This is a genomic window from Pantoea sp. GD03673, assembly GCF_029844725.1.
In the GTDB taxonomy this organism is placed as follows: Bacteria; Pseudomonadota; Gammaproteobacteria; order Enterobacterales; family Enterobacteriaceae; genus Pantoea.
In genome coordinates, this window is record NZ_JAOCKJ010000007.1 from 57672 (window position 1) to 115342 (window position 57671).

The 57671-nt window shown below is 54.5% G+C and carries 43 protein-coding genes (2 of these 43 cut by a window edge); 28 read left to right on the forward strand and 15 right to left on the reverse strand.

Features of this window, described 5'->3' with window-relative positions:
* Positions 1-1102, forward strand: the 3' portion of a protein-coding gene (serS, locus tag N5J69_RS14775; protein ID WP_279771322.1) for a serine--tRNA ligase. Its footprint begins 191 nt before the window's first position; the window shows 1102 of its 1293 coding nt (coding positions 192-1293); its start codon lies beyond the left edge, outside the window; it ends in the stop codon at positions 1100-1102.
* 318 nt (positions 1103-1420) lie between these two features.
* Positions 1421-2572 (forward strand): MFS transporter, encoded by a 1152-nt coding sequence (locus tag N5J69_RS14780; protein WP_279771324.1) that lies wholly within the window; start codon positions 1421-1423, stop codon positions 2570-2572.
* A 52-nt stretch (positions 2573-2624) separates the two neighbouring features.
* Here the strand turns inward: N5J69_RS14780 and pflA are convergent, their stop codons facing one another.
* The 4 genes from pflA to ycaO all read right to left on the reverse strand — a co-directional run bounded on the left by pflA (position 2625) and on the right by ycaO (position 8878).
* Entirely contained in the window at positions 2625-3365 is a 741-nt protein-coding gene (pflA, locus tag N5J69_RS14785; RefSeq protein WP_275219782.1) for a pyruvate formate lyase 1-activating protein, read from the reverse strand.
* A 163-nt stretch (positions 3366-3528) separates the two neighbouring features.
* Complete coding sequence (gene pflB, locus N5J69_RS14790) at positions 3529-5811, reverse strand: formate C-acetyltransferase (RefSeq protein ID WP_279771326.1); 2283 nt, start codon at positions 5809-5811, stop codon at positions 3529-3531.
* Between the two features lie 70 nt (positions 5812-5881).
* Positions 5882-6742, reverse strand: a complete 861-nt coding sequence (gene focA / locus N5J69_RS14795; RefSeq protein WP_279771327.1) for a formate transporter FocA — start codon at positions 6740-6742, stop codon at positions 5882-5884.
* A gap of 372 nt (positions 6743-7114) precedes the next feature.
* Positions 7115-8878, reverse strand: coding sequence for a 30S ribosomal protein S12 methylthiotransferase accessory factor YcaO (ycaO, locus tag N5J69_RS14800; RefSeq protein ID WP_279771328.1), 1764 nt, complete (start codon positions 8876-8878; stop codon positions 7115-7117).
* 313 nt (positions 8879-9191) lie between these two features.
* Between ycaO and serC the strand changes: the two genes are divergently transcribed.
* The 12 genes from serC (at position 9192) to N5J69_RS14860 (ending at position 23196) form a co-directional block, all read left to right on the forward strand.
* Positions 9192-10277, forward strand: a complete 1086-nt coding sequence (serC, locus tag N5J69_RS14805; RefSeq protein WP_279771330.1) for a 3-phosphoserine/phosphohydroxythreonine transaminase — start codon at positions 9192-9194, stop codon at positions 10275-10277.
* A gap of 83 nt (positions 10278-10360) precedes the next feature.
* Complete coding sequence (gene aroA, locus N5J69_RS14810) at positions 10361-11647, forward strand: 3-phosphoshikimate 1-carboxyvinyltransferase (protein WP_279771331.1); 1287 nt, start codon at positions 10361-10363, stop codon at positions 11645-11647.
* A gap of 199 nt (positions 11648-11846) precedes the next feature.
* Positions 11847-12533 (forward strand): (d)CMP kinase, encoded by a 687-nt coding sequence (gene cmk, locus N5J69_RS14815; protein WP_279771332.1) that lies wholly within the window; start codon positions 11847-11849, stop codon positions 12531-12533.
* A gap of 108 nt (positions 12534-12641) precedes the next feature.
* Entirely contained in the window at positions 12642-14315 is a 1674-nt protein-coding gene (rpsA, locus tag N5J69_RS14820) for a 30S ribosomal protein S1 (RefSeq protein WP_003849352.1), read from the forward strand.
* 82 nt (positions 14316-14397) lie between these two features.
* Positions 14398-14682, forward strand: a complete 285-nt coding sequence (gene ihfB / locus N5J69_RS14825) for an integration host factor subunit beta (RefSeq protein ID WP_003849360.1) — start codon at positions 14398-14400, stop codon at positions 14680-14682.
* 203 nt (positions 14683-14885) lie between these two features.
* Positions 14886-17141 (forward strand): DNA internalization-related competence protein ComEC/Rec2, encoded by a 2256-nt coding sequence (locus N5J69_RS14830; protein WP_279771334.1) that lies wholly within the window; start codon positions 14886-14888, stop codon positions 17139-17141.
* A gap of 34 nt (positions 17142-17175) precedes the next feature.
* Entirely contained in the window at positions 17176-18924 is a 1749-nt protein-coding gene (gene msbA / locus N5J69_RS14835) for a lipid A ABC transporter ATP-binding protein/permease MsbA (protein ID WP_279771335.1), read from the forward strand.
* Positions 18921-19907 carry a tetraacyldisaccharide 4'-kinase gene (gene lpxK / locus N5J69_RS14840; RefSeq protein ID WP_279771336.1) on the forward strand — a complete coding sequence of 329 codons (987 nt, stop codon included), beginning with the start codon at positions 18921-18923 and terminating at the stop codon, positions 19905-19907. The genes msbA and lpxK overlap by 4 nt, the downstream gene beginning before the upstream one ends.
* A gap of 39 nt (positions 19908-19946) precedes the next feature.
* Entirely contained in the window at positions 19947-21161 is a 1215-nt protein-coding gene (locus N5J69_RS14845) for a winged helix-turn-helix domain-containing protein (protein WP_279771337.1), read from the forward strand.
* 105 nt (positions 21162-21266) lie between these two features.
* Complete coding sequence (locus N5J69_RS14850) at positions 21267-21449, forward strand: Trm112 family protein (RefSeq protein ID WP_003849374.1); 183 nt, start codon at positions 21267-21269, stop codon at positions 21447-21449.
* Positions 21446-22195 carry a 3-deoxy-manno-octulosonate cytidylyltransferase gene (gene kdsB, locus N5J69_RS14855; RefSeq protein WP_279771338.1) on the forward strand — a complete coding sequence of 250 codons (750 nt, stop codon included), beginning with the start codon at positions 21446-21448 and terminating at the stop codon, positions 22193-22195. The genes N5J69_RS14850 and kdsB overlap by 4 nt, the downstream gene beginning before the upstream one ends.
* A 107-nt stretch (positions 22196-22302) precedes the next feature.
* The gene (locus N5J69_RS14860) at positions 22303-23196 is read left to right on the forward strand and encodes a phosphotransferase (RefSeq protein ID WP_279771339.1); all 894 of its coding nucleotides are present in this window, start codon (positions 22303-22305) and stop codon (positions 23194-23196) included.
* On the opposite strand, the gene elyC is transcribed toward N5J69_RS14860, so the two are convergent.
* On the reverse strand, positions 23176-23961 hold the full coding sequence (gene elyC / locus N5J69_RS14865) for an envelope biogenesis factor ElyC (RefSeq protein WP_279771617.1): 786 nt from the start codon (positions 23959-23961) through the stop codon (positions 23176-23178). The genes N5J69_RS14860 and elyC overlap by 21 nt on opposite strands.
* 125 nt (positions 23962-24086) lie before the next feature.
* Here elyC and cmoM point away from each other — a divergent pair, with 125 nt between their 5' ends.
* The 7 genes from cmoM to N5J69_RS14900 all read left to right on the forward strand — a co-directional run bounded on the left by cmoM (position 24087) and on the right by N5J69_RS14900 (position 34743).
* The gene (gene cmoM / locus N5J69_RS14870; RefSeq protein WP_279771340.1) at positions 24087-24872 is read left to right on the forward strand and encodes a tRNA uridine 5-oxyacetic acid(34) methyltransferase CmoM; all 786 of its coding nucleotides are present in this window, start codon (positions 24087-24089) and stop codon (positions 24870-24872) included.
* Positions 24869-26191, forward strand: a complete 1323-nt coding sequence (gene mukF, locus N5J69_RS14875) for a chromosome partition protein MukF (protein WP_279771341.1) — start codon at positions 24869-24871, stop codon at positions 26189-26191. Before cmoM ends, mukF begins: the two co-directional genes overlap by 4 nt.
* Entirely contained in the window at positions 26172-26897 is a 726-nt protein-coding gene (mukE, locus tag N5J69_RS14880; RefSeq protein WP_279771342.1) for a chromosome partition protein MukE, read from the forward strand. The genes mukF and mukE overlap by 20 nt, the downstream gene beginning before the upstream one ends.
* Entirely contained in the window at positions 26894-31381 is a 4488-nt protein-coding gene (gene mukB, locus N5J69_RS14885) for a chromosome partition protein MukB (protein ID WP_279771343.1), read from the forward strand. The genes mukE and mukB overlap by 4 nt, the downstream gene beginning before the upstream one ends.
* Positions 31382-31528: 147 nt before the next feature.
* Complete coding sequence (ldtD, locus tag N5J69_RS14890) at positions 31529-33340, forward strand: L,D-transpeptidase (RefSeq protein ID WP_279771344.1); 1812 nt, start codon at positions 31529-31531, stop codon at positions 33338-33340.
* Positions 33341-33525: 185 nt separating this feature from the next.
* Complete coding sequence (locus N5J69_RS14895) at positions 33526-34074, forward strand: YcbK family protein (protein WP_279771345.1); 549 nt, start codon at positions 33526-33528, stop codon at positions 34072-34074.
* A 39-nt stretch (positions 34075-34113) separates the two neighbouring features.
* Positions 34114-34743, forward strand: a complete 630-nt coding sequence (locus N5J69_RS14900; protein ID WP_279771349.1) for an MBL fold metallo-hydrolase — start codon at positions 34114-34116, stop codon at positions 34741-34743.
* A 63-nt stretch (positions 34744-34806) separates the two neighbouring features.
* On the opposite strand, the gene N5J69_RS14905 is transcribed toward N5J69_RS14900, so the two are convergent.
* The 4 genes from N5J69_RS14905 to pncB all read right to left on the reverse strand — a co-directional run bounded on the left by N5J69_RS14905 (position 34807) and on the right by pncB (position 40415).
* Positions 34807-35997: an amino acid aminotransferase gene (locus N5J69_RS14905; protein ID WP_279771350.1), complete on the reverse strand. Its 1191-nt coding sequence runs from the start codon at positions 35995-35997 to the stop codon at positions 34807-34809.
* Between the two features lie 231 nt (positions 35998-36228).
* Positions 36229-37353 carry a porin OmpF gene (ompF, locus tag N5J69_RS14910; RefSeq protein ID WP_279771351.1) on the reverse strand — a complete coding sequence of 375 codons (1125 nt, stop codon included), beginning with the start codon at positions 37351-37353 and terminating at the stop codon, positions 36229-36231.
* A gap of 300 nt (positions 37354-37653) precedes the next feature.
* Positions 37654-39054, reverse strand: coding sequence for an asparagine--tRNA ligase (asnS, locus tag N5J69_RS14915; protein ID WP_279771353.1), 1401 nt, complete (start codon positions 39052-39054; stop codon positions 37654-37656).
* A 155-nt stretch (positions 39055-39209) separates the two neighbouring features.
* Entirely contained in the window at positions 39210-40415 is a 1206-nt protein-coding gene (gene pncB / locus N5J69_RS14920) for a nicotinate phosphoribosyltransferase (RefSeq protein ID WP_279771354.1), read from the reverse strand.
* A gap of 243 nt (positions 40416-40658) precedes the next feature.
* Between pncB and pepN the strand changes: the two genes are divergently transcribed.
* Positions 40659-43274 (forward strand): aminopeptidase N, encoded by a 2616-nt coding sequence (pepN, locus tag N5J69_RS14925; RefSeq protein ID WP_279771355.1) that lies wholly within the window; start codon positions 40659-40661, stop codon positions 43272-43274.
* A 42-nt stretch (positions 43275-43316) separates the two neighbouring features.
* Here pepN and ssuB read toward each other — a convergent pair whose 3' ends face one another.
* From ssuB to ssuE, 5 genes are read right to left on the reverse strand one after another with little or no spacing between them, the layout of a single operon-like run.
* Entirely contained in the window at positions 43317-44105 is a 789-nt protein-coding gene (gene ssuB / locus N5J69_RS14930) for an aliphatic sulfonates ABC transporter ATP-binding protein (RefSeq protein ID WP_279771357.1), read from the reverse strand.
* On the reverse strand, positions 44102-44893 hold the full coding sequence (gene ssuC / locus N5J69_RS14935; protein ID WP_279771358.1) for an aliphatic sulfonate ABC transporter permease SsuC: 792 nt from the start codon (positions 44891-44893) through the stop codon (positions 44102-44104). Before ssuC ends, ssuB begins: the two co-directional genes overlap by 4 nt.
* 10 nt (positions 44894-44903) lie before the next feature.
* Positions 44904-46052, reverse strand: a complete 1149-nt coding sequence (ssuD, locus tag N5J69_RS14940; RefSeq protein WP_279771359.1) for an FMNH2-dependent alkanesulfonate monooxygenase — start codon at positions 46050-46052, stop codon at positions 44904-44906.
* A gap of 9 nt (positions 46053-46061) precedes the next feature.
* Positions 46062-47015 (reverse strand): sulfonate ABC transporter substrate-binding protein, encoded by a 954-nt coding sequence (locus tag N5J69_RS14945; protein ID WP_279771360.1) that lies wholly within the window; start codon positions 47013-47015, stop codon positions 46062-46064.
* Between the two features lie 11 nt (positions 47016-47026).
* Positions 47027-47578, reverse strand: coding sequence for an NADPH-dependent FMN reductase (gene ssuE / locus N5J69_RS14950; protein WP_279771618.1), 552 nt, complete (start codon positions 47576-47578; stop codon positions 47027-47029).
* A 751-nt stretch (positions 47579-48329) separates the two neighbouring features.
* Here ssuE and N5J69_RS14955 point away from each other — a divergent pair.
* The 4 genes from N5J69_RS14955 (at position 48330) to N5J69_RS14970 (ending at position 52553) form a co-directional block, all read left to right on the forward strand.
* Entirely contained in the window at positions 48330-49310 is a 981-nt protein-coding gene (locus N5J69_RS14955; protein WP_279771363.1) for a glycosyltransferase, read from the forward strand.
* A gap of 101 nt (positions 49311-49411) precedes the next feature.
* Positions 49412-50713: a flippase gene (locus N5J69_RS14960; protein ID WP_279771364.1), complete on the forward strand. Its 1302-nt coding sequence runs from the start codon at positions 49412-49414 to the stop codon at positions 50711-50713.
* Between the two features lie 134 nt (positions 50714-50847).
* Positions 50848-51858 (forward strand): quinone-dependent dihydroorotate dehydrogenase, encoded by a 1011-nt coding sequence (pyrD, locus tag N5J69_RS14965; protein ID WP_279771365.1) that lies wholly within the window; start codon positions 50848-50850, stop codon positions 51856-51858.
* Positions 51859-52010: 152 nt separating this feature from the next.
* Complete coding sequence (locus N5J69_RS14970) at positions 52011-52553, forward strand: cell division protein ZapC (RefSeq protein ID WP_279771366.1); 543 nt, start codon at positions 52011-52013, stop codon at positions 52551-52553.
* Here the strand turns inward: N5J69_RS14970 and N5J69_RS14975 are convergent, their stop codons facing one another.
* Positions 52554-53663, reverse strand: coding sequence for an MOSC N-terminal beta barrel domain-containing protein (locus tag N5J69_RS14975; protein ID WP_279771367.1), 1110 nt, complete (start codon positions 53661-53663; stop codon positions 52554-52556).
* Between the two features lie 110 nt (positions 53664-53773).
* Here N5J69_RS14975 and rlmKL point away from each other — a divergent pair, with 110 nt between their 5' ends.
* On the forward strand, positions 53774-55888 hold the full coding sequence (gene rlmKL / locus N5J69_RS14980; protein WP_279771368.1) for a bifunctional 23S rRNA (guanine(2069)-N(7))-methyltransferase RlmK/23S rRNA (guanine(2445)-N(2))-methyltransferase RlmL: 2115 nt from the start codon (positions 53774-53776) through the stop codon (positions 55886-55888).
* Between the two features lie 6 nt (positions 55889-55894).
* Positions 55895-57671, forward strand: partial view of an ABC transporter ATP-binding protein gene (locus N5J69_RS14985; protein WP_279771369.1) — the 5' portion only. 140 nt of this gene lie beyond the right edge of the window; 1777 of the gene's 1917 nt are visible here — the first part of the coding sequence; the start codon lies at positions 55895-55897; the stop codon falls past the right edge of the window.

The following is a 57671-nucleotide window of genomic DNA, read 5'->3' on the forward strand; positions in this document are numbered from 1 at the left end:
TGGGGAAGACATCGAGCCGCTGCGTCAGGAAGTGAACGCGCTGGGCGAACGCCTGGATGCCGCTAAAGCAGAACTGGATGAACTGCAGAATCAAATCCGTGACTTTGCGCTGGCGCTGCCAAATATTCCGGCTGATGAAGTGCCGCTGGGCAAAGATGACAGCGAAAACCAGGAAGTAAGCCGCTGGGGAACCCCGCGCGAGTTCAGTTTCCAGGTTAAAGATCACGTTGAGCTGGGTGAAGCAGCGAAAGGGCTGGATTTTGCGGCTGCCGTCAAGCTCACCGGTTCGCGCTTTGTGGTGATGCAGGGGCAGATTGCCCGTCTGCACCGTGCACTGAGTCAGTTTATGATTGACCTGCACACCGAGCAGCATGGTTATCTTGAAACCTATGTGCCTTATCTGGTTAATCATGAAACGCTTTACGGTACCGGACAGCTGCCTAAGTTTGGCGAAGACCTGTTCCACACCCGTCCGCTGGAAGAGGAGTCAGACAGCAGCCACTATGCGTTGATTCCTACCGCAGAAGTGCCGCTGACGAACCTGATGCGCGACGAGATTCTGGAAGAGGATAGCCTTCCGGTCAAACTGACCGCCCATACGCCATGCTTCCGTTCTGAAGCGGGTTCTTACGGTCGTGACACACGCGGCCTGATCCGTATGCATCAGTTCGATAAAGTCGAAATGGTACAGATCGTCACCCCGGAGCAGTCAATGGCTGCGCTGGAAGAGCTGACCGGTCACGCAGAGAAAGTACTGCAACTGCTGAACCTGCCATACCGTAAGGTTTTACTCTGCACCGGTGATATGGGCTTTGGCTCGACCAAAACCTACGATCTGGAAGTCTGGCTACCAGCGCAGAATACCTATCGTGAAATTTCATCCTGTTCCAACATGGGTGATTTCCAGGCGCGTCGCATGCAGGCGCGTTGCCGCAACAAACAGGAAAAGAAACCGCGTCTGGTTCATACCCTGAATGGCTCAGGTCTGGCCGTAGGCCGTACTCTGGTGGCGGTGCTGGAAAACTATCAGCAGGAAGATGGCCGTATCACCGTGCCTGACGTTTTACGCCCTTATATGAATGGCGTCGACATCATCGGCTAAGCGATACGCACGCTTTCAACCCGGCCACGGCCGGGTTTTTTTATGCTTTTCAGTCGCACTGGCCGATTAAGCAGGTCCTGATTTAATCACAAATAAACGTTATCGATGCCAGATGTGCCGGAACGCTTAAAAATCTAATTTTTCATAGAGATAGCATTCAGCAGCCCTCCGCTAAACACAACTGTAACCTACTGAAGATTAGTAATTTAAATTGTCCTGCAGCAAAATGTGCTGCCAGCAAAGTGTGCCCATTGACTTTAAAAAAGCGAGTGGCAAACTGCGCGCAATTTCCTTCATTTGCTCTGGTTTTTATCCCCTATGTCAACCTGGTCACGCCCCGTGATATTGCTGCTTTGCGGCCTGATGTTAATGACAGTCGCTATTGCCGTTCTGAACACACTTGTCCCGCTGTGGCTGACGCATGACTTACTGACAACCTGGCAGGTGGGCATCGTTAGTTCCGCCTACTACACGGGCAATCTGGCCGGTACATTGCTGGCTGGCTGGTTAATCAGGCATTACGGGTTTAATCGCAGTTACTATCTGGCAACCGGGCTCTTTGCCCTGGCAACGATCGGTCTGGCAACGCTGGAAGGCTTCTGGGCGTGGAGTTCGCTTCGTTTTATCGCGGGCATAGGTTGTGCACTGATGTGGGTGGTGGTTGAAAGCGCACTCCTCTGCAGCGGAACGGTCCGTAATCGTGGGCAACTGCTGGCTGCCTATATGATCGTTTATTATCTTGGCACCGTAGCGGGTCAGTTACTGGTCAGCACCCTCTCAACAGAATTACTGAGCGTCATACCCTGGGTCACTTCGCTGGTGTTCTGCGCGGTATTGCCGCTGGTCTTTACGCGGGTGTCAGCCAGTGGTGAAGCGACTGAGGCGGCACCTGCTCGCATCTGGCCGATGCTGCGTCGTCGCAGTTCACGCCTCGGCATCAATGGGTGCATTATCTCCGGTATCGTTTTAGGCTCGCTTTATGGCCTGATGCCACTGTATCTGTCGCATCAGGGACTGAGTGACGCCAGTGTCGGTTACTGGATGGCGTTACTGGTCAGCGCAGGTATTGTTGGACAGTGGCCAATTGGTCGTCTGGCCGATCGATTTGGTCGCCTGCTGGTGCTGCGGGTACAGGTCTTTGTGGTTGTCCTGGGGGCGATGGCCATGTTGACCAATGCTGCAATGGCACCTGCGCTGTTTGTTCTGGGGCTGGCGGGCTTTACCCTTTATCCGGTGGCGATGTCCTGGGCTTGTGAAACGGTCGCACATCATGAGCTGGTTGCTATGAATCAGGCGCTGCTGATGAGTTATACCGTTGGCAGTCTGGCTGGACCGGCAATGGCCTCAGTTCTGATGCAGAATTATTCTGACCGGTTGTTGTTTGTGATGATTGCCGCAGTGGCGCTGATCTATCTGATCATGCTGCTGCGTAAAGCGGACCAGCAGGCGACGCCAGTGGCACATGCCTGATTGCTGAACGACAGAAAGGGAGCTTAGCACTCCCTTTTTTGCCGCGACGTTATCAGTACATTACTTCATGGCCGTAACTGGCGAGAATGTTTTTTACGCGCTCCATTGTCTCTTTCCCCGGCGGTTTTACGCCATCCAGCTTGTACTCTTCCCCCATCGCAATCCATTTGTGTTTACCCAGCTCGTGATAGGGCAGCAACTCAATCTTTTCAACATTCTCCATGTCGCGCGTAAATTCACCCAGTCGATGCGCGGTGTCATCGTCGTCGGAATAGCCTGGGACTACGACAAAGCGGATCCAGGTCCGCTTGCCTTTTTTCTGCAGATAGCGGGCAAAATCCAGCGTGCGGTGATTAGATACGCCTACCAGAATCTGATGCACATCGTCATTCATCTGTTTCAGATCGAGCATGACCAGGTCAGTGACATCGAGCAGCTCATCGATTACGGGATCATAGCGGCGTACAAAGCCGTTGGTGTCGAGACAGGTATGAATGCCTTCAGCCTTGCAGGCGCGGAACCAGTCGCGCACAAATTCAGCCTGAAGAATCGCTTCACCGCCTGATGCGGTGACGCCGCCGCCAGAGGCGTTCATAAAATGGCGATAGGAGAGCACATCCGCCATGAGCGCCTCAACGCTGATCTCTTTACCGCCGTGGGTATCCCAGGTGTCGCGGTTATGACAATAGAGGCAGCGCATCAGACAGCCCTGGAAGAAGGTAATAAAACGGATGCCGGGACCGTCGACGGTTCCGCAGGATTCAAATGAGTGGATACGACCGTTAACTGACATTGCGATGTTTTCTCCAGTGGGTCTGCCGGGACAGACGGCGCAATCTCTGCTGCGCTCAGGGCAGGAAATCGATTCTGATGGGAACCTTGATGAAGATGACCATCAGAACAGACTGTTAAGGAAAAGGCTCCGCGAGGAGCCTTATTATCAGGTCTGGCAGTGATTACAGTGACTGTGTGAAGGTACGGGTAATCACATCCTGCTGCTGCTCTTTAGTCAGTGAGTTGAAGCGTACAGCGTAACCGGAAACGCGAATGGTCAGCTGTGGATATTTCTCTGGATGCTCCATCGCGTCCAGCAGCATTTCGCGGTTCATGACGTTAACGTTAAGGTGCTGACCGCCTTCAATGCTGGCTTCATGATGGAAGTAACCATCCATCAGACCGGCAAGATTGGTTTTCCGCACATTATCATCTTTACCCAGCGCGTTTGGCACAATTGAGAAGGTATAGGAGATACCATCTTTGGCATACGCAAACGGCAGTTTCGCAACGGAAGTGAGTGAAGCCACCGCACCTTTCTGATCACGACCATGCATTGGGTTAGCACCAGGTCCAAACGGTGCACCAGCGCGACGTCCATCCGGCGTGTTACCGGTTTTCTTACCATAAACCACGTTTGAGGTGATGGTCAGAACAGACTGCGTCGGCACGGCATTACGGTAGGTGGTCAGCTGCTGAATTTTCTTCATGAAGCGTTCAACCAAATCGCAGGCCAGATCATCCACCCGCGCGTCGTTATTACCGAACTGTGGATATTCACCTTCGATGTCGAAGTCGATCGCCAGACCCTCTTCGTCACGAATCGGTTTCACTTTGGCGTATTTAATCGCAGAGAGTGAATCCGCAGCAACAGACAGACCTGCGATACCACAAGCCATAGTGCGGTAGACATCGCGGTCATGTAAGGCCATCAGTGCCGCTTCGTAGCTGTACTTATCATGCATGTAGTGAATGATGTTCAGCGAGGTGACATACTGTTTTGCCAGCCAGTCCATGAAGTGATCCATACGCTCCATGACGGTATCGAAATTCAGCACATCATCGCTGATTTTGTCACCTTTCGGTCCAACCTGCATTTTCAGTTTTTCATCCACGCCGCCATTGATTGCGTAGAGCAGGGTTTTCGCCAGGTTGGCGCGTGCGCCAAAGAACTGCATTTGTTTGCCAACAATCATCGGGCTGACGCAGCAGGCAATTGCGTAGTCATCATTGTCGAAATCAGGACGCATCAGATCATCGTTCTCATACTGTAATGATGAGGTATCGATTGAGACTTTAGCGGCATATTTCTTGAAATTAATCGGCAGTTTTTCTGACCACAGAATGGTCATGTTCGGCTCAGGTGAAGGACCCATGGTGTAGAGGGTATTCAGGAAACGGAAGGTACTTTTTGAAACCAGTGTGCGGCCATCAACGCCCATACCGGCCAGGGATTCCGTTGCCCAGATTGGGTCACCAGAGAACAGCTCATCGTATTCAGGTGTGCGCAGGAAGCGAACCATACGCAGTTTCATGACCAGGTGGTCAATCAGTTCCTGTGCCTGCTCTTCAGTCAGCTTACCGGCTTTCAGGTCACGCTCAATGTAAACATCCAGGAAGGTTGAGACGCGGCCAAATGACATGGCAGCACCGTTTTGTGATTTCACCGCAGCCAGGTAGCCATAGTAAGTCCACTGCACGGCTTCAATGGCATTGGTTGCCGGGCCAGAGATGTCGTGGCCATATTTTGCGGCCATCTCTTTGATCTGTGCCAGCGCACGATGCTGATCAGCGATCTCTTCACGCAGACGAATGGTTGCTTCCAGATTAACGCCATTCTCTAAATCGCTCTGCAGAGAGGCGAACTGAGAGAATTTATCCGCCATCAGGAAGTCGATGCCGTAGAGGGCCACGCGACGATAGTCACCGATGATACGACCACGACCATAGGCGTCTGGCAAACCCGTCAGGATACCTGATTTACGGCAGCGCATGATGTCCGGGGTGTAAACGTCGAACACGCCCTGGTTGTGTGTTTTGCGGTATTCAGTGAAGATTTTTTTCAGTGAAGGATCGAGTTCGCGGCCATACACTTTGCACGAACCTTCGACCATTTTGATGCCGCCAAAAGGAATCAGGGCGCGTTTTAACGGAGCTTCAGTCTGGAGGCCAACGATTTTTTCCAGCGACTTATTGATGTAGCCCGCGTCGTGCGAAGTAATGGTTGAAGCGAGATCGGTGTCGAAGTCGACGGGCGCGTGGGTGCGGTTCTCAATTTTGATGCCTTCCAGCACGCTGTCCCACAGTTTGGTGGTCGCTTCAGTTGCGCCCGCCAGGAACGACTCATCGCCTTCATAAGGGGTGTAGTTTTTCTGAATGAAGTCGCGCACATTGACGCTATTCTGCCATTCGCCTTCAGCAAATCCTTCCCATGCTGAAGCCAGTTTTGCATTAAGTTCGGTCATAATATACCTGCCTTATATGAAGAGACTTTACGGTCAGGCACAGTCACTTTCCTGTGCCGTCAAAATATGTTTAATGAACCTGGTCACCTTTACGGAGATAGATAACCCAGTAAGTCAACCCAACCAGAATGCCGCCGCCAATAATGTTACCGAGGGTCACGGGGATCAGATTGTCGAGAATAAAGTTACTGACGGTAAGCGAGTGAAACTGCACAGCCGTGGTGCCAGCAGCCTGCCAGAACTCAGGTGATGCGAAGTCGCGGATGACGATGGCATAAGGAATAAGGAACATGTTGGCGATGCTGTGTTCGAAACCGCTGGCGACAAACATCCCAACAGGCAGAACCATCACCACCAGCTTATCGGTCAGGCTGCGCCCTGAGTAGCTCATCCAGACAGCGAGGCAGACCAGCAGATTAGCCAGAGTACCCAGACAGACCGCTTCGATGAAGGTGTGATGCATCTTGTGGTCGGCGGTTTCCAGGACATTCAATCCCCATGCACCATTTGCGACCATATGCTGTCCGGCAAACCACATCAGGGCGACAAAGAAGAGAGCGCCTGCAAGGTTACCGGCATAGACGTTAATCCAGTTGCGGGCCAGCTGACCCCAGCTGATGCGACCGCTGGCTTTAGCGACGACGATGAGTACCGTTGAGGTAAAGAGGTCTGCGCCACACACCACGACCAGCATTAAGCCGAGTGAGAAACAGACACCGCCAATCAGTTTGGCAATGCCATAGGGCATCGCGCCGCTGCCGGTAGTCGCTGTAATATAGAAAACGAATGCGATGGAGATAAATACGCCGGCGTTTATCGCCAGAAAGAAGGTGGTGAAGGGATGTTTAGTTGCTTTATAGATACCGGCGTCTTCGGCTACTTTCGCCATTGCGGCTGGTAATAAAAGATTAAAAGGGTTGTCAGTTTTCACACTAACTTACTCCTGAAGTTGTCTGAAAAAATACTAACAAAGGAGTATAGGTCAGTAATTGATGTGGATCATGTTTGCCGAAGCGGCAGCCAGCTGGTTGCGGAATTACAAAGAAATAATCAATTAAATATCTGAATTTAAAGGTATAAATAAATTTTAAAAATACAAAATTATTTTAAAATAAAATGGTGCGTCACTTTTTTAGCGCCTGCTTTCTTATAAACTCATGTTTTGGGTGTTAATTAATTTGATGCGATGTAATGGAAATGAATTTTAATGCGGCTAATGTTTCATGGGAAAAGTGGAGAAACATGGCACCCGATAAAGCCGGTGCCATGTTTAATCTCTGTTTCTGAACTGAAGCGCTATGCCTTACGCATTTTTCCAGTAAAGACGCTTAGCGGTTTGCAGTTTTTCATAGGCCGCAAGCAGGGACTGATGGGCAGGGAATGCCAGCAGCTCATCATCAACAGCCTGAAGACCGTTGAAGGGATGCTCACCACTGATGGCGGCGGAAGCAGCTTCCATTGCGCGCTCACCATACATACGCATGAAAGCGTGATGATACTGCAGCGGATCACGCTCATCTTCCATTGCCAGTAACAGCAGGGTCTGCAGGCAACGATAGTAGTTAGCCCGCTCTGGCGTGAAAATTGAGCTGTTAAACTCCATTGTCCACTCAGTCCAGATCAATGCCTGATCCAGATCGCCACCTGCCAGCGCCAGCATCGCTTTTAATTCGCCAATACGCAGTGTGTACCAGCCGTTGTCTTTACCGGTTGCCAGACCCAGCAGCTCACGAACCCGGGTGAAGTCATCAAAACCTTCATCGTCAAGCTGTCCAATCAGATCCAGATATTCTTCCGGATTCCAGTTGCTTTCAGGCAGTGCCAGCAGGGTTTCACGCATGCCCGCGCCCATGCTGTTATTAGCAAGGAACAAATCTTCCGCCGGATAGATATCTGACATGCCGGGTACGATGATGCGGCAGGCATAGACACCCAGATGCTCGTAGTCAGCAATGTACACTTCCTGATCTTCCGAGGCGAAAATTGCCATCAGCGTTGCAAATTCCTGTTCGGTACTGCCCGCAAATGACCAGTCGACAAAAGGATAATCCGCTGTTTCTTTAAACAGATCCCAGGAAATCAGGCCGCTTGAATCGATGAAATGTGTTTCAAGGTTGGCATGTTCAGCCACTTCCTCGTCATCAAAAGTCGGCGGCGTGAACACATCCAGATCTTTGAGGCTTCTGCCCTGCAGCAACTCAGTAACAGTTCGCTCCAGTGCGACACCAAAATCAGGGTGCGCACCAAATGAGGCAAAACAGGTGCCGTTGGTCGGGTTAAACAGCACCACACAGATAACCGGATATTTACCGCCCAGCGAGGCGTCATACGCGAAAATCGGGAAGCCTTCCGCTTCAAGGCGGGCAATCGCCTCGATGACTTCAGGATAACGCTGCATCACTTCATCAGGAATCGCAGGCAGGCTGATCGCCTCAGCAATGATGCGGTTCTTAATGTAGCGCTCAAACACTTCGGACAGCCCCTGAACACGCGCTTCATTCGCGGTGTTACCCGCCGACATGCCATTTGAAACATAGAGGTTGCCGATGATGTTCATCGGGATATAAACGGTTTGCTGATCGGACTGGCGGGTAAATGGCAGGGCGCAGATACCGCGCTCAGCATTGCCAGACTGCAGATCAATCAGGCCGGAAGCCGTCAGTGCGTTGTCAGGATCGTAAAACGCGTGCAGGCGCGGATCCAGAATGCCTTCAGGCAGGGACTCGTCATCAGGTAACGCAAACCATTTTTCATTGGGATAGTGAACAAAATCACCGTTAGCGATTTTTGTTCCGAGCCAGAAATCTGCAAAAAAGTAGTTTGTTGAGAGACGCTCAAAATATTCGCCCAGCGCGGAGGCCAGCGCGGCTTTTTTACTGGCGCCCTTGCCGTTAGTGAAGCAGAGCGGGCAATCGCGGTCGCGGATATGCACTGACCAGACATGGGGAACAGGATTAAGCCAGGAAGCTTCTTCAATGTTAAAGCCAAGATCCTGCAGCTTGTTCTGGAAACGCGCAATGGAATCTTCCAGTGCGGCATCTTTGCCCGGGATAAATGTTTGCGTCATAGTGCCGCTCTCTCAGTTGTCATAGGGTGCGTAAAGCGCGCAATGATACGGATTTTGCCAACAGACCGCTATCAGGGCGGGATAATTTTACCGGCTTAGTTTTCACCACCTCAGCATTCAGGCCAAACGCGGATTAATGGTGCTGGATGACGCCTCACAAAATTCCGCGCAGGTTTGCATTGGTAACATAACCTCCGGCGAGCCGGATTCAGAAAATGTGACCGCGCCCTGATTTATGATTGCAGCTATCAGAATGCAGTGATAAAACCGAATGGTTATTCATAACCGTTCGATATGACAGTGGTGAGGGGAAATGACGCAGGTTTATAATTTTAGCTCTGGCCCGGCGATGCTACCGGTTGAAGTGCTTCGTCGTGCAGAACAGGAACTGACGAACTGGCGCGGTCTGGGTACCTCTGTAATGGAGATCAGCCACCGCAGCAAAGAGTTTATTCAGGTGGCTGAGGAAGCAGAGCAGGACTTCCGTGATCTGCTAAAAATACCGGCTAATTACAAAGTTTTATTCTGTCATGGCGGTGCGCGTGCGCAGTTCGCAGCCGTACCGGGTAATCTGCTGGGGCAGGCGACCAGCGCCGATTATGTTGATGGCGGCTACTGGGCGCATAGCGCAATCAAAGAGGCGGAAAAATATTGTTCCCCACGCACGCTGGATGTCAAAACAACCCGCGACGGTAAACGCGCTATCCTGCCGATGAGCGAATGGGCAGTGAGTGAAGCGTCCGCTTACCTGCATTTCTGCCCGAATGAAACCATTGATGGCATCGCTATTGATGAACAGCCCGACTTTGGCAATAAAACCGTTGTGGCTGATTTCTCATCCACCATTTTGTCACGCCCGATCGATGTGAACCGTTATGGTGTGATTTATGCGGGTGCGCAGAAAAATGTGGGCCCGGCTGGCTTAACGCTGGTTATCGTACGTGAAGATCTGCTGGGCCATGCGCATGCCTCCGTGCCTTCCATCCTCGATTACAAAGTGCTGGCAGATAACGATTCCATGTTTAACACCCCGCCGACCTTTGCGTGGTATCTCTCAGGGCTGGTCTTCAAATGGCTGAAAGAGAAGGGCGGAGTCGCTGAAATTGACCGTATTAATCAGGCAAAATCAGACCTGCTTTATGGCGTTATCGATCACAGCGGCTTCTATCGTAACGATGTAGCGACAGAAAACCGCTCACGCATGAATATTCCTTTCCAGCTGGCGGATGCGTCGCTGGATGCGCTGTTCCTGGAAGAGTCATTCAAGGCGGGATTGCATGCGCTTAAAGGACATCGTGTCGTAGGCGGTATGCGCGCCTCTATTTATAATGCGATGCCGCTGGAAGGTGTGAAGGCCCTGACCGATTTCATGGTCGATTTTGAACGCCGTCACGGCTGATTGTTAAGATATCAGCAGTGATGCTGATGCCAGACCTCGTCACCCGGCGAGGTCTCTGTATTTTTTTGAGGATTTCGTTTCACATGCAGGACTCCCTGACTCTCCAACCGATTGCGCGCGTCGATGGCACCGTAAATCTGCCTGGCTCAAAGAGCGTTTCCAATCGCGCATTGCTGCTGGCTGCGCTGGCTAAAGGCACTACCCGTCTCACTAACCTGCTCGACAGTGATGATGTTAAGCACATGCTGAATGCGCTGACCGCGCTGGGTGTAAGTTATACGCTTTCCAGCGATCGCACCGTGTGTGAAGTGACGGGAAATGCCGGGCCGCTGCACTCATCTCAACCGCTGTCGTTGTTTCTGGGCAATGCCGGAACCGCAATGCGTCCCCTGGCCGCCGCGCTTTGTCTGGGTGAGCAGGATATCGAACTGACCGGCGAACCCCGCATGAAAGAGCGTCCAATCGGTCATCTGGTTGACGCGCTTCGTCAGGGTGGAGCAAGCATTGAGTACCTGGAAAACGAAAACTACCCGCCGCTTCGTTTACGCGGTGGTTTTACCGGGGGTGAAGTCAGCGTGGATGGCAGCGTTTCCAGCCAGTTCCTGACAGCACTGCTGATGACCGCACCTCTGGCGCAGCAGGATACCTGCATCACCATCAAAGGTGATTTAGTTTCCAAACCTTACATTGATATCACCCTGAATCTGATGCAGTGCTTTGGCGTCGGGGTCGAGAATCAGAACTATCAGCGCTTCCTGATTAAGGGACAGCAACAGTATCAGTCGCCGGGCGATTACCTGGTTGAAGGCGATGCCTCTTCCGCTTCCTACTTCCTGGCCGCCGCCGCCATTAAAGGCGGAACGGTCAGGGTCACCGGCATCGGACGTCAGAGTGTGCAGGGTGACATCCGTTTTGCTGACGTGCTGGAAAAGATGGGCGCGAACATTGAATGGGGCGATGACTATATCGCCTGCACGGCCGGAAAACTGCAGGCTATTGATATGGACATGAACCATATACCGGATGCTGCAATGACCATTGCGACCACCGCGCTGTTTGCAGAGGGCACGACCCAGTTGCGCAATATTTACAACTGGCGGGTAAAAGAGACCGATCGACTGAGCGCAATGGCCACTGAACTGCGTAAGGTGGGGGCGGAAGTCGAAGAAGGACATGACTACATCCGTATTACACCGCCCGCATCGCTGATTCATGCTGATATTGGCACTTACAACGATCACCGCATGGCGATGTGTTTCTCTCTGGTTGCGCTTTCTGATACCCCGGTGACCATTCTTGATCCTGGCTGTACAGCGAAAACCTTCCCGGACTATTTTGTCCAGCTGGCTAAAATCAGCCAGCGTGCCTGATAATGCCTCTCCGGTGCGGTTCCGCACCGGATCTTCCCCTGTTTAAATCTGGCTGTATTCGCACCGATATCCTCTGAATTGACTAACATTTCGAGCCCCGTCAGTGCGAAAGGGTAACCAAGCCTCGCTATGCAGCGTATAATGCTAAGCATTAATGGTGACCGAAAGGTCAGGAAGCACGCAGCAACAGGAGGGAATAATGACAGTAACTGCCCCGGTCATAACTATTGATGGGCCAAGTGGAGCGGGAAAGGGAACCCTGTGCAAAGCGATGGCAGAATCGCTGCAGTGGCATCTGCTGGACTCCGGTGCTATTTATCGCGTGCTGGCGTTAGCCGCATTGCATCATCAGGTGGACATTGAATCTGAAGAGGCGCTGGTGCCGATTGCTGCACACCTTGATGTGCGCTTTGTATCACAGAACGGTGAAATGCAGGTCATACTTGAAGGTGAGGATGTGACCGGTGAAATCCGCACTCAGGAGGTCAGCAACACGGCGTCACGTGTCGCCGCGTTTCCTCGTGTGCGCGAAGCGTTATTACGTCGCCAGCGCGGTTTCCGCGAGATGCCGGGCCTGATCGCTGATGGCCGCGACATGGGCACCGTGGTTTTCCCGGATGCACCTGTGAAAATCTTCCTTGATGCCAGCCCGGAAGAACGTGCTCAGCGTCGTATGCTACAGTTGCAGGCAAATGGCTTTAATGTTAACTTTGATCGCCTTTTAGCCGAGATAAAAGAACGTGACGACCGCGATCGTAATCGCGCAATTGCGCCTTTGGTGGCTGCTGGCGATGCTTTGATTCTGGACTCTACCGAGATGTCTATCGATCAAGTCATTGAAAAAGCGCTACAATATGCCCGCGAAAAGCTGGGCATTACGGCTTAACCGAATTTATCACCCTGTACCACGGATCCGGTGCCGGGCATGTGAAACAACCCCATCCGACATGAAGTCAGATGGACGTTAAATTGAAGAATCCTGAAGATTATCAATATGACTGAATCTTTTGCTCAACTATTTGAAGAATCCTTAAAAACAATCGAAACCCGCCCGGGTTCTATCGTTCGTGGCATCGTCGTATCTATCGACAAAGATGTCGTTCTGGTTGATGCGGGTCTGAAATCTGAATCTGCAATTCCTGCAGAGCAGTTCAAGAACGCAGCCGGCGAACTGGAAATCCAGGTTGGCGACGAAGTTGATGTTGCTCTGGATGCAGTGGAAGACGGCTTCGGTGAAACCCTGCTGTCCCGTGAGAAAGCTAAGCGCCATGAAGCATGGATCACGCTGGAGAAAGCTTACGAAGACGCTGAAACTGTTACCGGTGTTATCAACGGCAAAGTTAAAGGCGGCTTCACAGTTGAGCTGAACGGTATCCGTGCGTTCCTGCCAGGTTCACTGGTAGATGTGCGTCCGGTGCGTGATACGCTGCACCTGGAAGGCAAAGAGCTTGAGTTTAAAGTCATCAAGCTGGATCAGAAACGCAACAACGTCGTGGTTTCACGTCGTGCGGTTATCGAATCCGAAAACAGCGCAGAGCGCGATCAGCTGCTGGAAAACCTGCAGGAAGGCATGGAAGTTAAAGGTATCGTTAAGAACCTCACTGACTACGGTGCATTCGTTGATCTGGGCGGCGTTGATGGCCTGCTGCACATCACTGATATGGCATGGAAACGCGTTAAGCATCCAAGCGAAATCGTTAACGTTGGCGACGAAATCACCGTTAAGGTGCTGAAGTTCGACCGCGAGCGTACCCGTGTTTCTCTGGGTCTGAAGCAGCTGGGCGAAGATCCATGGGTTGCTATCGCTAAACGCTATCCGGAAGGCACCCGCCTGACCGGTCGTGTGACCAACCTGACTGATTACGGCTGCTTCGTGGAAATCGAAGAAGGCGTTGAAGGTCTGGTACACGTGTCTGAAATGGACTGGACCAACAAAAACATCCATCCGTCTAAAGTTGTTAACGTAGGCGATGTTGTTGAAGTTATGGTTCTGGACATTGACGAAGAGCGTCGTCGTATCTCCCTGGGTCTGAAGCAGTGTAAATCTAACCCATGGCAGCTGTTCGCTGAGACGCACAACAAAGGCGATCGTGTTGAAGGTAAAATCAAGTCAATCACTGACTTCGGTATCTTCATCGGCCTGGACGGCGGCATCGACGGTCTGGTTCACCTGTCTGACATCTCCTGGAACGCGACTGGCGAAGAAGCCGTTCGTGAGTACAAAAAAGGCGACGAAATCGCTGCCGTTGTACTGCAGGTTGATGCAGAGCGCGAGCGTATCTCTCTGGGCGTTAAACAGCTGGCAGAAGATCCGTTCAACAACTACATCACTTTGAACAAGAAAGGTGCCATCGTCACCGGTAAAGTGACTGCAGTTGATGCTAAAGGTGCTACAGTTGAATTAGCAGACGGCGTTGAGGGTTACCTGCGCGCTTCTGAAGCTTCACTGGACCGCATTGAAGATGCAACTCTGGTTCTGAACGTTGGCGACGACGTTGAAGCTAAGTTCACCGGCGTTGATCGTAAAAACCGTGTCGTAAGCCTGTCTGTCCGTGCGAAAGACCAGGCTGATGAGAAAGAAGCTATCAATACTGTTAACACCAAACAGGAAGAAGGCAATTTCTCCAGCGCCATGGCTGAAGCGTTCAAAGCGGCTAAAGGCGAGTAATCGACCTGAAGCACCGGGTGGGCAACCACCCGGTTTCGGTAAAAGCTGTCATACTTTCCCACAGGGATAAACCGGAGGTTACATGACCAAGTCAGAACTGATCGAAAGACTGGCGGGACAGCATACTCATATACCGGCGAAAGTCGTTGAGGATGCAGTAAAAGAGATGCTTGAGCACATGGCCACTACGCTGGCACAGGGCGAACGCATCGAAATCCGGGGATTCGGCAGCTTTTCTTTGCACTATCGTGCTCCGCGTACTGGACGTAACCCGAAAACGGGTGACAAAGTGGATCTGGAAGGTAAATACGTTCCCCACTTTAAGCCAGGCAAAGAGCTTCGCGATCGCGCAAATATCTACGGCTAAGCCGATACCGAACCAGATAAACGACATCTCCGGATGTCGTTTTTTTTTGCCTGCTATTCAGACTTAGATCCGACATCCAAATTGCGTTAACAACACTGCAATCCGTCACTCTTTTTGCGAGGCCGCCCGAGCCTGCCTGATCCTCTCCTGTAACTTTCACCGCATTTGTTCAGACTAATCGGACTCAATCAATGGACACGATTATGCTGACATGGACCGTTCTGGCACGACTGGCGATCGTTGCAACGTTACCGCTACTGCTGATGACGCAACTGCCCTCCGGTGAGGCGATAACAGCTCTGCTCGTGCTGGGTGTGGCTCTGCAGCATTGTCCTTATCAGCCCGTTCGTCTGACCGGCATCACTCTGCTATTTCTGGCATGGGCCTGTCACGACGCGCGTCTGATGGTGCGGGATATCGAACAGCTCTCGGCACAGCCTTCGACGTTCACCGTTCAGATTGACGAACTGCGTAAAGAGCGGAAGCAGATCCGGGTTCGTCTGCTGGAAGAGCAGGGCAGGATGATATTTCCGCCTCGCTTTGCCTGGATTTGGTTCGACGCTGATGCGGGCATTTACTGCCCGGGACAACGCTGGACGATGCAGCTGCGTCTTCGCCCGGTGCATGCCCGCCTGAATGAGGGGGATTTCGATGCGCAGCGTTTTGCACTGGCTAATAATACGCCGCTCCAGGGCCGGATTCTTAAACAGGACGCTGTCAGCGATCGCTGTGATGGCCGCTGGCGTTTTATTCTGTGGCACCGTGACAGGACGCGTGAGATGCCCTCACGCGGAACGCTGGAGGCATTAGCTTTTGGTATCAGGGATGATATGAGCCAGCAGACACGTCAGCTGCTGCGGGATACGGGCACCGCACATCTGATGGCAATATCGGGCATGCACATCGCCCTGGCCGCCAGCACTGGCTGGATACTGGCGCGTGGGGTGCAATTTATCCTGCCAGCCCGCTACATCGGCTATCTTTTTCCCCTGATCGTAAGCTGGCTGTTTGCCGCCATCTATACCTGGCTCTCAGGTGCACATCCCCCTGCCGCCCGTTCACTGCTTGCGCTGACGCTATGGGCGATAACACGGTTTGCAGGTGTTCAGCTGAATAGCTGGCAGGTCTGGACGTTCTGCATAGCATTATTGCTGGTGACGGATCCGCTGACCGTGCTTTCAGACAGTTTCTGGCTCTCGGTTCTGGCTGTGGGCATGCTGCTGGTCTGGTATCACTGGTTCCCACTGCCTGCACAGTTACGTCATCGACGGCGCTGGATCCCGTTACAGCTTTTGCATCTGCAGGCAGGCATGATGATTTTAATGGTGCCGCTGCAGGTGGCGATATTCAACGGGATCAGTCTGACCGCGCTGGTGGCAAATGTTGTCGCTATTCCTGTCGTCTCGTTTATAACCATGCCCCTGGTGACGCTTGCCATGCTGTTGCCAGTAGCACATGTATCAGGCTTCTTCTGGGGGGCGGCCGACCTCTCATTGCGTGCCCTGTTTCACTGCCTGACGTTGCTGCCGCCAGGCTGGTGGCCGCTGAATGGAACGACCTGGTTTACGGTAATGGTCTGGGGTGGTCTGATCCTCTGGCGTGCACAACTTTTCTTCTCTCTGCCACTAAGCAGCTGCGCGATAGCACTGGCGATGATACTGAGTCGCCAGCCAGAATATGAGCAGGGCTGGCGCATTGATATGCTGGACATTGGTCACGGACTGAGCATGGTCATTAGCCAGGGCGACGAGGCGGTGATGTATGACACCGGGCCACGCTGGCAGAACGACAATGCGGGGAGCCGGGTGATCATTCCGTGGCTGGAGCGCAAACAACTGCGGCTAAAACAGATCATCCTGAGTCATAAACATCTGGATCATACGGGTGGGCTGGCGGCGATCACGCAACGCTGGCCAGCGGTTGAAGTCAGAAGCGCACTGGCAGATGAGGGGCACTTACCCTGCGTACGTGGCACGCAGTGGCGCTGGCGTCAGCTTAACTTTCGGGTTGTCTGGCCGCTGACGGCCCCTTTACCGGGTGGGAATAATGATTCCTGCGTGGTCATCGTTGATGATGGCCGGGTCCGGCTGATGTTAACCGGGGATATTGAAGCTAAAGCGGAACGCCAGCTGGTAGCACTGGAGAAAAAAGGGCTGAAGGTGGATATTCTGCAGGTTCCGCATCACGGAAGTCGTACTTCGTCGACCTCGTTGCTGCTGCGCAAAACAGAAGGCCACACTGCTATCGCCTCTCTTGCACGCTACAATGCCTGGCGCATGCCTGCGAAAAATGTGCTGGAAAACTACCGAACGGCAGGTTTTCAGTGGCTGGATACGGGCCAGTCAGGACAAATCAGTATCCGGATAGCGCACGGCAGCGTGCAGGTTTCCACCCTGCGGGAACAATTAATGCCCCGTTGGTATCATCAGTGGTTTGGCGTCAAACGCGAATCCAGGTAGAATGGCCGGCTATTTCCAACAGCGTGAATAAATAATGCATCAAGATAAAGATCTCTCTACGTGGCAGACGTTTCGCCGACTCTGGCCGATGATCGCGCCTAATAAAGCGGGATTGATTGTGGCCTCTGTCGCCCTGATTATTAATGCTGCGGGCGACGCCTTAATGCTCTCCCTGTTGAAACCCTTACTGGATGATGGCTTTGGTAAAGCTGACAGGTCAGTAATGCTGTGGATGCCCTTAGTGGTTATTGGCCTGATGCTGGTTCGCGGAATAACCAGTTATATCTCCAGTTACTGCATCTCCTGGGTCTCTGGCAACGTTGTGATGAACATCCGCCGTCGACTCTTCAGCCACATGATGGGCATGCCGGTTTCGTTTTTTGACCAGCAGTCGACCGGCACCCTGTTGTCGCGCATTACCTACGATTCTGAGCAGGTCGCGTCCTCGTCGTCTGGCGCACTGGTCACCGTTGTGCGTGAAGGTGCTTCGATTATTGGCCTGTTCATCATGATGTTTTACTACAGCTGGCAGCTGTCGTTGATCCTGATTGTACTGGCTCCTGTCGTCTCCTTTGCGATTCGCACGGTATCAAAGCGTTTCCGCAGCATCAGCAAAAGTATGCAGAACACCATGGGGCAGGTGACAACCAGCGCCGAGCAGATGCTGAAGGGCCACAAAGAGGTGCTTATTTTTGGCGGTCAGGAAATTGAATCGGAGCGCTTTTCCCGCGTCAGTAACCGCATGCGTCAGCAGGGCATGAAACTGGTCTCCGCCTCTTCTATTTCCGATCCGGTAATTCAGCTGATCGCGTCGCTGGCCCTGGCGTTTGTCCTCTATGCCGCCAGCTTCCCCAGCGTGATGGATACCCTGACTGCCGGAACCATCACCGTGGTCTTCTCTTCGATGATTGCCCTGATGCGACCCCTTAAGTCACTGACCAACGTCAATGCCCAGTTCCAGCGTGGCATGGCCGCCTGTCAGACGCTGTTTTCCATTCTGGATAGCGAACAGGAAGTGGACAACGGTAAGCGCGAAATTACCCGCGCTAAAGGCGATATCGAATTCCGCGACGTGACATTTACCTACCCGGGTCGTGAAGTACCGGCACTGCGTAATATCAATCTGTCGCTGCCTGCCGGAAAAACAGTCGCGCTGGTGGGCCGCTCCGGTTCCGGTAAGTCTACGATGGCGAGCCTGCTGACCCGCTTTTATGACATTCAGCAGGGCGAAATTCTGCTGGACGGTTTTGACCTGCGTGAGTACAGCCTGCGTTCGCTGCGTAATCAGGTGGCGCTGGTGTCGCAGAATGTGCATCTTTTCAACGACACGATTGCCAATAACATCGCCTATGCGCGCAGTGAACAATACAGCCGTGAAGAGATCGAGCGGGCGGCCACCATGGCGCATGCCATGGACTTTATCAACAAAATGGATCAGGGCCTGGATACGGTCATTGGTGAGAATGGCGTGCTGTTATCTGGCGGTCAGCGTCAGCGTATTGCCATCGCCCGTGCCCTGCTGCGCGACTGTCCGATATTGATCCTCGATGAAGCGACATCCGCTCTGGATACTGAGTCAGAACGGGCTATTCAGTCGGCGCTGGATGAGTTGCAGAAGAACCGCACCTCGCTGGTGATTGCGCATCGCCTCTCCACGATTGAAAAAGCGGATGAGATTGTGGTGATTGAAGATGGTCAGATTGTTGAACGCGGAACGCATCAGGTGCTGCTGGAAGAACGTGGTGCCTATGCTCAGCTGCACAAGATGCAATTCGGCCAATGATTGAACGTATCTGGAGTGGTCGCTCACCGCTATGGCTAGTGCTATGGCCATTCAGCCTGCTGTATGGTGCGATCACGGCCCTGATACGTTTCAGTTACCGGCGCGGCTGGCGTAAAAGCTGGCGTTCGCCTCTGCCGGTGGTGGTGGTGGGTAATCTGACTGCTGGCGGGAATGGAAAGACGCCGGTGGTCATCTGGCTGGTCGAGGCGTTGCAGCAGCGCGGCCTGCGTGCTGGTGTTGTCTCAAGAGGCTATGGCGGTAAGGCGGACCACTATCCCTTGCTCGTCACGGCACAGACCCGCACCGAACAGGCCGGTGATGAACCGGTTCTGATCGCTCAGCGTACCGGGGCACCGGTCGCAGTCGCGCCTGAACGGCGGCGGGCGATTGAGGCGTTACTGCAACAGGGGCCGCTGGATGTCATCATCACTGATGATGGCCTGCAACATTACGCTCTGCAGCGCGATCGCGAGATCGTGGTGGTTGATGGCGTACGTCGTTTTGGTAATGGCTGGTGGCTACCTGCGGGTCCGATGCGCGAGCGTGCAGACCGTCTGAAGCAGGTCGATGCCATTATTGCTAACGGTGGCGAAGCGCTGCCCGGCGAGATTGCTATGCAACTTCAGCCCGGGCTTGCCACCAATCTGCTGACCGGAGAAACCTGCCCGACTGAGCGGCTGAGTGAAGTGGTTGCGATGGCCGGTATTGGTCATCCCCCCCGTTTCTTCACCACGCTGAAACAGCAGGGCATCACGCCAGTTGCTGAAATCGCCTTTGCCGATCATCACGCCTACAGCAAAGATGAGCTGACCCGATTACTTCAGACGGGCCAGCACCTGCTGATGACGGAAAAGGATGCGGTGAAATGCCGTCACTTTGCTCAGCCCGAATGGTGGTATCTCCCGGTCGATGCCCGTTTAACCGGCCAGGCGGTGTTGCCGCTGCTGGACGATATCGAACAACTCTGCCGCCGTACTCACTGATACCCGCACTCATTCAGGTGAAGCCTGATAAGGAAGAGGATGAACAGCCCGCATTCACTTTCGTTACAGCAAGCACGCCACCTTCATCTCGCCGCACAGGGCCTGCTGCGTGCGCCGGCAAAACGCGCCGTTTATCAGGATTTGATTAACTGCATCTCCCGCATGTCACTGCTGCAAATCGATACCATCCATGTCGTGGCCCGCAGTCCTTATCTGGTGCTGTTCAGTCGCCTGGGACATTATCCTCAGGCATGGCTGGAACAGGCGCTCGCACGGGGTGAACTCTTTGAGTACTGGGCGCACGAAGCCTGCTTTATTCCCCGGTCCGATTACAGACTTCTTCGTCATCGTATGCTGTCGCCGGAACGGCTGGGCTGGAAGTACAACGCGCAATGGGTCGCTGACCACCAGCAGGCGATTGCCGAATTACTGCAGCAGATTCAGGAAAACGGCCCGGTACGCGCCGCCGATTTTACGCATACCGATAACCCGAAATCAGGCTGGTGGGCATGGAAACCGCACAAACGTCATCTGGAAAATCTCTTCAGCGCCGGTGAGCTGATGGTCGCAGAACGCCGTAATTTTCAGCGCGTCTATGATTTGCGCAGCCGCGTGATGCCGGACTGGCAGGATGAGCAACATGGCATCAGCGAAGCCGAGGCAATCCGTCAGATGCTGATGAACAGCGCCCGCAGCCTGGGGGTTTTCCGTACGGCCTGGCTGGCGGACTACTATCGCCTGAAGCGGGCCCCCCTGAACGAATTTATCGCTGACGCCCAGGCTGCGGGCGATCTGGTCGCTGTCAACACAGAGGGACTGGGCGCGATGTGGCTGCATCGTGACACCTTGCCGCTACTGGAGACACCGCTGCAGGCAACGCACAGCGCGCTGCTGTCGCCATTTGATCCGGTAGTCTGGGATCGCAAACGTGCGCTGGAGCTGTTCAGTTTTGACTACCGTATTGAGTGCTACACGCCGGAGAAAAAACGCAAGTTTGGCTATTTTGTTTTGCCCATCCTTCATCGCGGTCAGATAAAAGGGCGGCTGGATGCCCGCATGCTGCGTCAGGCAAAACAGCTGGAGATTAAAAATATCTGGCTGGAAGAGAAGACCCGCGTCACGACGCGCTTTGCCGTGGATATCCGTCGTGCGATTGAGCGCTTCGCTGCCTGGCAGGGGGCAGAAAGCGTCGCGATTCTGCAGGCACCAGATGCGCTCAAAGAGCAGTGGCCAGCTCTGTGGACGCTGAATTAATCAATTTTGCGGCAGCCGCCGCGGGATGACGTTTTACCCCATCCCGCATAAGCCGCGCTATGGTATGCTTGAATCCTTACGCATTCGGTCCCTGATGGAGGACATATGGATCATCGTTTACTCGAAATCGTTGCCTGCCCGGTGTGCAATGGCAAACTCTATTTCAACAATGCTCAGCAGGAGCTGATCTGCAAACCTGATGGCCTGGCCTTCCCGGTTCGGGACGGCATTCCGGTGCTGCTGGAAACGGAAGCCCGTACTCTGTCAGTTGAAGAGATTCATCCATGAGTTTCACTGCCATCATTCCTGCGCGCTATGCGTCAACCCGCTTACCCGGCAAGCCGCTTGTTGATATTCACGGTAAGCCGATGGTCGTGCATGTGATGGAGCGCGCCCGTGAATCGGGTGCCAGCCGGGTCATTGTTGCCACCGATCATCCCGACGTAGCCAGAGCAGTGGAAGCGGCAGGCGGCGAAGTCTGTATGACGCGTGCCGATCACCAGTCCGGCACGGAGCGGCTGGCGGAAGTGATCGAAAAGTATCAGTTCGCCGATGATGAAATCATTGTCAACGTGCAGGGAGACGAGCCCATGATTCCGGCAGAGATTGTGCGTCAGGTGGCGATCAATCTGGCGGGTTCGGCGGCAGGGATGGCAACGCTGGCCGTACCGATTACCGAAGCGGAAGAAGCCTTCAATCCGAACGCGGTGAAAGTCGTCATGGATGTGAATGGCTATGCGCTCTATTTTTCACGGGCGACCATTCCCTGGGATCGTGAACGGTATGCTGCCTCGCGCGAGCAGATCGGTGATACGCTGCTTCGCCACATTGGCATCTACGCCTATCGTGCCGGTTTTATTCGCCGCTATGTAGCCTGGGCACCTTGTCCTCTGGAACAGATTGAGCTGCTCGAACAACTGCGTGTCTTATGGTACGGCGAAAAAATTCATGTCGCCGTCGCGAAAACCATTCCCAGTGTGGGCGTGGATACGCCAGACGATTTGCAACGCGTCCGCAATGCCATGCAGGCCTGATAAACGGGGGAGCCTGTCTCCCCGTTTCAGCGCACCGTTATTGATCCGCCGCTAAACGTCAGTACTTCCTTCAGGATATTGTGATACTCATCTGAGGAGGATGCCGCATGGAACAGCTTAAATCGGAACTCACGCTGGCGCTGGGTGAAACCGTCAGTCGCCTCGAATTAATCAGTGAACAGCCGCCCTCCCGGCTCTATGCCCTGTACGATCGGGAAGGGCATCCCATGCCAATGGTGGCAAAATATTTTCGTCATCAGGGGCGGGCCGCGCTGGAAGCCAGAAAGCTGGCGTTGCTGGGGCAGGCCGGGCTAATCGCCGTACCAGCGGTTTATGGTCTGGTACTGAGCCAGCAGCCGCCGGTGCATGAAATGCTCCTGCTTGCGCGACTGAATGGTGTGACGGCAGAGGCACCCGCGCGGGATGTTCAGCGCTGGCAACAGTTTTGCGAGCAGGCGGTCGAGGGACTGCTGGCCTGGCACCGGCTCGACAGCCACGGCCTGGTCGGAACGGTAGACAGCACGCAGCAGAATCACTGGCCAGCATGGTATGCACAACGGGTTGAGGTCTTGTGGTCGACCCTGAGCTATCTGCGTCCGCCTGATTTTACGCTGGAAGATCGCCAGATTCTGTTCCGCTGCCGGTCGCGTCTGGCGCATCTGTTCCGAGACTTCGACGATCCCTGTGTGATGGTTCACGGCAACGTGCGGCTGCAGAGCATGCTGAAAAACAGCCGCAGCGACCAGTTAATCGCAATGATACAGCCGGGCACAATTCTCTGGGCACCCCGTGAATATGACCTGATCCATCTGGATACGTCGCCCGCCGAAACGGCGCTGCTGCACAACTACCTGCAACGGGCCCCGGTTTCGGAGGGCTTTGTCTGGCGTCGGTGGATGTATCAACTTTGGGACTGCATCGAGCACCTGACACAGACCGGCACGTTTAACCGTCTGCGTTTTGACCATGCCCGAGCAGAGCTACTTCCCTGGCTCGGCTGAGCCGGACTCCTCACCTTTCAGTCGCTGCAGCAGCGTGCCGAGCGTCTCATACACCGCCCGTTCGCTGTGACTCAGCCAGATCGATGACGGTATCGCCCGTTCCCAGCCATTCAGCGGTGAGGTAATCGCCAGTTGATTAGCTGGCGCAGCAATTGGCGTCAAACCGACCGCGTGGAAAAAGCGTATTGCCCGCGGCATATGATTCGCGGAGGTGACCAGCAGCAACGGACGATCGCCTACCACCGTTTTCACTGCCTGCGCTTCATCTGCGGTATCACGAGGCTGGTCGAGAATCTGAATATGTTCGCGTGGAACGCCCAGACTTTCTGCCACCTGAGCGGCTACCCAGGCACTGCTCTTCGGATTGGTGCCGCCTGCGGCACCGGTAAAAATCAGGGTCGACTGCGGATTGCGTTGCCATTGACGAATGCCTTCCGCTACTCGTGGCAGGCTGTTATTCAGCAGGTTTGAGCTGGGTGCCCATGCCGGGTTGAAGGTATAGCCACCGCCCAGCACCACAATGTAATCCACTTTCTCTGTGCCGTTCCAGGTCGGATAGCGGTTGTCCAGCGGCAAAAGCAGCCGATCGGCTAACGGTTGCAGGCTCAGCAGCAGCAGTAACAGCCAGCTGACGGAGATCACGATTTTGCCGCTTTTTTGCCAGTCAGTGAACCAAAGCAGTAAAATGCCCAGCGCCATCAGCAAAAGCAGAAACGGCAAGGGTAAAAGCAGCCCGCCAATGACTTTTTTCAGGGTAAATAACATCAAAAATGCGTCCTGTTGTCCGAAAATAGAGCACCCGGAAGGGAAGATGGGGATGAAAGGTTCATTCTTCTGGTGCCTGTGACAAAATAGCACAAGTCTCACCGCAGCAAACCGGAGCGCATGCCATGCAGGATCGTAACTTTGACGATCTCGCGGATAAATTTTCGCAAAATATTTACGGCACCACCAAAGGGAAAATACGCCAGGCCATTCTCCGGGATGAGCTGGAAAAGATATTGCCCGGACTCTCTCCACACCCGCTTTCGGTGCTGGATGCTGGCGGCGGTGTCGGCCAGGTCTCCAGCGGGCTTGCTGCCCAGGGCCATCAGGTTCTGCTGTGCGACCTCTCTGCTGAGATGCTGCGACGGGCCGCAGAAAATGCGGCGGCGCAGGGTGTGAGCCACAACATGCAATTCAGACAAATTAGCGCGCAGCAGGTGGGCGAACATTTGGATAAGCCGGTGGATCTGGTATTGTTCCACGCTGTGCTTGAGTGGGTCGCTGAACCGGAGAAGGTGCTTAAAGCGCTGTTCGATCTGCTGCGTCCAGGGGGGGTTATGTCGCTGATGTTTTACAATCTGCACGGCCTGACATTGCGCACCTTAACGCTGGGTAACTTCGGCTATCTGCGCACCAACCTGACCAAACGCAAAAAACGCACGCTGTCGCCTGACTATCCCCGCGATCCCGAACAGGTCTATCGCTGGCTGGAGGCGTGTGGTTTTGTGATTGAGCAGCGTGCCGGGATCCGGGTATTCAGTGACTACATGAAACCGCCGAAGGGCGAGCCAAAAAGCGACGACGAAATTATTGAGATGGAGCGGCGTTACTGCCGTCAGGAACCCTTTTTAAGCTTAGGGCGCTACATCCACGTGACCGCGCGTAAACCGGGGCAGAAGGACGAATTATGAGTGAATTTTCCCAGACGGTACCTGAACTGGTATCCTGGGCGCGCAAAAATGACTTTTCCCTTGCGCTGCCAGTGGAACGTCTGGCCTTTTTGCTGGCAATCGCCACCCTGAATGGTGAGCGAATGGATGGCGAAATGAGCGAAGGCGATCTGATTGATGCTTTCCGTCACGTCAGTAAGGCTTTCGAACAAACCCATGAGACCGTGCTGGTTCGTGCCAACAACGCCATCAACGATATGGTGCGGCAGCGCCTGCTCAACCGCTTTACCAGTGAACTTACCGAAGGCAACGCCATCTATCGCCTGACGCCGCTGGCGATCGGCATCACCGACTACTACATCCGTCAGCGTGAGTTTTCGACTCTGCGCCTGTCGATGCAGCTGTCAATTGTGGCCAGTGAGCTTAAGCGGGCCGCTGATGCCGCGCAGGAAAATGGCGATGAGTTTCACTGGCATCGCAATGTTTTTGCGCCGCTGAAATATTCGGTGGCCGAGATCTTCGACAGCATTGATATGACGCAGCGTCTGATGGATGAACAGCAACAGGCGGTGAAAAACGATATCGCCGAACTGCTGAATAAAGACTGGCGTGCGGCCATCTCCAGCTGTGAAATGCTGCTCTCTGAAACCTCCGGCACCCTGCGTGAACTGCAGGATACGCTGGAAGCGGCAGGCGACAAACTTCAGGAAAACCTGCTGCGCATTCAGGATGCCACGCTGGACAGCCCGGACCTGGGCTTCGTCGATAAGCTGGTGTTTGATCTGCAAAGCAAGCTCGACCGTATTACCAGCTGGGGCCAGCAGGCGATCGACCTGTGGATCGGCTATGACCGCCACGTCCATAAATTCATTCGTACCGCCATCGACATGGATAAAAACCGCGTCTTTGCGCAGCGTCTGCGGGTATCGGTGCAGAATTACTTCGACGCGCCCTGGGCGCTGACCTATGCCAATGCCGACCGCCTGTATGACATGCGCGATGAGGCGCTGACGCTGCGGAATGACGAAGTGATGGGCGAACTGCCGCCAGAGATGGAATACGAAGAGATCAACGAAATTCGCGAACAGCTGGCAGCCATGATTGAAGAAGCGCTGCAGGTTTATAAATCGCAACAGAAACCGCTCAACCTCGCATCAGTAATGCGTGACTACCTGGCCCAGTATCCACGCGCCCGCCATTTCGATCTGGCGCGCATTGTGGTGGATCAGGCGGTGCGCCTGGGCGTAGCGGAAGCTGATTTAGCCGGTTTGCCTGTGGAATGGCAAGCCATCAATATTTACGGAGCCAAGGTGCAGGCACATGTCATCGACAAATATTGAACAAGTGATGCCGGTTAAGCTGGCACAGGCACTGGCCAACCCGATTTTTCCTGCGCTGGATAGCCAGTTACGCGCCGGACGCCATATCGGTATTGAAGAGCTGGATAACCACGCTTTTCTGATGGACTACCAGTCATTTCTCGAAGAATTTTACAACCGCTATAACGTTGAGTTGATTCGTGCACCGGAAGGCTTTTTCTATCTGCGTCCGCGCTCAACCACGCTGATTCCGCGTTCCGTGCTCTCTGAGCTGGACATGATGGTCGGGAAAATCCTCTGCTATCTCTATCTCAGCCCGGAACGCCTGGCTAATGAAGGCATCTTTACACAGCAGGAGCTGTATGACGAGCTGCTCTCTCTGGCCGACGAGAACCGTCTGCTGAAGCTGGTAAACCAGCGTTCAACCGGTTCGGATCTGGATCGCACTAAACTGCAGGAGAAAGTGCGCGCCTCTCTGAGCCGCCTGCGCCGTCTTGGTATGGTGTGGTTTTATGGCAACGACAGCAGCAAATTTCGCATCACGGAGTCGGTGTTCCGCTTTGGTGCCGATGTACGCGGCGGTGATGACGCCCGTGAAGCGCAGCTTCGCCTGATTCGCGATGGCGAAGCCATGCTACTGGAAAACGCGACTGCGCCGGTCGACACCGATGAAGGTGAAGGGCAGGAAGGTGACGCGAGTGAGAACGCAGAGGAAGAACAGGCATGATTGAGCGCGGAAAGTTTCGTTCGCTTACGCTGATCAACTGGAACGGTTTTTTTGCCCGTACCTTTGATCTTGATGAATTAGTGACCACGCTGTCAGGCGGTAACGGTGCGGGTAAGTCCACCACGATGGCGGCATTTGTCACCGCACTGATCCCCGATTTAACGCTGCTGCACTTCCGTAACACCACCGAAGCGGGCGCGACGTCTGGCTCCCGTGACAAGGGCCTGCACGGTAAACTGCGGGCCGGCGTCTGCTACTCGATGCTGGACGTCGTGAACTCACGCCATCAGCGCGTGGTGGTCGGTGTCCGTCTGCAACAGGTCGCCGGACGCGACAAAAAAGTCGATATCAAGCCGTTCAGTATCCACGGCCTGCCAACCGACACCAATCCGACCGATATGCTGACAGAAGTGCTTAACAGTCGGCAGGCACGCGTATTACCGCTGAATGAAGTAAAAGATCGGGTTGAAGCACAGGAAGGCGTGCAGTTCCGCGCTTATAACTCCGTTACCGATTATCACGCCATGCTGTTTGATCTTGGTGTGGTGCCGCGTCGCCTGCGTTCCGCCAGCGACCGCAGCAAGTTCTATCGTCTGATCGAAGCCTCGCTCTATGGCGGTATCTCCAGCGCGATTACCCGATCGCTGCGTGATTATCTGCTGCCTGAAAACAGTGGCGTGCGTAAAGCCTTCCAGGATATGGAAGCTGCCCTGCGCGAGAACCGCATGACGCTGGAGGCGATCCGCGTTACCCAGTCTGACCGCGATCTCTTTAAGCATCTTATCTCAGAGGCGACCAGCTACGTTTCGGCAGACTATATGCGTCACGCCAACGAGCGCCGGGGACACCTCGACAGTGCGCTGCAGCTGCGCAATGAGCTGTTCAGCAACCGTAAGCAACTCGCCACCGAGCAGTATCGTCACGTGGAAATGGCGCGCGAACTGTCCGAGCACAGTGGTGCAGAAAACGATCTCGAAGTCGATTATCAGGCCGCCAGCGATCACCTGAACCTGGTTCAGACGGCGATGCGCCAGCAGGAGAAGATTGAGCGCTACGATGCGGATATTGAAGATCTGACGCTGCGGCTGGAAGAGCAGACCGAAGTCGTTGCTGAAGCGCGTGAAATTCAGGAAGAGAATGAAGCGCGTGCCGAAGCGGCTGAGTTGGAGGTGGATGAGCTGAAAAGCCAGCTGGCCGATTTCCAGCAGGCACTCGACGTGCAGCAAACGCGTGCTATCCAGTATCAGCAGGCCTTGCAGGCGCTGGAACGCGCCCGCACGCTTTGCCAGCTGCCCGATCTGACCATCGACAACGCTGCTGAATGGCAGGAAAGTTTCCAGGCTAAAGAGGAAGAAGCGACAGAACGGTTGCTGCGCCTGGAGCAGAAGCTGAGCGTGGCGGAAGCCGCGCACAGTCAGTTTGAACAGGCGCTGGCGCTGGTAACCAGCATTGCCGGTGACGTGTCCCGCCAGGATGCCTGGCAAACCGGCCGCGAACTGCTGCGCGATGCCAGCAACCAGCGTCATCACGCCGAACAGCTTTCTTCGCTGCGTCTGCGTCTGAATGAGCTGGAACAGCGTCTGCGCGAGCAGCATGAGGCGGAGCGACTGCTGGCCGAATTCTGCAAGCGTCAGGGGCAGCAATACGAAGCCGATGCGCTGGCAGGCCTGCAGCAGGAGCTTGAAGCACAGATTGAGCAGCTGAACAGCAGCGTTTCGGACGCCGGTGAGCAGCGTATGATGATGCGTCAGGAGCTGGAACAGCTGCGCGAGCGCATCACCAGCCTGACTGCCCGTGCACCGCACTGGCTGGCGGCGCAGGAGATTCTGACGCAGCTCAGCGAACAGACCGGTCAGGCGCTGAACAGCAGCCAGGACGTCACCGAATTTATGCAGCAACTGCTTGAGCGTGAGCGTGAAACCACCGTCGAACGTGACGAAGTGGCGGCACGCAAACGGGATATCGAGCAGCAGATTGAGCGGCTCAGCCAGCCGGGCGGTGCAGAAGATGCCCGTCTGACTCAGCTGGCCGAACGCTTTGGCGGCGTATTGCTGTCTGAGATTTATGATGATGTGACGCTGGATGATGCGCCGTACTTCTCGGCGCTCTATGGTCCGTCACGTCACGCAATCGTCGTACCGGATCTCTCACGGGTGCGTGAGATGCTGGAAGGTCTGGAGGAGTGTCCGGAAGATCTCTACCTGATCGAGGGGGATCCCCAGTCATTTGATGACAGCGTCTTCAGCGTTGATGAGCTTCAGAATGCCGTCGTGGTGAAAGTGGCAGAGCGTCAGTGGCGCTACTCCCGCTTCCCGAAAATACCCCTGTTTGGTCGCGCAGCGCGTGAGAATCAGCTGGAGCTGCTGCACCTTGAGCGCGACAAACTGGCTGAGCGTTACGCGACGTTGTCGTTCGATGTGCAGAAAACACAGCGTCTGCATCAGTCATTCAGCCGCTTTATCGGCACACATCTGGCGGTTGCCTTTGATGCCGACCCGGAAGCGCAGATCCGTCAGCTGGGCGCACGTCGGGGCGAACTGGAGCGGGCGCTCAATGAGCACGAGAGTAATAATCAGCAGCAGCGTCAGCAATATGCGCTGGCGAAAGAGGGCGTGTCGCAGTTAAACCGACTGCTGCCACGCGTCAATCTGCTGCTGGATGACACCCTGGGCGATCGCTGCGAAGAGATCCGTGAACAGGTTGATGCCGCTCAGGATGCGGCGCGTTTCCTGCATCAGCATGGCGCTAAGCTGGCGAAACTGGAACCGATCATCGCCGTATTGCAGAGCGATCCGGAACAGCACGAGCAGTTGCAGGCTGACTATCAGCAGGCGCAGCAGCAGCAGCGCAATGCGCGTCAGCAGGCTTTTGCCCTGACAGAAGTGGTGCAGCGTCGCGCCCACTTCAGCTATGACGACTCCGCCAGCATGCTCAACGGCAACAACGATCTCAGCGACAAGCTGCGTCAGCGTCTGGAGCAGGCTGAGGGCGAGCGCAGCCGCTGCCGCGATCGCCTGCGTGAACATCAGGCACAGCTGACGCAATATTCACAGGTGATGGCCTCGCTGAAAAGCGCTTATGACGCCAAACGTGACATGCTGAAAGAGCTGCAGCAGGAGATGCAGGACATTGGCGTCCAGGCTGACAGCAGCGCAGAAGAACGTGCGCGCGTGCGCCGTGACGAGCTCTACACTTCACTGAGCCACAATCGCGCCCGCCGCAACCAGCTTGAGAAACAGCTCACCTTCTGCGAAGCCGAGATGGATAACCTGCAGAAGCGCCTGCGTCAGCTGGAGCGTCAGTATCATCAGGTACGTGAGCAGGTCGTCAGTGCGAAAGCGGGCTGGTGTACCGTACTGCGTCTGGTGAAAGAGAATGGCGTAGAGCGTCGTCTGCATCGCCGTGAACTGGCTTATCTGAGCGGCGATGAGCTGCGTTCTATGTCGGATAAAGCGCTGGGTGCGCTGCGTCTGGCGGTGGCGGATAACGAACATCTGCGCGACGTACTGCGCCTGTCAGAAGATCCAAAACGTCCCGAACGTAAAATTCAGTTCTTTATTGCGGTTTATCAGCATCTGCGCGAGCGCATTCGTCAGGATATTATCCGTACCGACGATCCGGTCGAAGCGATTGAACAGATGGAAATTGAACTGAATCGCCTGACCGAAGAGCTGACCGCACGTGAGCAGATGCTGGCGATCAGTTCACGCAGCGCGGCGAACATCATCCGTAAAACGATCCAGCGTGAACAGAACCGTATCCGTCAGCTCAACCAGGGACTGCAGACCGTGAGCTTTGGACAGGTACGCAGCGTGCGGCTCAACGTGAACGTGCGTGAAACCCACGCCATGTTGCTGGATACGCTGTCGGAAGAGCACGAGCAGCATCAGGATCTGTTTAACAGCAATCGTCTGACCTTCTCGGAGGCGCTGGCGAAGCTTTATCAGCGTCTCAATCCGCATATCGACATGGGTCAGCGCACGCCACAGACCATCGGTGAGGAGCTGCTTGACTACCGCAACTATCTGGAGATGGAAGTGGAAGTTAACCGTGGTTCCGACGGCTGGCTGCGCGCAGAAAGCGGTGCGCTCTCAACGGGTGAAGCGATCGGTACTGGTATGTCCATTCTGGTGATGGTGGTGCAGAGCTGGGAAGAGGAGTCCCGTCGTCTGCGTGGTAAAGATATTTCCCCATGCCGACTGCTGTTCCTGGATGAGGCGGCGCGTCTGGATGCCCGCTCCATCGCCACGCTGTTTGAACTCTGTGAGCGACTGGAGATGCAGCTGGTGATTGCGGCACCGGAGAACATCAGCCCGGAGAAAGGCACCACCTATAAACTGGTGCGCAAGGTGTTTAATAACACCGAGCATGTGCATGTGGTCGGGCTGCGTGGTTTTGCTGCCGAGCCTCCCCCGGTGCGGGCGGAAAGCGAAGCGGACGCGCTGCCCGATCTGACTGCTGAAAAATCGCAGGCGGAAACGTAGTCAAAAACTGAACCATTGGTTAATCTGATAACGGCATTTGTCCCATGAGGCAAATGCCGTTTTTGTTTGTATACTCAGATCATGAGTAACGGCGCGGTCGCAGTGCATACAGGGAGCGCTGCGAAGCTGAAAAATAAGGGGGCAGGGATGTTGCTGGTAAAAAAATTAAATCATCATCGCGTTTTATCATTGTTAGCGCTGGCGCTAACTGCTATTCCATTTACGCTACCACAGGCCGCTGTTATCGCCGCGATGCCAGGGACAACGCAGGCGGCACTCTCCGTCTCCGAAAGTCAGCAACGCATCCGCCAGGCTTTTTCCAGTTCCGACCAGCCCTTTTATCAGGCCCCGCTGGCGACGCTCTATGCGTCCCGTCATATGCAACCGCTGTGGCAGAATGCTCAGGCGGTGCAGACATTTCAGCAGCAACTGGCCGAGGTGGCGCTGTCGGGCGTGCAGCCGCAGTTCACGCGCTGGATTGAGCGTCTGACTAACCCGGCTATTACCGGCTTCGCCCGCGATGTCACGCTCTCAGATGCAATGCTGGGCTATCTGCAGTTTGTTTCGAACGTGCCGACGCAGGGAGAAACCTGGCTTTACAGCAATGTTCCCTACAGGCTGACGCAGCCGTCGGTGGCGGTGGTGAATCAGTGGCAAAACGCGGTCAATGCGGGGTCGGATAACATCTTTATCGCTTCACTGCAGCCGCAGCACCCACAGTATCAGCCGATGCACGCTGCACTGAAAACGTTGCTCAGCGATAAACAGCCCTGGCCGCAGCTAAAAAGCAGTGAAACCCTGCGTCCGGGCCAGGTCAGTGACGATGTGCCTGCCCTGCGTGAAATTCTGCAGCGCAGTGGCATGTTAACAGCGCAGGTCAATGCGCCCGCACCGGATGACGATGCGGTGCCTGTAGCGCCGTCGCCGGTGAGCCACAGCGATCAGCCCGTGGCGGTGAGCCCTTCCGCCGCGCCCGTCAGCAATCTGATTACGCCTTCACCACAATCACCGGGTAACGTGCAGAATCAGACGCTGGCAGGTAACACCGCCAATATCTACGATGAGACGCTGGTGGCGGCGGTGAAGCGTTTCCAGCAGTGGCAGGGACTGGATGGCGATGGCGCTATCGGTGCCAGAACACGGCAGTGGCTGAACGTCTCTCCGCAGATGCGTGCTTCTCTGCTGGCGCTGAATATTCAGCGCCTGCGTCTGCTGCCGGACGATATGCATAACGGCATCATGGTCAACATCGCCAACTACTCGCTGATCTATTACAACAACGGCAACAAGATCCTCTCATCGCGCGTCATCGTCGGACGTCCCGATCGCAAGACGCCATTGATGCGCAGTGCGCTGAATAATGTTGTTCTGAACCCGCCGTGGAACGTGCCAACGACGCTGGTGCGTAAAGATATCATCCCTAAAGTGAAGCAGGACCCGACCTATCTCTACAAGCATGGTTATACCCTGCTGTCGGGCTGGAGTGCTGACGCTGAAGTGATTGATCCCAGCATGATCGACTGGCGCATGGTAACCGCCTCATCGTTCCCTTACCGGCTGATTCAGGCACCGGGCGTGGCGAATGCGCTGGGCCGGTATAAATTTAACATGCCAAGCTCAGATGCGATCTACCTGCATGACACGCCAAACCACAACCTGTTCCAGCGTGATATCCGTGCGCTCAGCTCAGGCTGTGTGCGGGTGAACAAAGCGTCTGAACTGGCTGGTTTATTACTGCAGGATGCGGGCTGGAACGACTCCCGTATATTCAGCACGTTAAAAGAGGGTGATACCCGCTACGTGCCGATTCGTCACCGCATTCCGGTCAATCTCTATTACCTGACGGCGTGGGTCGCTGATGATGGCAAACCGCAGTTCCGTACAGATATTTACAATTATGATGACACCGCCCGCTCAGGCAGTCAGGCCCTGAGTCGGGCTGAGCAATTGCTGCTCTAGTAATTGATTTTAAATCGTTCACCGCGAACCTTTATTAACGAAAGACATTATCAAATGGCGATCCCTCCTGGGATCGCCTCGCAAACCCGTGTCAGATGGGTTGACGCTTCTCTGAGAGAAAGTTATGGTTCGGCCTGTGCGCTTTTTGCACATTTCTATGGCTTCACTCTCAGGTAAACCGTTACATGTCTACTATTGATTCTTTTCGTCGCAAACTACTGCTGTGCGGTAGTGCCGCCGCCGGACTGGCATTATTGCCAGATTGTGCAAGGGCCTCGCTTTCTACGTCTCGCCCGCGTGTATTGATGCTTAATAATCTTCACACCGGTGAAACCCTTAAAACTGAGTTTTTTAATGGTAAGAGTTACGACAAGGATGAGCTGTCACGATTAAATCACTTTTTCCGTGACTACCGCGCCAACAAAGTAAAAAGCATCGATCCGCATCTTTTTGACCAGATTTTCCGCCTGCAGGCGCTGCTGGGCATGCGTAAACCGATCCAGCTGGTTTCCGGCTATCGTTCACTGGCAACCAACAACATGCTACGTGAGAGTGGCCCTGGCGTCGCAAAACACAGCTATCACACCAAAGGTCAGGCGATGGATTTCCACATCGAAGGGGTTTCACTGGCGAATGTACGCAAAGCGGCGTTATCTCTGCGTGCGGGTGGTGTAGGATATTATCCCCGCAGTAACTTTGTACATATTGATACCGGTCCGATCAGGCACTGGTAACGACACCGGCAACGCTGCGTGAGCCGGTCATGGAGCGTTATGAATTACCATATTATTCCTGTTACAGCTTTTGCCCAGAACTGCTCAGTCATCTGGTGCGATACCACTGGCGAAGCCGCGCTGGTCGATCCCGGCGGCGATGCCGGACTGATCAAACAAACGCTGGAGCAGCTAAAACGTAAACCCGCTCAGATTCTGCTGACGCATGGTCACCTTGATCACGTCGGGGCCGCTGTTGAACTGGCGGCTTTCTATCAGATTCCGATTGTCGGACCGCAAAAGCGCGATGCCTTCTGGCTGGAAGCCCTGCCTACGCAGAGCCGGATGTTCGGTCTTGACGAGTGCGCCCCTTTTACGCCCGATCGCTGGCTGGAAGAGGGGGATAGCGTGCAGGCAGGACTGACCACGCTTGAAGTCCTGCACTGCCCGGGACACTCACCCGGTCATGTGGTGTTCTTCGATCGTCCCGGAAGGTTGCTGATTTCAGGCGACGTGATTTTTAAGGGAGGCGTTGGGCGCACTGACTTCCCGCAGGGCGATCATCAGCAGCTCATCGAGGCTATCCGCACAAAATTACTGCCGCTGGGCGATGACGTGACGTTTCTTCCCGGTCACGGCCCGATCTCCACGCTGGGGCATGAACGCATCAGCAATCCTTTCCTGCAGTAAGAATCCGCTTTTTTCCGCAATAAAAAATGGGCCATCAGGCCCATTTTTGTGTCGTCATCTGCGTTATAACACGGCGACAATGGCTTCGCACAGCGCCGACATATTGTCTGGCGTCATGCCCGCCACATTCACGCGGCCTGAGTTAACGGCATAGACACCAAACTCTTCGCGCAGGCGAATCACCTGGTCTTTAGTTAAACCACTGAACGAGAACATGCCGTTCTGCTTAATGATAAAGCTGAAGTCACGCTGCGCACCTTTTTCCGCCAGGGTATTCACAAACAGCTGACGCATGCGCTGAATGCGCTGGCGCATATCTGACAGCTCCTGCTCCCAGATCGTGCGGAGCGCGTCGTTGCCGAGAATGGTGGCAACAACGGCGGCACCATGCGCCGGTGGGTTGGAGTAGTTGGCACGAATGGTGTACTTCACCTGGCTGAACGCCGTATCGGCCACGCTGGCTTCCGCCGCCACCAGGGTGATGGCTCCGACACGCTCGTTATACAGACCAAAGTTCTTGGAGTAGGAGCTGGCGACGATCAGCTCCTGATGCGAGGCGGCAAAAATACGCAGGCCTTCTGCATCTTCATCCAGACCACGGGCAAAGCCCTGATAGGCGAAGTCAAACAACGGCAGCCAGCCATTAGCCTGTGACAGCTGCGCCAGCTGCTGCCACTGTTCAGCTGTTGGATCGATACCGGTCGGGTTATGGCAGCAACCGTGGAACAGCACCACGTCGCCAGGCTGAACCTGTTGCAGCGACGTCAGCATCCCCTCGAAATCCAGCGTATGGTTTGCTGCGTCATAATAGTGGTATTCACACACTTCAAGACCGGCAGCATTGAACACGTTGTTATGATTCGGCCAGCTTGGGTTGCTGATCCAGACGCGCTTTACAGCGGTCTGCGTAGCGAGAAAATCTGCCGCCACGCGCAGCGCACCTGTGCCACCCGGCGTCTGCGCCGTGCGAGCGCGGCCTGCCGTGATCAGCGGACTTTCGTTGCCGAACAGCAGGGCCTGCGTGCAGCGGGCGAAATCCGCCAGACCATCAATGCTGAGATAGTTTTTCGTGGTTTCGTTTTCCAGCAGGTATTGCTCAGCTTTTTTAACACTGGTCAGCACCGGGGTCTTGCCGGTTTCGTCTTTATAGACGCCAATACCCAGATTGATTTTTTCAGGGCGGTCATCAGCACGAAACAGATCGGCCAGCCCGAGAATAGGATCGGCGGGTGCAGCAGAGATCGATTCAAACATGTGTCAGGTCCATTAGCGTGAACGTAAGCAAGAGAGCTGTCAGGGTAGCGCCCGGCCAGGCAAATGCCAACCGTTTGCGAGACAAATTCCTCTATTTTGCGGCATTGATTTCGCTATCGGGAAATACAGCGGCCAAAGTGCAGTTTAAGCGCGGGAAGAAAAGCGGATGGGTAAATAACGGGCATAAAAAAACGGGGCCAGGGCCCCGTTTTCAACATGCTTTAAGCAGGATTAGAACTGGTAAACCAGACCTACTGCTACAGTGTCATCAGTGTTCAGACCCAGCGCGTTGTTATCATCCAGCTGGTTGATCTGATAGTCCACATAGGTAGACATGTTTTTGTTGAAGTAGTAAGTCGCGCCAACGTCGATGTATTTAACCAGGTCAGCATCGCCCACGCCTTCGATGTCCTTGCCTTTAGACTGAACGTAGGCAATGGATGGACGCAGACCGAAGTCGAACTGATACTGTGCAACCAGTTCAATGTTCTGTGCTTTGTTAGCAGAAGCCGCGCTGGTGGTGTTGTTCAGACCAGTGACAACAGAGATAGGCGTAGAGTTACGGGTTTCACCGTACATCGCTGCCAGGTAAACGTTGTTTGCATCATATTTCAGAGCAGTTGCCCAGTTTTCAGCGCGTTTGCCCTGACCAACAACGTTACCGTTGATATCAGTGGTGCCGTCTGCCTGAGAGTCGGTACGATCGCTGCTGCTGTATGCGCCAACAACACCAACACCGATTGGTGAGGTATAGCTGGTTGATGCGCCCCAGCCGTCGCCGTTAGCACGACGAGTGTCGGTACGTTCGTTTTTGCCCTGATACTGAACGGCGAAGTCCCAGCCATCCACCAGACCAAAGAAGTTGGTGTTGCGGTAGGTCAGCAGGCCGGTGCTACGACCGTTCATGAAGTTATCAGAGTATCCTGAGTCACCACCGAATTCTGGCAGCATATCGGTCCAGCCGATTGCATCGTAAACCACACCGTAGTTACGGCCGTAGTCGATTGAGCCCGCGTCACCGAATTTCAGACCAGCAAAGCCCAGACGGGTCTTGTTACCATTCTGTGCGTCAGAACCTTCAGAGTTGTTTGCCTGAATGTTATATTCCCACTGGCCGTAACCGGTCAGCTGGTCATTAATCTGAGTTTCGCCTTTGAAGCCGAAACGAACGTAGGATTTGTCACCGTTGTTGCCATCGCCATTTGCAGCATCGTTATCAGAGAAATAGTGCAGGCCAACAGCTTTACCGTACAGGTCCAGTTTGTTGCCGTCTTTGTTATAGATTTCTGCAGCATTTGCTGCGCCGGCGGCTAACAGAGCAGGGATAACCACTGCAAGAATATTGCGCTTCATCATTATTCATTACCCTCATTGGAGTTATTTGTACACCTGCCACTGCCGTCAAGAAATCTTTACAGAACCCTGAACGAAGTTTGGTGTCTTCCTGTGTCTGCACGCATCTTTCCATCCAACCCGCCGTAATTCTAGCGCGAAAATGCTACTAAACTCGTAATCTGGTTTCTAAAGGAAAATATGTATTACAAAATGTAAAAAATACGGAACTTTGTGAGAGAACTCAAAATTTACAAAAATAAAAAAAGGCCGGCAGTGCCGACCTCGTTATATATATGAATTTCTTATATTTAATGCTGAATTTTAGAAACTCGCATTGCGTGGAGTACGCGGGAACGGGATAACGTCCCTGACATTCTGCACGCCAGTCACATAGGCGATTAAACGTTCAAAGCCCAAACCGAAGCCTGAATGTGGCACGGTACCGTAGCGACGCAGGTCACGATACCACCAGTAATCTTCTTTATTCAGACCCATTTCTTCCAGACGGGCATCCAGTACATCCAGACGCTCTTCACGCTGTGAACCGCCAATGATTTCCCCAATACCTGGCGCCAGAACATCCATCGCCGCGACGGTTTTACCATCGTCGTTCAGGCGCATATAAAACGCTTTAATGTCTTTTGGATAGTTTTTCACCACGACCGGCGCTTTAAAGTGCTTCTCTGCCAGATAACGCTCATGCTCAGAGGAGAGATCGACACCCCAGGAAACCGGGTTCTCGAAGGTCTGACCGCAGTTCATCAGGATCTCAACCGCATCGGTATAGTCAACCTGGGCAAAATCGGTGGTGATGAAACGCTGCAGGCGCTCAACCGCCTCTTTATCCACGCGCTCAGCGAAGAAGGCCATATCATCGGCGCGTTCTTCCAGTACCGCGTTGAACACATACTTCAGCATTGCTTCTGCCAGTGCGGCGGCATCATCCAGGGTCGCAAACGCAACTTCCGGCTCCAGCATCCAGAATTCTGCCAGATGGCGGCTGGTGTTGGAGTTCTCTGCGCGGAACGTCGGACCGAAGGTGTAAATCTTCGATAAAGCGCTGGCATAGGTTTCGCCATTCAGCTGACCGGAAACGGTCAGGAATGCCTCTTTACCAAAGAAGTCTTCGCTGAAGTCGACTTTACCCTGATCGTTACGCGGCAGGTTTTCCATATCCAGCGTAGAGACACGGAACATTTCGCCCGCACCTTCGGTATCCGAGGCGGTGATCAGCGGTGTGGAGACCCAGAAATAGCCATTTTCATGGAAGAAGCGATGCAGCGCCTGCGCCAGAGTATGACGAACGCGGGCGACCGCGCCAATCAGGTTGGTGCGCGGGCGCAGGTGAGCCACTTCACGCAGATACTCGATGCTGTGGCGTTTCGCCGCCATCGGGTAGCTGTCCGGATCTTCCACCCAGCCCACCACGTCCAGACTGGTTGCCTGAATTTCAAATGCCTGACCCTGACCCGGTGATGCCACGACTTTACCGGTGACAATAACGGAACAGCCCGTGGTCAGACGCAGCACTTCATCCTGATAATTATTCAGAGAATTATTGACGACAGCCTGAACGGGATTAAAGCAGGAGCCGTCATAGACAGCGATGAAGGAAAGACCGGCTTTGGAATCTCTTCGGGTACGCACCCAACCACGTACGGTGACTTCACTGTCAACCGCGACGCGACCGTGCAGTACGTCCGCTACAGGCACTACGCTCATAAATATCTCTCTATATAGAAGAAGTGAGGAATAAAGTTACCCCATCCGGGGTTTTGCTATGTTACTTGTGAGTCTTCAGGAAACAAGCAAAATTCAGGGGAAAGCCGATTTATTACAGCAGAGGCGGGGCGCATCAACGCCCCGATAAGAAAGGGTTAACTCGCTTTTTTTACCAGCGGCAGATCAAAAGCTTTGCGCAGGGCTCTGACAAAGGCTTTATCCTGGCAGATGGTTTTGCCCGGGCTGTCTGACAGTTTCGCCACGGGTTTGCCATTGCACTGCACCAGTTTGATAACGATGTTGAGGGGTGTGACACCCGGAATATCGCAGGTGAGACGCGTACCGATGCCGAACACCACATTCGTCCGCTGGCCAAAGTGGCGATAAAGCGCCAGTGCTTTATCAAGATTTAAGTTATCAGAAAAGACCAGATGTTTGCTTTGCGGGTCGATACCCAGCGTCTGATAGTGGGCGAGGGCTTTTTCGCCCCATTCAACCGGATCGCCGGAGTCGTGCCGCAGTCCCTGATAGCGGCGGGCAAACACCGGACCGAAATCGCGCAGGAACGCATCCATGGCGATGCAATCGGTCAGTGCGATGCCCAGCTTATCGTCATACTCATCCAGCCACGCCTGCAACGCAGCACGCTGGCTGTTGGCAAGGACCGGGCTAATTTGCTGGAAGGCCTGGAACCACTCATGCGCCTGGGTACCCACCGGCGTCAGTGACAGACGACGCGCCAGATCATAGTTACTGGTGCCAATCAGCCACGGAAAATCCTGTTTCAGCGTGGAGACGATCGCCTGCTGCACATCCTGCGAATAGCGACGACGGGTGCCGAAATCCATCAGGCGGAAGCGTGACATATCAAGATCAGCGACCTGCGTCTTAAAGCTGTCAAGTTTCTGATGCAGGTGGTCAATCGCCTGCTGAGTGGTGACCTCGGGCGTGCGATGACGATGCACAATCTCACTGATCAGCGCCAGCAGCGGCACCTCCCACATGATCACTTCCCGCCACGGACCCTCGATACGAAGTTCCAGTTTGCCGTGGTGATTACGTACCTCAACCTGTTCCGGGTTGTAGCGGAACTGGCGCAACCAGGTAAGGTAATCCTGCCGGAAGAAGGGGAGGTGAGATAACCAGGTCGCTTCATCATCAGTCAGCGCCAGGTGTTGCATGGCATTAATCGCGTCACGAATTTCGTCGGCGTAGAGACCCAGCAGTTCGTCGCTGCGGCAGCGAAACTCCGCCGCCACCGTTACGTCATGATAGCGGTGGAAAACGGCCTGCTGCATATGGAGCTTATAGGCGTCCGTATCCAGCAGGGAGGTCAGTATCGGGGAAGCATGTCCTGTCATGGCGCGTTTCAGCATCCTGTTCGGTGGCGCAGTGCCCGGTGTTGTACACAGTCATAAAGACGCAAAAGTATAATTCACTATCTGAGGCCGATCACAGCATATTTCAGTCGGGCGGGTCGAGGCCAATCTGTGCCTTTGTTAACAAAGTGTAGCCATTTCACCCTTTAGGTGCATTGTGCGTGGCAAGCTTGTAGTAACAAGCTTAGACTTTGCCGGTAAACTTATAACAACGCGAGACGGAATATGACGCAACAGCCCCAAATCAAGTATCGCCACGACTACCGTGCGCCCGATTACACCATCACCGATATCGATTTAACGTTTGAACTGGATGCGTCCACGACCCGCGTAACGGCCATCAGCCAGGTTAAACGCCTGAGCGACAGCCAGGCTGAGCTGCGACTTGACGGCGAAGCGTTAACGCTGATTGCGCTGGAGGTCGATGGGCAACCCTGGACGGCCTTCCGTGAAGAAGAGGGTGCACTGGTGATCAGCCAGCTGCCGGACAGCTTCACCCTGAAAATCATCAATGATATTCATCCGGATCAGAACACCGCGCTGGAAGGGCTCTACAAATCGGGCGAGGCGCTCTGCACCCAATGTGAGGCTGAAGGTTTCCGTCATATTACCTGGTATCTCGATCGCCCGGACGTACTGGCACGTTTTACCACCACCCTTTATGCCGACGGAGAACGCTATCCCTTCCTGCTCTCTAACGGTAACCGCATTGACAGCGGCCGGGATGAGCAGGGCCGCAGCTGGGTGAAGTGGGAAGATCCGTTCCCGAAACCCTGCTACCTGTTTGCGCTGGTGGCGGGTGATTTCGACGTCCTGCGCGACAGCTTCACCACCCGCTCAGGGCGTGATGTGGCGCTGGAGATCTTCGTCGATCGCGGTAATCTCGACCGCGCCGACTGGGCGATGACGTCGCTGAAAAACAGCATGAAGTGGGATGAAGAGCGTTTCGGCCTGGAGTATGACCTCGACATCTTTATGATCGTCGCGGTGGACTTCTTCAACATGGGTGCCATGGAGAATAAAGGTCTGAACGTCTTTAATGCCAAATATGTGCTGGCGAAAGCGGAAACCGCCACCGATAAAGACTACCTCGGCATTGAAGCGGTCATCGGCCACGAATATTTCCACAACTGGACCGGTAACCGCGTCACCTGCCGCGACTGGTTCCAGCTCAGTCTGAAAGAGGGACTGACGGTGTTCCGCGATCAGGAGTTCAGCTCCGATCTGGGCTCACGTGCGGTGAACCGCATCGATAATGTGCGTATCGTGCGCGGTGCGCAGTTCGCCGAAGATGCCAGCCCGATGGCACACCCGATCCGTCCGGATCAGGTCATTGAGATGAACAACTTCTACACCCTGACGGTGTATGAAAAAGGGTCAGAAGTCATCCGTATGCTGCACACCCTGCTGGGTGAAGAGCATTTCCAGAAAGGGATGCGGCTCTATTTTGATCGTCACGACGGCAGCGCCGCCACCTGTGATGATTTTGTTCAGGCGATGGAAGATGCCTCACAAGTCGATCTGTCGCAGTTCCGCCGCTGGTACAGTCAGTCTGGTACGCCTGTCCTGACGGTGCGCGACGATTACAATCCGGAGCTGGAGCAGTACACGCTGCATGTCACGCAGCACACCCCAGCCACTGCCGATCAGAAAGAGAAGCTGCCGCTGCATATTCCGCTGGATATCGAGCTGTATGACGGTGAAGGCAAGGTGATCCCGCTGCAGAATAACGGCCATCCGGTGCATCATGTGCTGAATGTCACCGAAGAGTTCCAGACCTTTATCTTTGATAACGTGTACTTCCAGCCGGTGCCGTCGCTGCTGCGTGAATTCTCCGCACCGGTGAAGCTCGACTACAAATGGAGTGATGCTCAGCTCACCTTCCTGATGCGTCATGCGCGCAACGACTTCTCCCGCTGGGATGCGGCGCAGAGCCTGCTGGCAACCTACATCCGTCTGAATGTGGCCCGCTATCAGCAGGGCCAGCATCTGTCGCTGCCGCTGCATGTCGCCGATGCCTTCCGCGCCGTGCTGCTCGATACTGACAGCGACCCGGCGCTGACCGCACTGATCCTGACACTGCCGTCAGAAAATGAGATTGCCGAGCTCTTTGACACTATCGATCCGCAGGCGATTTCACTGGTGCGTGACGCCCTGCAACGCACGCTGGCTCGCGAACTGGCCGATGAGTTCTTTGCGATTTACAACGCCAGTCAGCAGCCTGAATACCGCGTGGAGCATGATGCGATTGGTCAGCGCAGCCTGAAAAATATCTGCCTGACCTATCTCGCCTTCGGCGATGCGCAACTCGCGGACAAACTGGTGCAGACGCAGTATCAGCAGGCGACCAACATGACGGATGCACTGGCCGCGCTTTCTGCCGCAGTGGCGGCTCAGTTACCGTGCCGCGATGCGCTGCTTGCGGCTTACGATGAGCGCTGGCATCAGGATGGTCTGGTGATGGACAAATGGTTTGTGCTGCAGGCGACCAGTCCGGCTGCCAACGTGATGCGCAATGTACGTCAGTTGCTGAATCATCGCTCTTTCACCATGAGCAATCCGAACCGCGTTCGCTCGCTGGTGGGGGCTTTTGCCTCGGCGAACCCGGCCGCGTTCCATGCTAAAGATGGCAGCGGGTACAAGTTCCTGGTGGAGATGCTCACCGACCTCAACACCCGTAATCCGCAGGTTGCGGCGCGAATGGTGGAGCCGCTGATTCGTCTCAAGCGTTATGACGAAGGCCGTCAGGCGATGATGCGCCAGGCGCTGGAACAGCTGCTGGAGCTGGATAAACTCTCTGGCGATCTCTACGAAAAAATTACCCGGGCACTGAACGCCTGATAATAAAAAGGCGGAGCGCCTGAGACGGCCTCCGCCCTTTTTTCAGCGCTGCTGCGCATAACGTAACGGCTGAGGTCGCTCCCTCCGCTGCATCACCCGATCAAGCACCTCTGCTTCCAGCTCGGCCAGCCGCGCCGACCCCCGACGCCGCGGCCGTGGCAGATCCACCAGCAGATCCAGACCGATCTCACCCTCTTCGATCAACAATACGCGATCGGCCATCACTACCGCCTCACTCACATCATGCGTGACCAGCAGTACGGTAAAGTGATGCTGCTGCCACAGCGATTCAATCAATTCCTGCATTTCAATGCGGGTCAGGGCATCCAGCGCGCCCAGCGGTTCATCCAGCAGCAACAGACCGGGCCGATGGATCAGCGCTCTGGCCAGCGCCACGCGCTGTTTCTGGCCACCTGAGAGTGCAGCGGGCCACTCACTGGCGCGATCGGCCAGGCCAACCGCCGTCAGGGCATCCATGGCCGCGCTGCGCCATTCGCGTCCGCGCAGTCCCAGCCCGACGTTATCGATGACTTTTTTCCAGGGCAGCAGTCGCGCATCCTGGAACATCAGACGGGTATCGTCGCGCGCCGACTGCAGCGGGGCATTGCCCGCCAGCAGTTGACCGCTGGTGCTTTGTTCAAGTCCGGCCAGCAGGCGCAGCAGGGTGCTTTTGCCACAGCCGCTGCGACCCACTACCGCGACAAACTGACCTGAAGGAATATGCAGATCGATTTTATTGAGAATGGTGCGACTGCCATACTGTTTGCTGACGCCGTTAACGCCAACCGGGGTGCCGGTATTCAGTCGTGCCGGTGAGAAAGTCTGGCTCATGCGTTCTCCTCCTTCAGTTGATAAGCGGGGTGCCAGCGCAGCCAGACGCGTTCAAGTAACAACGCAGCGACATCTGCCAGTTTCCCGAGCAGGGCGTAGAGGATTATGGCCACCACGACCACATCGGTTTGCAGGAATTCACGCGCATTCATCGCCAGATAGCCGATACCGGCGTTGGCGGAAATAGTCTCGGCGACAATCAGCGTCAGCCACATCAGACCGAGCGCGAAACGCACGCCGACCATAATATTTGGCAGTGCGCCGGGCAGGATTACCTGGATAAACAGACGCCAGCCGGAGAGGCCGTAACTGCGAGCCATCTCAACCAGCCCGCGATCGATATTGCGGATGCCGTGATAGGTATTCAGATAAATCGGGAACAGCGTGCCCAGCGCCACCAGAAAGATTTTGGCGGACTCATCAATCCCGAACCAGAGGATCACCAGCGGGATCAGCGCCAGATGCGGTACGTTGCGCAGCATCTGCACCGAGGTATCCAGCAGGCGCTCACCGGTTTTTGAGGTGCCGGTAATCAGCCCGAGTATCAGGCCGACAGAACCGCCGATGCTGAAGCCGATCAGTGCCCGCCAGCTGCTGATCGCCAGATGCTGCCAGAGCTCACCGCTGGCCGTCAGCTGCCAGAAAGTGGTCACAATTTTCTCCGGCGCAGGCAGAATACGGTTCGATAACCAGCCGGTTTGTGACGCAATCTGCCACACCACCACAATCAGCATCGGCAGCAGCCACGGCACCAGCGTATCAGCAAGGCGTTTTCGGTTTCTGGCCATCATCCTCTCCTCAGCCCCGGGCGACTTTTTTCTCAGGGGTGAAATCGTTAGCAACCGCTTCACCGTGTGCCTGGACCACACGCGGCTGTGGCACCAGTGGAACCTGCAGATCAAGATGCGGGAACAGCAGTTCGCCCACGCGATAGGCCTCTTCCAGATGCGGATAACCCGACAGGATAAAGGTCTCGATACCCAGCGCTTCATACTCTTTGATGCGTGCGGCCACGGTCGGGCCATCGCCGACCAGTGCAGTACCGGCTCCGCTGCGCACCAGACCCACGCCTGCCCACAGATTCGGGCTGATTTCGAGTTTGTCGCGGCGACCGCCGTGCAGCGCGGCCATCCGGCGCTGTCCCACAGAATCGGCCCGCTGGAATGCCGCCTGTGCCTTCGCGATAGTGGCGTCATCCACATTGGCAATCAGCCGGTCGGCTGCCTGCCAGGCTTCTTCATTCGTTTCACGTACAATCACATGGAGACGGATGCCAAACCGCACGCTTCGGCCCTGCGCGGCCGCTTTCGCACGCACCTGATCAATCTTCTCTTTGACCTGTGCAGGCGGTTCCCCCCAGGTGAGGTAAACATCGACCTGCTCGGCTGCCAGTTCCTGAGCCGGTTCAGAAGAGCCACCAAACCAGAGTGGCGGGCGAGGCTGCTGCACCGGTTTAAACATCAGTCGTGCGCCGCGAACCTTAACGTGCCTGCCTTCATAATCGACGGTTTCGCCTTCCAGCACCCGACGCCAGACGCGGGTGAATTCGGCGGATTCCGCGTATCGTTCACGGTGATCAAGAAACACGCCGTCGCCCGCCAGCTCTTCCGGATCGCCGCCGGTAACCAGGTTAAACAGGGCGCGGCCGTTGGAGAGGCGATCCAGGGTGGCAGCCTGACGCGCCGCCTGAGTCGGTGAAATGACGCCGGGGCGCAACGCCACAAGAAAACGCAGGCGTTGAGTGACCGGAATCAGCGAGGCGGCAACCAGCCAGGCATCTTCACAGGATCGGCCGGTTGGGATCAGCACACCGCCAAAGCCAAGACGGTCAGCGGCCTGTGCAACCTGCTGCAGATAGGCGTGATCAACCGGACGCGCCCCTTCTGCGGTACCAAGATAGTGGCCGTCGCCATGCGTCGGCAGAAACCAGAAAATAGATACGCTCATGCATGCTCCTTACTGCGTTACGGTATGCGGGTGCCAGATACGATCCTGAATCGTCACTTTGACTGGCAACAGATGACTGGCATAAAACAGATCAGCGGTGCGCTGCTGTGCTGCTGCGGTTTCGGCACTGACCGGCGAAATCCGGGTCGGTGGCCGATGGCTCAGATAGCTGGCAATCACCGGTTCAGGCAGGCCCATCGCCTGCGCCAGTAATGCGGTGCTCTGCTGACGCTGGCTGATAGTCAGCGCATCGGCCGTACTGAAGGTGTCAAGCACCTGCTGGATAAATGCGCCGTGCGCGTCGGCATAGCTGCGGGTCGCTAAATAGAAGGAACCGGTCAGATTCAGTGCGCTGCCATCAATCAGCAGGCGCGAATTCCCCTGAAGCAGCACCGAAGAGTAGTAGGGGTCCCAGATTGCCCAGGCATCAACGTCACCCTGCTGGAAGGCGGCGCGAGCATCGGCGGGCGTCAGATAGACGGGGGTGATGTCTTTAAACGAGAGGCCCGCCTGCTGTAAGGCGCGCAGCAGTAAGTTGTGTGAGCTGGAGCCTTTCTGGAAGGCAACTTTTTTTCCTTTCAGATCGGCGACCTGTTTCAGCGTGCTGTTTTTCGGCACCAGAATCACTTCTGATTGAGGTTTTGGCGGCTCGGAACCTACATAGAGCAGATCCGCGCCTGCGGCCTGAGCAAACAGCGGCGGAAGGTCACCGGTACTGCCGAGGTCAATACTGTTGATGTTCAGTGCTTCCAGCATTTGCGGGCCAGCCGGGAATTCGATCCACTTGATGTGAGTATGGGGAAAGCGCTTCTCCAGTAACTGGTGTGATTTCGCCAGCACCATGCTGACAGAGCCTTTCTGATAGCCGATGCGAATCTCAGCCGGATCCGATTCGGCGGCCTGTACCTGAAGGCCAGCCAGCAACAGTCCCGTCACCAGCCACTTTCCTAATCTCTGCTTCATCGATCTCTTCCTTATACCGCTTGCGCAACGGGGTGGTGGTGACGGGTCAGCGCCAGCCAGAAAGCGGAAACGGCTTCGTCCAGACGCACGGCCAGTGAATCCTCCAGTACAGGCTGACGATCGTAATGCGTGACCTGGCTGTCTTCGGCATAAATCCCGTGCAGGATTTCCTGTGCTTTTAAGGCGTTGAGAACCGGCTTCAGCGCGTAGTCCAGCGCCAGCATGTGACCGGCACTCCCGCCGCTGGCGAGGGGTAACACAACTTTGTGCTCCAGTGCGCGTTCCGGTAACAGGTCGAGCAGCGTCTTCAGTGCGCCTGAAAATGAAGCTTTATAAACAGGCGTCGCCACAATCAGGCCATCAGCTGAGGCCAGGTCTTCACGCAGCGCCAGCAGCGCAGGCGCATCAAAACGCGCATTAATCAGATCGTCAGGCTGAAAGTTATGAATATTCCAGGGAATGACTTCAATGCCACGTGCCTCCAGCTTGTGCTGACACAGTGTCAGCAACGACGTAGAGCGGGAGGGAAATCGTGGGCTACCTGCCAGCGTAATAACTCGCATCATCACTCCTTATAACTAAAAGTTATTGATTATCTAAAGTTGAGAACTTATGCCTTCATACTGTCAGAGCAGGGGAGTGGGCTTAAATGATTTATCCGGCAAAGCAAGGGTGAAAACTGCAAATAGAAGGACTGGCGGCAGATAATAAAAAGCCCCGCTTCCGATAATTCTTAAAAAAAGGGCTGACAGCCTGATAACTCATTAAGCGCAGTGATGCGAGAAGGTTGAAAACGGACGGGTAGCGTAAAAAATTATCTTTCTTCTGATTGCTTAACCATTCTCCCTGTGACCGCCTCCGTGATTAAGCGCAGCGGCATCCCGAAACCGGGGGGTAAACCCGCTTAGCAGCAGCTTATTTCAGCGACGTTCCGGCCAGGCATTAGGATTAATTGCAGAAGGTAAACTGTAATAAAAATGAAGGAATGCTGAACTTATTCATCATTTCAGATGTTCGCTTACATATTCCTGATTCTGGTTACGCCTGCGTTGTGCGGGTATTTTAAATCGTTCCTCAACGGTTTTAATCTTGTAGCGGGTTATAGATGCACTTCTTTAAACAGTGATAATCACAGGAAACGTTAAGATAACTTTTACAACTGGTCTTTTTTTGCATAACCGGTTTAAGATAATCAGGCTCAATGAAAGCCATCATAATATTAACGTATTACTTTTTTCGACGTTTCGCCTCGGGTCAGTCCCTGCATCAGGCAGGTGAATCGTATTGTCATTTTCTAACAGCAGAGAATTGCCTATGTCTGACATCCTGTTATCGGTTATTATTCCAACCTACAATGTAGAGAAATATATTGTGGAATGCGTCGATTCATTATTGCGCCAGGTTAAAGCGCCCAATGAAATAATCATTGTGAATGATGGGTCCACTGATGGAACATTAGCCCTGATTGAACAGAATTATTCGCATGTTTCTCAGGTGAAAGTGATTACCATTGAAAATGGCGGTCTGGGTAATGCGCGGGATACCGGCATCGCACTGGCGCAGGGGCAGTTTCTCTTCTTCTGCGACCCGGATGATGTTGTGGTTGATGGGCTTGTCACTGAGCTGGCAATGGTCGCGGAAAAGCATCCTGAAACCGATCTTTTCTGCTTTAACTCCTGCGTTTATGAAGATGGTCACATCGATGTGACCTCACCCAAAGTCAGACATGATCATTTTGGCCAGCAAAAACCGCAGGAAGTCTTTTTGCGACTGCTGCGTAACGGGCGATATACCTCTGCCGTCTGGAATTATGTGCTGCGAAAAAGCGTGATTGAACAGCATAAATTACGCTTTGTACGCCGCGTTCATGAAGACCACAATTTTACGCTTTCCGTCTTTATGAAGTGTCAGCACGCTTGGGTAAGTCGCCAGGTCTATTATAAACAGCGCATCCGCAGCGGTTCACTTACCAACAGTACCAAAGGGAATGAGTTTTTCTATCAGCGCTATGATGCCTTTATACATGCTTACAATACGTTAGTCAGTTCGATCCCTAAATCAGCCTGGCGTAGTTCGCTGGAAAAAGCCTATTTGCTGCAATCGTTTCGTTTGATGATCTATTTATCACTTTATAACGGGACGCCCGTGCCGGAATATGTCATTAATGCCATCCGATTTATGGGTCGTAACGTTAAAACGGAAAATATTAAAGAGTGGCTGTTGTTTAATCGGCCTGAGCTGTTTATTTCATTACAGAATTATAAGGTTAAAAAAGAGCTCAGGCGCGCCGCCTGATTCTGAAAAGCAGCCTGATTCTGAAAAATGTGAAGCGATATTGTTTATGCCTTAGCGAAATGAGAAGGTGAGACATGCAATGTGTATAAGGTTGTTGCGTCATGGCAAAAGTACTCGATAAAAGTCTGGTTGTTAATATTTTTTCGCTGCTGGCATACCGCGGTGCATCATTTTTGTTTCCGCTGGCCACGCTGCCTTATCTTGCCCGCGTTCTGGGCGTCGAGCAGATGGGTACGCTGGCGCTGGCCATCGCCTGCGTGCTCTATTGCAGCACCATCTCGGACTGGGGATTCAATGTCTTTACCACCAAAGATATTGCTCACCATCGTGATGACAAAGAACGTGTCAGCCAGCTCTTCTGGTCAACCTTCAACGCCAAGCTGATGCTGCTGGTGGTGACCAGCGGCACATTACTGACGGCAACCTGGTTTAATCCCGCCTGGCATCCGCTATTCTTTATTATTCTGGCGAACTGCACCACGCTGATAGGCTCGCTGTTTTCATTCGGCTGGCTGATGCAGGGATTCGAGAAGCTGGGTAAGACGGCGATGATCGCCACCTTCGGTAACTTCTGTGCCATTCCGCTGACCTTTTTGCTGGTGAAATCGCCGCAGGATACCTGGCTGGCGGCCCTGATCCCTGGCGCTGTTTCTATTATCAGTGCGGCGATTACGCTGAAGTTCGTGCTGGAGATGAAAGTCATTGGCCGTTATCGCTTTGAACCGCGTGAAATCAAACAGCGCATCACCGACAGCATGGATGTGTTTATTGCCATTGCTGGTGCCAATCTGTTTAACAGCGTCAACGTGGTGATTCTTGCTTCCTTTACCTCCACCTATATGGTCGGGATTTACAATGGTGCGGATCGCCTGCGTAAAGCGGCTAACTCTGTGCCAGAGCAGATCGGCAGTGCTTTCTTCCCGCGCGTCAGCCACCTGTTTGGCCGGGACAAACGCGCCGCCATTGCGGCGACGCGCAAAAGCCTGCTGCTGTCGTTTTCTCTGAGTCTGTCGATTGTGATCTTTACCTGGTTCTTTGCTGACCTGGTGGTCTCAATTTTACTGGGCAAAGACTTTATCCCGTCGGCTGATGTGCTGCGCGTCTTTGTGCTCTGCTTCCTGTTTGGCAACATTGCTTATCCGGCTGGATTACAGATTTTGATCCCTCACGGTCTGGCGCGCCAGCGTATGTGGGTAATGATGGCCGCTGGCGTAATTAACGTACCCCTGTGCTGTTTCCTGGCGTGGAAGTTTGGTGCCATCGGTGCAGCCTGGTCGATGGTGGGAGCTGAGGCGTTTGTCTGTCTTGGTATCTTTGGCATCATGCAGCGTCACGGCATCCTGCGGGAGTACCTCTTTCCTTCCGAGGTAAAAAACCAGCCCGTAAACGATTCCGCCGTTTAAGATCAAAGCATTTTCATATAGTTTTCTGCATCCCCGCCGTTCGATTTACTTTTGCGCCAGAGCACTTTACCATTCTGGCGCACATTTTCCCGTGCACCGACTTTCACGATTGCTTCCGTCCTTCAGGAGAGTGCATGTTTTATCCTATCGTCCGACCGGCGCTGTTTAAACTCGACCCCGAACGCGCACACGAACTCACCTTTCAGCAACTGCGTTTTATGAATGGCACGCCGCTGGAACGGTTTTATCGCCAGAATCTGCCGTCGCGTCCGGTCACCTGCATGGGGCTGACCTTTAAGAATGCCCTTGGCCTGGCCGCTGGTCTGGATAAAAACGCTGAGTGCATTGATGCGTTTGCGGCGATGGGCTTTGGTTTTGTTGAAGTCGGCACCGTCACGCCACGCGCCCAGTCAGGAAATGATAAGCCGAGGATGTTTCGCCTGGTAGAAGCGGGCGGCATTATCAATCGGATGGGATTTAATAATCTGGGCGTTGACCACCTGGTCGAAAACGTGAAGAAAGCGCGTTTTAGTGGCGTGCTGGGGATCAATATCGGTAAAAATAAAGATACCCCGGTCGAGCAGGGCAAAGAGGATTATCTGATCTGCATGGAAAAGGTTTATGCCCATGCCGGTTATATCGCCATCAATATTTCCTCGCCTAACACGCCAGGTTTGCGTTCACTGCAATATGGTGAGGCGCTGGACGATCTGCTCTCTTCCATCAAACAGAAACAAAAAGAGCTGGAAAAGCGTCATCTGAAATATGTTCCGCTGGCCGTGAAAATCGCGCCTGATCTCTCAGAAGAGGAGTTAATTCAGGTCGCAGACAGTTTAATTCGTCATCAGATTGATGGCGTTATTGCCAGCAATACCACGCTCGATCGTTCGCTGGTCAGCGGCCTTAAGCATGCTGAAGAAGTGGGTGGATTGAGTGGACGGCCGGTGCAGTCGCGCAGTACCGCAGTAATCCAGCGCCTCTCTCAGGAGCTGCAGGGACGCCTGCCCATTATTGGCGTAGGCGGGATCGATTCCCTGACGGCCGCGCGCGAAAAAATAGCCGCAGGCGCAACGCTGGTTCAGATTTATTCAGGTTTTATTTATCAGGGACCAGGATTAATTAAAGATATTGTCACGCATCTGTAAGACTATTCTCACAATGATTAGCCGGGGGGTTTATTTATCCCCTCGGCTCGTTTATATTTTGTCCTGTTACACGTTTTTCAGCTTTTCCTTAGGTTTCTTTTTTCGCTGAATTCTGCGCGATTTCTGACGCAGCGGTAAATACAGGGCACACGATGAAAATTAAACCCGATGATAACTGGCGCTGGTATTTTGATAGCAGCCACGACCGAATGATGCTCGACCTGGCAGACGGTATGCTTTTCCGTTCCCGTTTTTCCCGCAAAATGCTTACGCCCGATGCGTTTTCTGAATCGGGATTTTGTGTCGATGACGCCGCCCTCTATTACACCTTTGAAGAAACCTGTCGTCAGTGCAAACTCAGTGGCAGCCATTGCGCTGAACTGGTCCTGAATGCCCTGGTTGCTGCGCGCTTCCTGAAGCCACTGATGCCGAAAAGCTGGCACTTCACCGCGTATGCCCCTGCAATGCAGCCACGTTGCGGTGAAATGGTTCAGGTTACGCTGGCAGAAGAGGGCACCCAAGCCCGTTTGCTGGTCGTTGAAAGTGGGGATAATGCGGCACTTTGCCTTCTGGCACAGCCAGGATTAACCCTCGCGGGTAAAAGCATGGTGCTCGGCGATGCCATCAAAGTGATGAACGATCGCCTTCAGCCGCTGTATCAGGACGTCGCGCCGCGCTACGCCCGCGCAGTCTGATTACCGGAGTTCCACATCGCCTGCCGGAATGCAGCTACAGCTTAGCAGTGTTCCATCCTGACGCAGTGCGCTCTGTTTCAGCGCCTTCACCTCACCGGCCACCAGGCTCAGCTTACAGCTGCCACACAGACCTGCCCGACAGGAGTAAGGGATGCGAAAGCCCTGCATCTCCAGTTGATCCAGTAATACCTGCTGATTATCCCCGGTGAACGTTTGCCCCTGAAATGTTATAGACACGGCATCCGGCGCCTGCTGCAGCGGTTTCAGCGTTTCTACCACTTCACCGGCACCGTAGCTGCGCGGTGCATGACGTTTCAGGACAATCATTTCGTCACCCGCACGGACGACGCCACTGTTACGCGCCACTAAGTTCAGACCGAAGTCGATATCACCACTGCCATCCAGAGCGGTACGGAAAGTTTGCAGTGTAGCCAGCGGATGACCGGTGGGGTGCTTAAGCCCGGTCTCGGTGCTGACCGTAGTGAGCACGCAGCGACTGCATGGCTTGGGAACCTCAAAGATCACATCGCCAATCTGAATCTCAGCCCAGTTATCTTCATCCCACGCGGCAGCACCGCTGACAACCAGGTTCGGCCTGAACTGTTCGGCACGCACGCTGGCCGGGCAGCGCTGTTGCAGATCGTGCAGCGAGGCATTGTTGATAAGCAAAAACGGAAAGCCATCGGCAAAGCTCAGTGGAATATGATCAAATTTTTTGACCCGGCGGCTGGGTTGCGGCCCGACCCAGCGCAGCTGAACGTCACGCGGGAAGAACTGGCTCAGCCATTCATTAATCGCATCCGGGGCGATGCGCGCAGTAAAGTGGTTGCCCCAGACTTCGGTGGGATGATCCTGCTCATCAAAATCACTGAAGCGGATCAGAGACTGACTGCCATCCGGGGCCGACAGCAGCAGGCCATCCGGCAGAATAGCGGGCGTGAAGCGCACCATCTCCGGGTGCTGCCGGGCGGTGATAAAGGTGCCATCAGGTTCGGTCACCATAAAGAGACGATCAAAGGCCAGTCCGCTGTCAGTGGCCAGCGCGTGGGACAACGCTAATCCCCGCATCGACTTCACAGGATGAATAAATAAGCGGGAAAGCGTAATCATGGTGTTCTCCTTGAACCCGACGCACGACACAAAAGAAGCTAACTTTATGACATAGGTCTCCGATTCGCTATAATGCGCGACAATTTTCTCAAGAGTTAAAAAGTGACGATATGAATTCTCTGTTTGCCAGCACGGCGCGTGGGCTCGAAGAGCTGTTAAAAAGTGAGCTGGACGCGCTGGGCGCGCAGGATTTGCAAGTGGTGCAGGGAGGCGTTCACTACGAAGCCGACGATCGCGCCATGTACCAAAGCCTGATGTGGAGTCGTTTAGCATCACGCATCCTGTTGCCGCTGGGAGAGTTTGGCGTCTACAGCGATCTCGACCTTTATCTGGGTGTGCAGAGTGTGGACTGGCCGGCGATGTTCGGCAGCGATAAAACGTTTGTCGTGCATTTCAGCGGCACCAACGATTCGATTCGTAACAGTCAGTTCGGTGCGCTGAAAGTTAAAGATGCCATCGTGGATAGCTTTACCCGCAAGAATCTCGAGCGGCCAAATGTCGATCGTGAGCAGGCGGATATTCGTATCAACGTCTGGCTGAATGACGATCGCGCCAGCATCGCACTGGATCTCAGCGGCAGTTCGCTGCATCAGCGTGGCTATCGCCAGCAAACCGGTCAGGCTCCCCTGAAAGAGACGCTGGCGGCGGCCATCGTGATGCGCTCTGGCTGGGAACCGACCACACCGCTGATCGACCCAATGTGCGGTTCGGGTACGCTGCTGATTGAAGCGGCGCTGATCGCCTGCGACCGTGCGCCAGGCCTGCTGCGTAAGCACTGGGGCTTCACCGCATGGAGCCGGTTTAACGCTGCGCTGTGGCAGGACGTGAAAGCAGAGGCGCAGGAGCGTGCCCGCGCTGGCACCGCCGCCACCCAGGCACGCTTCTTCGGCTACGATAATAATGGCCGTGTGCTGGAGTGGGCACAGGCGAATGCCCGCCGTGCCGGTGTTTTTGAACTCTTTACGTTTGCGCAGCAGGATCTGCTGAAATTAACCAATCCGCTCGATCCGGCGGTTCATGGCACGGTGCTGAGTAACCCGCCGTACGGTGAGCGTCTGGAGAGTGAACCCGCGCTGATTGCGCTTCACAGCCAGCTCGGACGACTGATGAAGCAGCATTTTGGCGGCTGGAATCTGTCGCTGTTCAGCGCCTCGCCTGAACTGCTGAGCTGCCTGCAGCTGCGAGCCGATCGCCAGTTCAAAGCGAAAAACGGTCCGCTGGATTGCGTGCAGAAAAACTACCAGCTCGCGGTTAACAGCAGTGAAAGCGCCGGTCAGATTGCGGAAGACTACGCTAACCGTCTGCGTAAAAACGTGAAGAAGCTGGAGAAGTGGGCGCGGCAGGAAGGCATTGAATGCTACCGCATTTACGATGCCGATCTGCCAGACTACAACGTTGCTGTCGATCGCTATGGTGACTGGGTCATTATTCAGGAGTATGCCCCACCGAAAACCATCGATCCCAACAAAGCGCGTCAGCGCCTGTTCGATGTGATCAGCGCCACACTGAGCGTGCTGCAGCTGCCTTCCGATCGTCTGATTATGAAAACGCGTGAGCGTCAGAAAGGCAAAGCGCAGTATCAGAAGCTCGGCGAAAAGGGCGACTATTTCGAAGTCAAAGAGTTTAATGCGCGTTTCTGGGTGAACCTGACCGACTATCTCGACACCGGCCTTTTCCTCGATCACCGCATTGCCCGTAAAATGCTCGGCCAGATGAGTCAGGGCAAAGATTTCCTGAACCTGTTTGCCTATACCGGCACAGCCAGTGTTCACGCCGGTCTGGGCGGGGCGCGCTCAACCACTACGGTCGATATGTCGCGTACCTATCTGGAGTGGGCGGAACGCAACCTGCGCCTGAACGGGCTGACCGGCCGTCAGCATCGTCTGATGCAGGCGGACTGCCTGAGCTGGCTGAATGAAAGTGACGAGAATTTTGACCTGATCTTTATTGATCCGCCAACCTTCTCCAACTCAAAACGTATGGAAGAGAGCTTCGACGTTCAGCGCGATCATATGATGCTGATGCGTAACCTGAAGCGCCTGCTGCGTCGCGGCGGCACCATCATGTTCTCCAATAACAAACGCGGTTTCAAAATGGACATGGATGGCCTGAAAGCACTGGGCCTGCAGGCGCAGGATATTACCCAGAAAACGCAGTCGCAGGACTTTGCCCGTAACCGACACATTCACAACTGCTGGCTGATCACTCACGCCGGTAAGGAATAAGCTTACATGTCATTAATCAGTATCCACGGCGCCTATCTCTCATTCAGCGATGCGCCGCTGCTAGACAATACCGAACTGCACATTGAAGAGAACGAACGCGTCTGTCTGGTGGGCCGTAACGGTGCGGGTAAATCCACGCTGATGAAAATCATCAATGGCGAACAGCCACTGGATGACGGCCGCATTATTTATGAAACCGATCTGGTGGTGGCGCGTCTGCAACAGGATCCGCCGCGCAATATTACCGGTTCGGTTTATGACTTCGTGGCCGAGGGCGTTGAAGAGCAGGCTGAGCATCTGAAAGCCTACCACGCCATCTCCCATGTGGTGATGGAAGACCCCAGCGATAAAAATCTCAACGAAATGGCGCGTCTGCAGACCATTCTCGATCATCAGAATCTGTGGCAGCTGGAAAGCCGCATCCATGACGTGCTGGAGCAGATTGGTCTGCAGCCCGATACCGAGCTGTCATCGCTCTCGGGCGGCTGGCTGCGTAAAGCGGCGCTGGGCCGTGCGCTGGTGAGTAATCCACGCGTTCTGATGCTGGATGAGCCCACCAACCACCTCGATATTGAAACCATCGACTGGCTGGAAACCTTCCTGAAGAACTTCAGCGGCAGCATCGTCTTTATTTCGCATGACCGTTCGTTTATCCGCAACATGGCGACGCGGATTGTCGATCTCGATCGTGGCAAGCTGGTCTCCTGGCCGGGCAACTACGACCTCTATCTGGAAGGCAAAGAGGAAGCGTTGCGCGTTGAAGAGATGCAGAACGCGGAGTTTGACCGCAAGCTGGCGCAGGAAGAGGTCTGGATCCGTCAGGGCATCAAAGCCCGTCGTACCCGCAATGAAGGTCGTGTGCGTGCGCTGAAAGCCCTGCGTCGTGAGCGTTCTGAACGCCGTGAAGTAATGGGCAAAGCGAACATGCAGGTGGGCGAAGCGTCCCGTTCCGGCAAAATCGTGTTTGAGCTGGAAAATGTCGACTACGCGGTGGGCGGCAAAACGCTGGTGAAGGATTTCTCTACCCAGGTTCAGCGTGGCGATAAAATTGCGCTGATCGGGCCGAACGGCTGCGGTAAAACAACCTTACTGCGCCTGATGCTGCAGCAGCTGAAAGCGGATCATGGCCGCGTGCATTCCGGCACCAAGCTGGAAGTCGCCTACTTTGACCAGCATCGCGCTGAACTGGATCCGGATCGCACCGTGATGGACAACCTGGCTGAAGGCAAGCAGGAAGTGCTGGTTAACGGCAAACCGCGCCACGTGCTGGGCTATCTGCAGGACTTCCTGTTCCATCCAAAACGTGCCATGACGCCGGTGCGTGCGCTTTCAGGGGGTGAACGTAACCGTCTGCTGCTGGCGCGTCTGTTCCTGCGTCCCAGCAACCTGATGATTCTGGATGAACCCACCAACGACCTCGACGTCGAAACGCTGGAACTGCTGGAAGAGCTGATTGATGGTTATCAGGGCACCGTCTTACTGGTGAGCCACGATCGTCAGTTCGTCGACAATACTGTCACCGAGTGCTGGATTTTTGAAGGCAACGGTGAAATCGGTACTTTTGTTGGCGGTTATCACGATGCGCAGCAGCAGCGTGCCGCTTACCGGCAGCACCGTTCTGCTTCACCGGCTAAAGCAACAGCGAATACCGCTAAGCCTGCTGCTGAAAAGAATGAAGCGAAGCGTAACGTGAACAAGCTCAGCTATAATCTGACTCGTGAGCTGGAACAGCTGCCGCAAAAACTGGAGCAGCTTGAAGCGCGCATCGGTGAACTGCAGGCGA

Coding starts and splice junctions, on each gene's coding strand:
- N5J69_RS14780 (WP_279771324.1), top strand. CDS start 1,421: ATGTCAACCTGGTCACGCCCCGTGATATTGCTGCTTTGCGGCCTGATG.
- pflA (WP_275219782.1), bottom strand. CDS start 3,365: ATGTCAGTTAACGGTCGTATCCACTCATTTGAATCCTGCGGAACCGTC.
- pflB (WP_279771326.1), bottom strand. CDS start 5,811: ATGACCGAACTTAATGCAAAACTGGCTTCAGCATGGGAAGGATTTGCT.
- ycaO (WP_279771328.1), bottom strand. CDS start 8,878: ATGACGCAAACATTTATCCCGGGCAAAGATGCCGCACTGGAAGATTCC.
- serC (WP_279771330.1), top strand. CDS start 9,192: ATGACGCAGGTTTATAATTTTAGCTCTGGCCCGGCGATGCTACCGGTT.
- aroA (WP_279771331.1), top strand. CDS start 10,361: ATGCAGGACTCCCTGACTCTCCAACCGATTGCGCGCGTCGATGGCACC.
- cmk (WP_279771332.1), top strand. CDS start 11,847: ATGACAGTAACTGCCCCGGTCATAACTATTGATGGGCCAAGTGGAGCG.
- rpsA (WP_003849352.1), top strand. CDS start 12,642: ATGACTGAATCTTTTGCTCAACTATTTGAAGAATCCTTAAAAACAATC.
- ihfB (WP_003849360.1), top strand. CDS start 14,398: ATGACCAAGTCAGAACTGATCGAAAGACTGGCGGGACAGCATACTCAT.
- N5J69_RS14830 (WP_279771334.1), top strand. CDS start 14,886: ATGCTGACATGGACCGTTCTGGCACGACTGGCGATCGTTGCAACGTTA.
- msbA (WP_279771335.1), top strand. CDS start 17,176: ATGCATCAAGATAAAGATCTCTCTACGTGGCAGACGTTTCGCCGACTC.
- lpxK (WP_279771336.1), top strand. CDS start 18,921: ATGATTGAACGTATCTGGAGTGGTCGCTCACCGCTATGGCTAGTGCTA.
- N5J69_RS14845 (WP_279771337.1), top strand. CDS start 19,947: ATGAACAGCCCGCATTCACTTTCGTTACAGCAAGCACGCCACCTTCAT.
- N5J69_RS14850 (WP_003849374.1), top strand. CDS start 21,267: ATGGATCATCGTTTACTCGAAATCGTTGCCTGCCCGGTGTGCAATGGC.
- kdsB (WP_279771338.1), top strand. CDS start 21,446: ATGAGTTTCACTGCCATCATTCCTGCGCGCTATGCGTCAACCCGCTTA.
- N5J69_RS14860 (WP_279771339.1), top strand. CDS start 22,303: ATGGAACAGCTTAAATCGGAACTCACGCTGGCGCTGGGTGAAACCGTC.
- elyC (WP_279771617.1), bottom strand. CDS start 23,961: ATGTTATTTACCCTGAAAAAAGTCATTGGCGGGCTGCTTTTACCCTTG.
- cmoM (WP_279771340.1), top strand. CDS start 24,087: ATGCAGGATCGTAACTTTGACGATCTCGCGGATAAATTTTCGCAAAAT.
- mukF (WP_279771341.1), top strand. CDS start 24,869: ATGAGTGAATTTTCCCAGACGGTACCTGAACTGGTATCCTGGGCGCGC.
- mukE (WP_279771342.1), top strand. CDS start 26,172: ATGTCATCGACAAATATTGAACAAGTGATGCCGGTTAAGCTGGCACAG.
- mukB (WP_279771343.1), top strand. CDS start 26,894: ATGATTGAGCGCGGAAAGTTTCGTTCGCTTACGCTGATCAACTGGAAC.
- ldtD (WP_279771344.1), top strand. CDS start 31,529: ATGTTGCTGGTAAAAAAATTAAATCATCATCGCGTTTTATCATTGTTA.
- N5J69_RS14895 (WP_279771345.1), top strand. CDS start 33,526: ATGTCTACTATTGATTCTTTTCGTCGCAAACTACTGCTGTGCGGTAGT.
- N5J69_RS14900 (WP_279771349.1), top strand. CDS start 34,114: ATGAATTACCATATTATTCCTGTTACAGCTTTTGCCCAGAACTGCTCA.
- N5J69_RS14905 (WP_279771350.1), bottom strand. CDS start 35,997: ATGTTTGAATCGATCTCTGCTGCACCCGCCGATCCTATTCTCGGGCTG.
- ompF (WP_279771351.1), bottom strand. CDS start 37,353: ATGATGAAGCGCAATATTCTTGCAGTGGTTATCCCTGCTCTGTTAGCC.
- asnS (WP_279771353.1), bottom strand. CDS start 39,054: ATGAGCGTAGTGCCTGTAGCGGACGTACTGCACGGTCGCGTCGCGGTT.
- pncB (WP_279771354.1), bottom strand. CDS start 40,415: ATGACAGGACATGCTTCCCCGATACTGACCTCCCTGCTGGATACGGAC.
- pepN (WP_279771355.1), top strand. CDS start 40,659: ATGACGCAACAGCCCCAAATCAAGTATCGCCACGACTACCGTGCGCCC.
- ssuB (WP_279771357.1), bottom strand. CDS start 44,105: ATGAGCCAGACTTTCTCACCGGCACGACTGAATACCGGCACCCCGGTT.
- ssuC (WP_279771358.1), bottom strand. CDS start 44,893: ATGGCCAGAAACCGAAAACGCCTTGCTGATACGCTGGTGCCGTGGCTG.
- ssuD (WP_279771359.1), bottom strand. CDS start 46,052: ATGAGCGTATCTATTTTCTGGTTTCTGCCGACGCATGGCGACGGCCAC.
- N5J69_RS14945 (WP_279771360.1), bottom strand. CDS start 47,015: ATGAAGCAGAGATTAGGAAAGTGGCTGGTGACGGGACTGTTGCTGGCT.
- ssuE (WP_279771618.1), bottom strand. CDS start 47,578: ATGCGAGTTATTACGCTGGCAGGTAGCCCACGATTTCCCTCCCGCTCT.
- N5J69_RS14955 (WP_279771363.1), top strand. CDS start 48,330: ATGTCTGACATCCTGTTATCGGTTATTATTCCAACCTACAATGTAGAG.
- N5J69_RS14960 (WP_279771364.1), top strand. CDS start 49,412: ATGGCAAAAGTACTCGATAAAAGTCTGGTTGTTAATATTTTTTCGCTG.
- pyrD (WP_279771365.1), top strand. CDS start 50,848: ATGTTTTATCCTATCGTCCGACCGGCGCTGTTTAAACTCGACCCCGAA.
- N5J69_RS14970 (WP_279771366.1), top strand. CDS start 52,011: ATGAAAATTAAACCCGATGATAACTGGCGCTGGTATTTTGATAGCAGC.
- N5J69_RS14975 (WP_279771367.1), bottom strand. CDS start 53,663: ATGATTACGCTTTCCCGCTTATTTATTCATCCTGTGAAGTCGATGCGG.
- rlmKL (WP_279771368.1), top strand. CDS start 53,774: ATGAATTCTCTGTTTGCCAGCACGGCGCGTGGGCTCGAAGAGCTGTTA.